Source organism: Shimia sp. SK013 (assembly GCF_001292625.1).
Taxonomy (GTDB): domain Bacteria; phylum Pseudomonadota; class Alphaproteobacteria; order Rhodobacterales; family Rhodobacteraceae; genus Shimia.
The window spans coordinates 286,002-343,672 of record NZ_LAJH01000021.1 but is presented as its reverse complement, the minus strand read 5'-3'; the positions used below and the strand labels follow the sequence as shown (position 1 = coordinate 343,672).

48 protein-coding genes, 1 tRNA gene and 2 pseudogenes (2 of these 51 cut by a window edge) are annotated in these 57,671 nt (G+C 58.4%); 18 read left to right on the top strand and 33 right to left on the bottom strand.

The window, feature by feature from the left end; all coding sequences use genetic code 11:
* Window positions 1-179 carry the 5' portion of an IlvD/Edd family dehydratase gene (locus tag SHIM_RS17495; RefSeq protein WP_054003942.1) on the bottom strand. The gene continues 1,618 nt to the left of window position 1, outside the view, so only the first 179 of its 1,797 coding nucleotides appear in the window; the start codon lies at window positions 177-179; the stop codon falls past the left edge of the window.
* A gap of 189 nt (window positions 180-368) precedes the next feature.
* Between SHIM_RS17495 and SHIM_RS17490 the strand changes: the two genes are divergently transcribed.
* A complete protein-coding gene (locus SHIM_RS17490) occupies window positions 369-1,247 on the top strand; it encodes an NAD(P)-dependent oxidoreductase (protein WP_054003941.1) in 879 nt (292 codons plus the stop codon).
* Entirely contained in the window at window positions 1,244-2,209 is a 966-nt protein-coding gene (gene denD, locus SHIM_RS17485; RefSeq protein ID WP_054003940.1) for a D-erythronate dehydrogenase, read from the top strand. Before SHIM_RS17490 ends, denD begins: the two co-directional genes overlap by 4 nt.
* Here denD and SHIM_RS17480 read toward each other — a convergent pair.
* Window positions 2,179-2,874 (bottom strand): GntR family transcriptional regulator, encoded by a 696-nt coding sequence (locus tag SHIM_RS17480; protein ID WP_082358448.1) that lies wholly within the window; start codon window positions 2,872-2,874, stop codon window positions 2,179-2,181. The two genes, denD and SHIM_RS17480, sit on opposite strands and share 31 nt — an antisense overlap.
* 183 nt (window positions 2,875-3,057) lie before the next feature.
* Between SHIM_RS17480 and SHIM_RS17475 the strand changes: the two genes are divergently transcribed.
* From SHIM_RS17475 to SHIM_RS17445, 8 genes and pseudogenes are all read left to right on the top strand, one after another.
* Window positions 3,058-4,074, top strand: a complete 1,017-nt coding sequence (locus tag SHIM_RS17475; RefSeq protein WP_054003939.1) for a TRAP transporter substrate-binding protein — start codon at window positions 3,058-3,060, stop codon at window positions 4,072-4,074.
* 85 nt (window positions 4,075-4,159) lie between these two features.
* Entirely contained in the window at window positions 4,160-5,326 is a 1,167-nt protein-coding gene (locus SHIM_RS17470) for a mandelate racemase/muconate lactonizing enzyme family protein (protein WP_054003938.1), read from the top strand.
* A gap of 15 nt (window positions 5,327-5,341) precedes the next feature.
* Entirely contained in the window at window positions 5,342-6,214 is an 873-nt protein-coding gene (locus tag SHIM_RS17465) for a TRAP transporter small permease subunit (RefSeq protein ID WP_241488916.1), read from the top strand.
* Window positions 6,214-7,842 carry a TRAP transporter large permease gene (locus SHIM_RS17460; RefSeq protein ID WP_054003937.1) on the top strand — a complete coding sequence of 543 codons (1,629 nt, stop codon included), beginning with the start codon at window positions 6,214-6,216 and terminating at the stop codon, window positions 7,840-7,842. Before SHIM_RS17465 ends, SHIM_RS17460 begins: the two co-directional genes overlap by 1 nt.
* 12 nt (window positions 7,843-7,854) lie before the next feature.
* Window positions 7,855-9,357: a UxaA family hydrolase gene (locus SHIM_RS17455; protein WP_054003936.1), complete on the top strand. Its 1,503-nt coding sequence runs from the start codon at window positions 7,855-7,857 to the stop codon at window positions 9,355-9,357.
* A 62-nt stretch (window positions 9,358-9,419) separates the two neighbouring features.
* Window positions 9,420-9,911 (top strand): annotated as a pseudogene (locus SHIM_RS20685) (NAD(P)-dependent oxidoreductase); the annotation flags it as partial.
* Window positions 9,885-10,319 (top strand): NAD-binding protein, encoded by a 435-nt coding sequence (locus tag SHIM_RS20680; RefSeq protein ID WP_342585521.1) that lies wholly within the window; start codon window positions 9,885-9,887, stop codon window positions 10,317-10,319. The pseudogene SHIM_RS20685 and the gene SHIM_RS20680, both read left to right, overlap by 27 nt.
* The gene (locus SHIM_RS17445; RefSeq protein ID WP_054003934.1) at window positions 10,312-11,220 is read left to right on the top strand and encodes a DMT family transporter; all 909 of its coding nucleotides are present in this window, start codon (window positions 10,312-10,314) and stop codon (window positions 11,218-11,220) included. The genes SHIM_RS20680 and SHIM_RS17445 overlap by 8 nt, the downstream gene beginning before the upstream one ends.
* Before the next feature lie 37 nt (window positions 11,221-11,257).
* Here SHIM_RS17445 and SHIM_RS17440 read toward each other — a convergent pair whose 3' ends face one another.
* The 11 genes from SHIM_RS17440 to SHIM_RS17385 form a co-directional block, all read right to left on the bottom strand.
* Window positions 11,258-12,145 carry an FAD:protein FMN transferase gene (locus SHIM_RS17440; RefSeq protein ID WP_054003933.1) on the bottom strand — a complete coding sequence of 296 codons (888 nt, stop codon included), beginning with the start codon at window positions 12,143-12,145 and terminating at the stop codon, window positions 11,258-11,260.
* Window positions 12,146-12,367: 222 nt separating this feature from the next.
* Window positions 12,368-13,297, bottom strand: a complete 930-nt coding sequence (locus tag SHIM_RS17430; protein WP_054003931.1) for a hypothetical protein — start codon at window positions 13,295-13,297, stop codon at window positions 12,368-12,370.
* Window positions 13,298-13,352: 55 nt separating this feature from the next.
* On the bottom strand, window positions 13,353-14,360 hold the full coding sequence (locus tag SHIM_RS17425) for a glycosyltransferase (protein WP_054003930.1): 1,008 nt from the start codon (window positions 14,358-14,360) through the stop codon (window positions 13,353-13,355).
* 2 nt (window positions 14,361-14,362) lie between these two features.
* Entirely contained in the window at window positions 14,363-15,457 is a 1,095-nt protein-coding gene (locus tag SHIM_RS17420; protein WP_054003929.1) for a hypothetical protein, read from the bottom strand.
* A complete protein-coding gene (locus SHIM_RS17415; protein WP_054003928.1) occupies window positions 15,454-16,266 on the bottom strand; it encodes a hypothetical protein in 813 nt (270 codons plus the stop codon). Before SHIM_RS17415 ends, SHIM_RS17420 begins: the two co-directional genes overlap by 4 nt.
* Window positions 16,267-16,278: 12 nt before the next feature.
* Window positions 16,279-17,043: a hypothetical protein gene (locus SHIM_RS17410; RefSeq protein ID WP_054003927.1), complete on the bottom strand. Its 765-nt coding sequence runs from the start codon at window positions 17,041-17,043 to the stop codon at window positions 16,279-16,281.
* A 17-nt stretch (window positions 17,044-17,060) separates the two neighbouring features.
* The gene (locus SHIM_RS17405) at window positions 17,061-17,837 is read right to left on the bottom strand and encodes a sulfotransferase (protein WP_054003926.1); all 777 of its coding nucleotides are present in this window, start codon (window positions 17,835-17,837) and stop codon (window positions 17,061-17,063) included.
* The gene (locus SHIM_RS17400; protein WP_054003925.1) at window positions 17,834-18,826 is read right to left on the bottom strand and encodes a GHMP family kinase ATP-binding protein; all 993 of its coding nucleotides are present in this window, start codon (window positions 18,824-18,826) and stop codon (window positions 17,834-17,836) included. The genes SHIM_RS17405 and SHIM_RS17400 overlap by 4 nt, the downstream gene beginning before the upstream one ends.
* The gene (locus SHIM_RS17395) at window positions 18,826-20,160 is read right to left on the bottom strand and encodes an HAD-IIIA family hydrolase (protein WP_054003924.1); all 1,335 of its coding nucleotides are present in this window, start codon (window positions 20,158-20,160) and stop codon (window positions 18,826-18,828) included. Before SHIM_RS17395 ends, SHIM_RS17400 begins: the two co-directional genes overlap by 1 nt.
* Before the next feature lie 24 nt (window positions 20,161-20,184).
* Complete coding sequence (locus SHIM_RS17390; RefSeq protein WP_054003923.1) at window positions 20,185-20,802, bottom strand: D-sedoheptulose-7-phosphate isomerase; 618 nt, start codon at window positions 20,800-20,802, stop codon at window positions 20,185-20,187.
* A gap of 324 nt (window positions 20,803-21,126) precedes the next feature.
* Window positions 21,127-22,167: an AbrB family transcriptional regulator gene (locus tag SHIM_RS17385; protein WP_054003922.1), complete on the bottom strand. Its 1,041-nt coding sequence runs from the start codon at window positions 22,165-22,167 to the stop codon at window positions 21,127-21,129.
* 34 nt (window positions 22,168-22,201) lie between these two features.
* Between SHIM_RS17385 and SHIM_RS17380 the strand changes: the two genes are divergently transcribed.
* Window positions 22,202-22,639 carry a GntR family transcriptional regulator gene (locus tag SHIM_RS17380; RefSeq protein WP_241488915.1) on the top strand — a complete coding sequence of 146 codons (438 nt, stop codon included), beginning with the start codon at window positions 22,202-22,204 and terminating at the stop codon, window positions 22,637-22,639.
* A 132-nt stretch (window positions 22,640-22,771) separates the two neighbouring features.
* Here the strand turns inward: SHIM_RS17380 and SHIM_RS17375 are convergent.
* The 9 genes from SHIM_RS17375 to SHIM_RS17335 all read right to left on the bottom strand — a co-directional run bounded on the left by SHIM_RS17375 (window position 22,772) and on the right by SHIM_RS17335 (window position 34,943).
* Window positions 22,772-22,848, bottom strand: a tRNA-Arg gene (locus SHIM_RS17375).
* Between the two features lie 87 nt (window positions 22,849-22,935).
* On the bottom strand, window positions 22,936-23,418 hold the full coding sequence (locus SHIM_RS17370) for an RNA pyrophosphohydrolase (protein ID WP_054003920.1): 483 nt from the start codon (window positions 23,416-23,418) through the stop codon (window positions 22,936-22,938).
* A gap of 766 nt (window positions 23,419-24,184) precedes the next feature.
* The gene (locus SHIM_RS17365; protein WP_054003919.1) at window positions 24,185-25,519 is read right to left on the bottom strand and encodes a S41 family peptidase; all 1,335 of its coding nucleotides are present in this window, start codon (window positions 25,517-25,519) and stop codon (window positions 24,185-24,187) included.
* 3 nt (window positions 25,520-25,522) lie between these two features.
* The gene (locus tag SHIM_RS17360; RefSeq protein WP_193749952.1) at window positions 25,523-26,671 is read right to left on the bottom strand and encodes a murein hydrolase activator EnvC family protein; all 1,149 of its coding nucleotides are present in this window, start codon (window positions 26,669-26,671) and stop codon (window positions 25,523-25,525) included.
* The gene (gene gpmI / locus SHIM_RS17355) at window positions 26,668-28,188 is read right to left on the bottom strand and encodes a 2,3-bisphosphoglycerate-independent phosphoglycerate mutase (protein WP_054003918.1); all 1,521 of its coding nucleotides are present in this window, start codon (window positions 28,186-28,188) and stop codon (window positions 26,668-26,670) included. The genes SHIM_RS17360 and gpmI overlap by 4 nt, the downstream gene beginning before the upstream one ends.
* A gap of 86 nt (window positions 28,189-28,274) precedes the next feature.
* Complete coding sequence (locus SHIM_RS17350) at window positions 28,275-30,317, bottom strand: hypothetical protein (RefSeq protein ID WP_054003917.1); 2,043 nt, start codon at window positions 30,315-30,317, stop codon at window positions 28,275-28,277.
* Window positions 30,314-33,070, bottom strand: coding sequence for a DUF4159 domain-containing protein (locus tag SHIM_RS17345; RefSeq protein ID WP_054003916.1), 2,757 nt, complete (start codon window positions 33,068-33,070; stop codon window positions 30,314-30,316). The genes SHIM_RS17350 and SHIM_RS17345 overlap by 4 nt, the downstream gene beginning before the upstream one ends.
* Window positions 33,067-33,939, bottom strand: coding sequence for a DUF58 domain-containing protein (locus SHIM_RS17340; RefSeq protein ID WP_054003915.1), 873 nt, complete (start codon window positions 33,937-33,939; stop codon window positions 33,067-33,069). The genes SHIM_RS17345 and SHIM_RS17340 overlap by 4 nt, the downstream gene beginning before the upstream one ends.
* Window positions 33,936-34,943 (bottom strand): AAA family ATPase, encoded by a 1,008-nt coding sequence (locus tag SHIM_RS17335; protein WP_054003914.1) that lies wholly within the window; start codon window positions 34,941-34,943, stop codon window positions 33,936-33,938. The genes SHIM_RS17340 and SHIM_RS17335 overlap by 4 nt, the downstream gene beginning before the upstream one ends.
* A 68-nt stretch (window positions 34,944-35,011) precedes the next feature.
* On the opposite strand from SHIM_RS17335, the gene SHIM_RS17330 reads away from it, so the two are divergent.
* Window positions 35,012-35,596 carry a DUF1285 domain-containing protein gene (locus tag SHIM_RS17330; protein WP_082358458.1) on the top strand — a complete coding sequence of 195 codons (585 nt, stop codon included), beginning with the start codon at window positions 35,012-35,014 and terminating at the stop codon, window positions 35,594-35,596.
* On the opposite strand, the gene SHIM_RS17325 is transcribed toward SHIM_RS17330, so the two are convergent.
* Window positions 35,593-36,120 carry a hypothetical protein gene (locus SHIM_RS17325; protein ID WP_054003913.1) on the bottom strand — a complete coding sequence of 176 codons (528 nt, stop codon included), beginning with the start codon at window positions 36,118-36,120 and terminating at the stop codon, window positions 35,593-35,595. The genes SHIM_RS17330 and SHIM_RS17325 overlap by 4 nt on opposite strands.
* Before the next feature lie 185 nt (window positions 36,121-36,305).
* Here SHIM_RS17325 and SHIM_RS17320 point away from each other — a divergent pair, with 185 nt between their 5' ends.
* Window positions 36,306-37,073, top strand: coding sequence for a hydroxypyruvate isomerase family protein (locus tag SHIM_RS17320; RefSeq protein ID WP_054003912.1), 768 nt, complete (start codon window positions 36,306-36,308; stop codon window positions 37,071-37,073).
* Between the two features lie 4 nt (window positions 37,074-37,077).
* Here SHIM_RS17320 and polA read toward each other — a convergent pair whose 3' ends face one another.
* A complete protein-coding gene (gene polA / locus SHIM_RS17315; RefSeq protein ID WP_054003989.1) occupies window positions 37,078-39,873 on the bottom strand; it encodes a DNA polymerase I in 2,796 nt (931 codons plus the stop codon).
* Between the two features lie 285 nt (window positions 39,874-40,158).
* Here polA and SHIM_RS17310 point away from each other — a divergent pair, with 285 nt between their 5' ends.
* Both SHIM_RS17310 and SHIM_RS17305 read left to right on the top strand, forming a co-directional pair.
* Window positions 40,159-41,214 carry a saccharopine dehydrogenase gene (locus tag SHIM_RS17310; protein WP_054003911.1) on the top strand — a complete coding sequence of 352 codons (1,056 nt, stop codon included), beginning with the start codon at window positions 40,159-40,161 and terminating at the stop codon, window positions 41,212-41,214.
* A gap of 13 nt (window positions 41,215-41,227) precedes the next feature.
* Window positions 41,228-42,370, top strand: coding sequence for a saccharopine dehydrogenase family protein (locus tag SHIM_RS17305; protein ID WP_054003910.1), 1,143 nt, complete (start codon window positions 41,228-41,230; stop codon window positions 42,368-42,370).
* Between the two features lie 56 nt (window positions 42,371-42,426).
* Here SHIM_RS17305 and SHIM_RS17300 read toward each other — a convergent pair whose 3' ends face one another.
* Complete coding sequence (locus SHIM_RS17300) at window positions 42,427-43,020, bottom strand: NAD(P)H-dependent oxidoreductase (protein ID WP_054003909.1); 594 nt, start codon at window positions 43,018-43,020, stop codon at window positions 42,427-42,429.
* Window positions 43,021-43,124: 104 nt separating this feature from the next.
* Between SHIM_RS17300 and SHIM_RS17295 the strand changes: the two genes are divergently transcribed.
* Window positions 43,125-43,703 carry a TetR/AcrR family transcriptional regulator gene (locus tag SHIM_RS17295; RefSeq protein ID WP_054003988.1) on the top strand — a complete coding sequence of 193 codons (579 nt, stop codon included), beginning with the start codon at window positions 43,125-43,127 and terminating at the stop codon, window positions 43,701-43,703.
* Here the strand turns inward: SHIM_RS17295 and SHIM_RS17290 are convergent.
* The 6 genes and pseudogenes from SHIM_RS17290 to mutL form a co-directional block, all read right to left on the bottom strand.
* Window positions 43,700-44,746, bottom strand: coding sequence for a Hint domain-containing protein (locus tag SHIM_RS17290; RefSeq protein WP_054003908.1), 1,047 nt, complete (start codon window positions 44,744-44,746; stop codon window positions 43,700-43,702). The two genes, SHIM_RS17295 and SHIM_RS17290, sit on opposite strands and share 4 nt — an antisense overlap.
* Before the next feature lie 298 nt (window positions 44,747-45,044).
* Window positions 45,045-45,371 (bottom strand): DUF3775 domain-containing protein, encoded by a 327-nt coding sequence (locus SHIM_RS17285; protein WP_054003907.1) that lies wholly within the window; start codon window positions 45,369-45,371, stop codon window positions 45,045-45,047.
* 116 nt (window positions 45,372-45,487) lie between these two features.
* Window positions 45,488-45,898 (bottom strand): annotated as a pseudogene (locus SHIM_RS17280) (hypothetical protein); the annotation flags it as partial.
* 18 nt (window positions 45,899-45,916) lie between these two features.
* A complete protein-coding gene (locus SHIM_RS17275) occupies window positions 45,917-46,585 on the bottom strand; it encodes a class I SAM-dependent methyltransferase (protein WP_152926586.1) in 669 nt (222 codons plus the stop codon).
* A gap of 54 nt (window positions 46,586-46,639) precedes the next feature.
* Window positions 46,640-47,794 carry a DNA recombination protein RmuC gene (locus SHIM_RS17270; protein WP_054003904.1) on the bottom strand — a complete coding sequence of 385 codons (1,155 nt, stop codon included), beginning with the start codon at window positions 47,792-47,794 and terminating at the stop codon, window positions 46,640-46,642.
* A 63-nt stretch (window positions 47,795-47,857) separates the two neighbouring features.
* Entirely contained in the window at window positions 47,858-49,747 is a 1,890-nt protein-coding gene (gene mutL, locus SHIM_RS17265; protein ID WP_054003903.1) for a DNA mismatch repair endonuclease MutL, read from the bottom strand.
* A 151-nt stretch (window positions 49,748-49,898) separates the two neighbouring features.
* Between mutL and SHIM_RS17260 the strand changes: the two genes are divergently transcribed.
* Window positions 49,899-51,251 carry an aminotransferase class III-fold pyridoxal phosphate-dependent enzyme gene (locus SHIM_RS17260; protein WP_054003902.1) on the top strand — a complete coding sequence of 451 codons (1,353 nt, stop codon included), beginning with the start codon at window positions 49,899-49,901 and terminating at the stop codon, window positions 51,249-51,251.
* A 45-nt stretch (window positions 51,252-51,296) separates the two neighbouring features.
* On the opposite strand, the gene SHIM_RS17255 is transcribed toward SHIM_RS17260, so the two are convergent.
* On the bottom strand, window positions 51,297-54,875 hold the full coding sequence (locus SHIM_RS17255; RefSeq protein WP_054003901.1) for a hydantoinase B/oxoprolinase family protein: 3,579 nt from the start codon (window positions 54,873-54,875) through the stop codon (window positions 51,297-51,299).
* A 285-nt stretch (window positions 54,876-55,160) separates the two neighbouring features.
* Between SHIM_RS17255 and SHIM_RS17250 the strand changes: the two genes are divergently transcribed.
* On the top strand, window positions 55,161-56,903 hold the full coding sequence (locus tag SHIM_RS17250) for a SulP family inorganic anion transporter (protein WP_054003900.1): 1,743 nt from the start codon (window positions 55,161-55,163) through the stop codon (window positions 56,901-56,903).
* Between the two features lie 5 nt (window positions 56,904-56,908).
* On the opposite strand, the gene SHIM_RS17245 is transcribed toward SHIM_RS17250, so the two are convergent.
* Window positions 56,909-57,671 carry the 3' portion of a metal ABC transporter permease gene (locus tag SHIM_RS17245; RefSeq protein ID WP_054003899.1) on the bottom strand. 164 nt of this gene lie beyond the right edge of the window, so 763 of the gene's 927 nt are visible here — the last part of the coding sequence; the start codon falls outside the window, past its right edge — the gene reads right to left on this strand; the stop codon is at window positions 56,909-56,911.

The following is a 57,671-nucleotide window of genomic DNA, read 5'->3' as shown; positions in this document are numbered from 1 at the left end:
CAAGGGCTTAAGTCGCTGCCGGTCTGGGCGATCCCGATGATCGGCTTGCCACCTTGCAGCTCTTCTCGGGTCAGGCCGTAATTCAGATAACGCTCCAGATAAAGCGCTGTCATTTCCTGATCTTCAGGGTCGTTGAACCATTTGCGCGAACGCAGTTGATCTTTGGTGATTTTAGCCATGAGGTCCTCCCTGACCCGTCGGTATCATGTCGGTATTGCGGCGGCATCGCGACGGTGCGATTTTGGTCACTGCCCCACAAAGTTTAAGCGCTAACATTGGCGCTTAAATCGCCTAGAAATCTTGCGACAGTCAAGCGCATGCTGTCAGTATTGGCAACAGAGCCGATTTTTGGCGGGAGGAAAATTGCAATGTCACAGCCCAAAACAGCCTTGCTAGGTGTGGGTCTTATGGGCCGTCCTATGGCGCTCAATCTGGCGCGGGGCGGCGTGCCGCTTACGGTCTGGAACCGCAGTGCCGACAAATGCGCCGGATTGCACAACCAGGGCATTACAATCGCAAATTCGGCCATCGAGGCCGTCGCAGACGCCGAGGTGGTGATCAGTATGGTCGCGGATGGCGCCATCACGCGAACCTTGGTCAATGACTGCCTTCCTGCGCTCCGGACCACGGCAGTTTGGGTCGATATGTCGAGCACAAAGCCCGCGGATGCCCGTGCGGTGGCAGAGATCCTGGCCGCGCATAACGTCGCCTTTGTCGATGCGCCGGTATCAGGCGGCACCAAAGGCGCAGAACAGGCGACACTTGCGATCATGGCTGGCGGATCGCCGGAGACAGTTGCCCAAATCGAACCGGTGCTGCGTTTGATGGGCCGGCCGGTGCGGGTCGGCCCTGTTGGAGCCGGACAGCTCGCCAAGTTGGCAAATCAGGCCATCGTTGCCGCCACCATCGGCGCGGTTGCCGAAGCAATGTTGCTGCTTGAGGAAGGCGGGGCTGATCCCGCGGCTGTGCGCGATGCGCTCAAGGGCGGATTTGCCGACAGCACGATCTTGCAACAGCACGGTGCGCGCATGACAAACCGCGATTTTGATCCAGGCGGGTTGTCGCGGTTGCAGGTGAAAGACCTCAATAACGCGCTGGAAGAAGCGGCGTCGGTATCGCTGCATCTGCCGATGACGGAACAGGTGCGCGCGCGCTTTCAACGCTATGTCGAAGACCTTGATGGCGCCGAGCGTGACCATTCGGGCCTCTATGAAGAACTGCGTGATCTGAACGGGATGGGCTCATGACCAATATTCTAATCTTTGGCGGCGCCGGCATGGTTGGGCGCAAATTGATTGCAAAGTTGCGCGACGCGCCATTTGCAGCGAACCAGACCATCACCGTTTGCGATATCGTCACGCCAGCCAACCCCTCGGCGGGCGTGACGTATGTTGAGGCGACGCTGACCGACACTGCCGCGCTGCGCGGACTGATCGCCCAAAAACCGGACGTGATCTTTCACCTTGCCTCAATCGTGTCTGGCGAAGCCGAGTCCAATTTTGACAAAGGCTATGCGCAAAACATGGCGCCCGTTTGGGAAATGCTGGAAGCGATCCGCGCCTTGAATGCGTTGGATGGGTATTGCCCCCGCTTGGTCTTTACCTCGTCGATTGCGGTGTTTGGCGGGCCGTTCCCTGAAAAGATTGACGATGAATTTCTGTGTGCACCACAGACCAGTTACGGCGCGCAAAAGTTGATTTGCGAGACTCTGATCTCCGATTTCAGCCGCAAAGGTTTTGTCGACGGGATCTCGATTAGACTGCCGACAATCTGTGTGCGACCCGGCGCTGCAAACCTTGCAGCCTCCAGCTTTTTCTCAGGCATCATCCGCGAGCCGTTGAATGGTGAGCGTGCGGTGCTGCCTGTGTCGACCGCCGTGCGCCACTGGCACGCATCGCCCCGCTCTGCGGCTGGGTTTCTGAGCCACGCTGCAACTCTGGACAGCGGGTTGCTGGCAGGACGGCGTGCGCTGAACATGCCGGGGCTAAGCGCCACCGTAGAGGAACAAATCGAAGCGTTGCGCTGCGTGGCCGGACAATCCGCAGTCGATCTGATAGACGCCAAGCCGGACGCGGAGATTGCTGCAATCGTGGCGGGGTGGCCGCGTGATTTTGCCCCCGACCGGGCCACCGAACTGGGGTTTGAGGCCGAGAGCACTTTTGACGAGATTGTCGCGGTTTATCTGGAAGAGGATTTCGCGCCCGGCTGACGGCGGGCACCCTGGCTGACGATCAAAGGCGCAGCTTCGGCGTCCACAAGGCTGCGCGACAAGTGCGTGGTGAGGCGCATGCAAACCAATTCTTCGTCGCGCGCGAGGGCCGCGTCGATGATGTCCTGATGCTGGTCGATGTTTTCCGGCACAAACCGGAACATGCGGTCATTGGTGATCAGCTGTTGGCGAAACTGCTGATAGACCATTTCATGCATCGTCATCAGCAGCGTAGAGCCGCACGCTTCGAGCAATGTCTTGTGAAATTCAAGCTCTGCCTGCGTCCATAAGATCAGGGTATCGCGATCTGTGGTGTCAACTTTGACCCGCGATTCGATGTGGCGCAGCTTGTGATGGGCTGCGGTCAGACGCGCCTCCCACCCCAGATCGCCAAAGCGAATCGACAAACAAACGCCTTCGCATTCCAGCAGTATGCGCATCTGTGTCAGCTCTTGCTGCAGTTTCAGAGAGCTGCCCGGTAGGCGAAAGCCACGCTGTTCCTGAAAATCGACCAGTCCAACGGTGGACAGGCGAAACAGCGTTTCGCGCATTGCGCTGGCGGAACATCCGAACTCAACCCCAAGGTCAGTGGCCTTAAGTCGTTGTTCCGGTTTGAAATGTCCATTCACCAGCCGGTCGCGCATCGTATCGTAAATACTCATCATCGTCTGCCGCCCATCGTATGGTCACACCAAATTTATTTCGAGAGTCGAATAAAATCTCGAAATTTTCGAAATTTCAACTATTTTGTTGCCACATTACCGAACGGCACCTAGTTTGGTCATACCAAATCCATCAACGGCAAACCGTTGGGACTCGACACGACAGATCTAGGGAGGAAAAGATCTATGAAGGCCAATAAACTGTTAGCGGTAGCAACCGCGCTGACGGTCGGTGCGTCCGCGCTGTCTGCTCAGACCACAACTTTGCGTATTCAAACACACTTCTCGCCGGAAACCCTGTCGGGCCAGCTGGCTGAGAAATACGTCAACGACGTCATGGAAATGTCCGGCGGCGACATCGCGATCGAGATGTTTTATTCATCCTCGGTTGTGAAATCGGCTGAGACCTTTGACGCGGCCGCAACCGGTATTCTGGATTGCGACATGACTGGCGGTGCGTATCAGACCGGCAAAAACCCTGCGTTCCAGTTCGCTGGCGACCTGATGGGCGGCTATTCCAACCCTTACCAGCAGATGGCTTGGCTGTTGCATGGTGGCGGTCGTGATGCGGTGAACGACCTGTACAACGGTCACAACATGGAATTTGTCGGCTGGTGGATCCCGGGTCCTGAATCGCTGGCGTCCACACGCCCAATCCGCGGCGTTGAAGATTTCAAAGATTGGAAGTTCCGCTCGCCCCCCGGCATGGCGACACTGGTGTTCAAAAACCTTGGCGCCTCGCCCATCGTGATGGATTTCAACGAGATCTTTACCGCGCTGGAAACCGGCATCATTGACGGCGCAGATGCGGCCAACCTGACCAACAACATCGGTCTGGGTCTGTATGACATCGCCGAGCACACCAACTATCCGGGCTTCCACTCGATGCCAGCTGACCACCTCGCGTGCCGCAAGGATGTGTGGGACGCAATGCCAGCATCGCACAAAAAGATCATGGAAGTGGCGATGGACAGCCTCGCGCTGCACAATGCCACGATCAACGAGGTCAAAAACGCCCAAAACGCAAAAATGCTGCGTGACAAAGGTGTCAACCTTTACGAATGGTCCCCCGAAGAGCTGGGCAAATTCCGCGACGCTGTGAAATCCGGCTGGGAAGAGTTTGCAACCACACCAGAAGCCAAAGCTCTGCTGGCAAGCCACGTAGAGTTCCTGGTCGGCATGGGTGCGATGTCTGCGGACTGATCGCGCTGCCTCCCTGTTGTCGGCCGCATCCCCTCGCGGCCGACAGCACTCAGCAGGCTTCCTGCGGAAATGCACTGATATTCCCATGAAAATTACAAAAATCACCAGCCACGTCCTGCAATATGACATGCCGGAAGTGCTCGGATATTCGCAGCAATACTACGACAAACGCTCCGCGCATCTGGTCGAAGTCACCACCGATGAGGGCGTGACGGGTTGGGGCGAATGCTTTGGTCCGGGCAATGTGGCGCTGGCCAACAAGGCGATTGTCGAAACCGTCATTCAGCCGATGGTGCTTGGAATGAACCCGCTGGATCGCGATGTGATCTGGCACAAAGTTTACAATCTGCTGCGCGATCACGGCCAAAAAGGTATGCCGATGCAGTCGTTGTCCGGCGTCGACATCGCGCTGTGGGACATCGCGGGCAAAATCGCAAACCTGCCGATTTCGCAGATGATCGGCGGACGTCACCGCGAAGATGTGCCAGTCTACGGATACGGCATGATGTTGCGGCCTGAGAGCTTCGAAAGCCTGCGGGCAAGATTTATCGACGAGGCCGCCGCGATCCGCGATGCCGGCTTTGTTGCGACCAAGATGAAAGTCGGGCTTGGGCCCAGAAAAGACATCGCGCTGGCGGCAGCTGTGCGCGAGGGCGTTGGCCAGACGTTCAAATTCATGGTCGACGCCAACCATTGTTACACCACAAGCGACGCGCTTTATGTGGGCCGTGGACTAGAAGAGTTGGACGCCTATTGGTTTGAAGAGCCCATCGCGCCCGAAGATCTGGATGGCTACCGCGAATTGCGCGCGCAGCTCAAGGTCAACATTTCCGGCGGTGAGGCGGAGTTCAACCGCTGGGGCTGGCGCAGCCTTTTGGAGGCGCGCGCGCTCGATATAGCCCAGCCCGAGGTCTGCGCCCTCGGCGGGATCAGCGAATACTTGCGGGTGCTGGCGCTGTGTCACGCGCACTTCACACCGGTGATCAACCACGTCTGGGGCAGCGCCATAGCGGTGGCGACTAACTTGCAATTGCTGGCCGCAATGCCGCCGTTACCGGGAGGATTGCACCCTTGGGAGCCAATGCTGGAATTTGACACCACAGACAACAAATTCCGTGACAACCTGTTGCAAGAGCCGCTCAATATTCAGGCGCAGGTCAAAAACAACAACGGTCGGGTCAAAATCCCGACGGGCGCAGGGATCGGTGTCACACCGGACCGAGCGTTCATAGAACACCATAAGGTGGCATAGCGCGGGGAGGGCGTCGTGACCGACACAACAGAGAGATCACCGATCATATCTACGGGGGCGTTGATTGAATGGCTTGTGCCATTTGCGTTCCTTGTTTGTGCGGGTTGGGCGGTGTGGCACACACCGGCCTATATCCTGAGCTTTATTCCACCCGCGAGCGACAGCCTCGTGGAGCAGATGAGCCAGCTGCATTATCGCAAAGACGTCACACCGGATATGCCCGGCTTGTTTGGCGGGTATGCCGACATTCTGGACTGGCTGGCGCTGATCTTGCTGCCAATCATCTTTGTCATTGGCACGCGCACCATACGTGTCGCGCCCATGGAGTTTCAGAACTGGCGCCCGATTGACCGCACTGCATTGTTTGTCGGACGCATCACGATGATCCTGATCATCTCAATGACGCTGGTGATGCTGTATGAAGTATTTCTGCGCTACGCCATTGAGGCGCCCACGTTGTGGGCCAACGAGCTGACGCTGTGGTTCGCAGGATACGTGTTCCTGTTCTCTGGCCTTTATGCGATGCAGCAACGCTGTCACATCCGCATTTTTCTGCTCTATGACGTTGTGCCCCGTTGGCTACAGCGGTGTTTTGACGTGACAGGTGCCGCGTTGATTGTGGTCTTTGCGGGCTTTCTGATCTTTGGCAGCTACAAGCAGGTCTTCATCACCAAATTCTACAAATGGGAGATGTTCGGCACAGCCTTTGATCCCCCCATTCCGGCAACCGTGCAGCCGATGATTTTGATCATTGTGGCGCTGATCGCGACGCAGGCGGTGATCAACGTGATCTCGGACTGGAATTTGGAACCCGAGGTGCACACCGCCGCGGACGACATTGACCAGGAAGAGCTGGAAATACTCAAGAAAAGCGTTGGATCAGACTGATGGATATTGGCACAATTTCACTTGTTCTGGTCTTTGGCCTGATCATCCTTTTGGCCATTGGCATGCCGCTAGGCTTTGCCTCTGCTGTGCTGGCACTTGTTGTGCTGGTGATGAAATTTGAACCCACGCTTTTGTTGCAGCCGTGGACCTTTGGCGAGGGCATGTTGACCAGCCGACCGGGCACCGGTGCGCTATATATTCTAACGCAGAAGATATTCGATCTTTTGACGGAATACGTGCTGATATCTGTACCGCTGTTTATCTTTATGGCGGCCTTGTTGGAACGCTCCGGCATCGCCAAACAGATGTACACCTCACTTGATTTCTGGCTCAGCCGCGTGCGCGGCGGTGTTGCTATTGTGACCTCGCTGATGGCGGTGATCATGGCGGCCATGTCGGGGATCATTGGTGGTGAGGTGGTTTTGCTCGGCCTGATCGCCCTGCCCCAGATGTTGCGGCTTGGCTATAACCAAAACCTCGCGATTGGCACAATCTGTGCGTCGGGTTCACTCGGCACAATGATCCCGCCGTCAATTGTTCTGATCATCTATGGTCTGATCACGGAAACCTCGATCAAGGCGCTGTTCACCGGTGCCTTTGTGCCGGGGTTCATGCTGGCGAGCTTTATCATTCTTTATATCGTGGTCCGCACACAGCTGCGCCCGCAAGATGCCCCTTTGCCAGACCCACAACCGGGCGACCCGACAGGCATTCAGAAACTCGGCATGTTTGGCGCGTTTCTGTGCGTAATGGGCATGGGTTTTGGCTCGCTCCTGTTTCTCCGGGCGCTTTACTTCACCTTGACTGGCATCAACGCAGATCCTGATCTTGTTGCCGATCCGATCACACTCGGCATGGCGTATCACTTGAGGCCATTGACGATTTTTGTGATCGGCGCTGCGGTTATGGCGTTCTTTATCTTTGGCCGCGAACGCACCAAAGCCGGCTGGGAACACGGCAAAGGCCTTGTCCCGCCATTCACCGTGATCGGCGTTGTGCTTGGCTCGATCTATGGCGGCATCACCGGCATCACCGAAGCCGCAGGCATGGGCGCATTGGCCGTGTTCATCATCGCAGTGGCGCGCGGCGAAGCGTCGGTGGCGCTGATCTGGGACAGCCTGATGCGCACGTTGCGCTCAACCGGCACGATCATATGGGTCACGGTTGGTGCGGCGGCACTGGCGGGGGCGTATACGCTTGCGGGTGGGCCGAACTATATCGCCAACCTGATTGTGGGCAGCGAGATGCCGACGATGCTGGTCCTGCTGACGATGATGGTGATCCTGCTGTTTATGGGCGCGTTTATGGATTGGGTGGGCATTGTGTTGCTGATCATTCCGGTCTTCCTGCCGATTGTGAAACGACTGCCGATTGAGGAAATCGGGTTTATCGGCCAGCTGGCACCGCATCATGTGTCGATCTGGTTCGGGGTTCTCTTCTGTATGAACATGCAAGTCAGCTTCCTGTCGCCCCCCTTTGGACCGGCGGCTTTCTATCTGAAATCCGTGGCGCCGGCGCATATCTCTTTGACCGATATTTTCAAAGGCTTCCTGCCGTTCATCGGAATTCAGATGATGGCCTTGGCAGTGCTGTTGATCTGGCCCAATATCGTCACTGTCTTGCTCTGAGAAAGGTCCGACATGTCGCTTGTGAAATTCGCTGACAGCGATACCGTCGCCGTCGCCACCACCCGTCTGGAAGTCGGCGCGGTGGTGGGTGGCGTGAAGGTCTCTGCGGCGATCCCGCGCGGGCACAAGGTCTGCGTGGTAGCCACAGCCAATGGCGCGGCGGTGCGCAAATACGGCCAAACGATCGGTTACGCGACCGAGGCGATTGCGGTGGGCGCGCATGTTCACACCGACAACGTGGCCTTTCGTGGGGTTGCGGGCGACTATCGCTTTTCGACCAATCTGCACCCGCCAGCGCCGGCATCGCACATCGACAGCTTTATGGGCTATCGCCGCGAAAATGGTAGCGTAGGAACGCGCAACTACATCGCGGTCGTGACCTCGGTGAACTGTTCCGCCACGGCCGCGCGGATGATCGCGGCGGCGTTTGGTCCAGAGGAGATGGCGGCCTATCCCAACGTGGACGGCGTCGTGGCCTATGTGCATGGCACAGGGTGCGGCATGGCCGACTCTGGCGACGGATTTGAAGCCCTTCAACGCGTGATGTGGGGCTATGCGCGCCACCCCAATCATGGCGGTGTGCTGATGGTGGGGTTGGGCTGTGAGATGAACCAGATTGACTGGTTGTTGGAGGCTTACGGGCTGAAACACGGCCCGCTGTTTCAGACGATGAACATCCAAAACGTGGCTGGGCTGCGCAAAACGGTGGAGGCTGGCATTTCCAAGGTGCGCGCAATGTTGCCGCTGGCCAATGAGGCGCGACGCGAACCTTGTCCGGCCTCGGAGTTGAAAGTGGCGCTGCAATGTGGCGGCTCGGACGCATGGTCGGGCATCACGGCGAACCCTGCCTTGGGGCACGCCAGTGATTTGCTTGTGGCACAAGGCGGCACCACGGTCTTGGCGGAAACGCCGGAGGTTTATGGCGCCGAGCATTTGCTGACTGAGCGGGCGAAAGACCAGGCCACAGGAGAAAAGCTGATCGGCCTTATCCATTGGTGGGAGGACTACACCGAGAGAAATCGCGGCTCGATCAACAACAACCCATCCCCGGGCAACAAGGCGGGCGGGCTGACGACCATTCTGGAGAAATCTTTGGGCGCTGTGGCCAAAGCGGGCACCTCGCCGCTCAATGGTGTGCTGAAATATGCCGAACCCATCCGCGAGGCAGGGCTGATGTTTATGGACAGCCCCGGCTATGATCCCGCCTCTGTCACTGGGCAGATCGCCAGCGGGTGCAATATCGTTTGCTTCACCACCGGTCGCGGGTCAGCCTTTGGCTCAAAACCCGCTCCGACGATCAAGATCGCCACAAACAGCGAGCTCGCCAGCAAGATGTCCGAAGACATGGACGTGGACGCAGGCTCGATCCTGACAGGCGACGCCAGTTTGACGGACAAAGGACGTGAGATTTACGAGATGATCCTCGCCGTGGCCAGCGGCGAGCAAAGCAAATCCGAGGCGCAGGGGCTAGGCGATTATGAATTCGTCCCCTGGCAAATCGGCGCGGTGATGTAAGCCGCAATAGACACCCTCATTCAGGTCGCGGCACATAGCCCTGACCGCACCAAAAGAAAAGGAACCGAGACATGAGCAAACCCAACATCGGATATATCGGCATTGGCCTAATGGGCAGCGCGATGGTGAAACGCCTGCTGAACACGGGCTACAACGTCACCGTGACCGCGAACCGGTCGCGCCCGCTGGTGGACGAGGTTGTCGCCGCAGGTGCAACCGAGGTCTCCAACGCCCGCGAAGTGGCCGAAGCCAGCGACATCGTCATGCTGTGCGTCGCCACCAGCGCACAGGTCGAAAGCCTGATGCGCGGGCCGGATGGCATTCTGGCGGGCCTGAAACAGGGCAGCACGGTTATCGACTTTGGCACCTCCCTGCCTGCGTCCACCCAAGCGCTTGGCGCGGAAACTGCCGCCGCTGGCAGCGCCTATCTGGACGCGCCGCTGGGACGTACACCACAACAGGCCATTGACGGGCTGCTCAACATCATGGGCGCGGGCGACAAGGCCGCCTTTGACAAGGTCAAACCAGTGCTCGACGATCTGGGAGAGAACGTTTTCCACCTTGGGCCACTTGGCGCGGGCCATGCCACCAAGCTGATCAACAACTTCTTTGCGCAATGCATGGTCAACGGCCTGACCGAAGGCTTTGCGATGGCCGATAAAATGGGCATCGAACGCCAAGACCTTTATAATGTGGTGTCCTCTGGCCCCCTACATTCGATGATGATGGATTTCATCGCCGGCTATGCGCTTGAGGGCGATGCCTCCAAGATGCAGTTCTCGATCAAGAACGCCACCAAAGACGTGGGCTATTATGTGCAGATGACCAAAGATGCAGGCCTTGAGACGCTGATGGGCGGCAACACGTTGGATGCGCTGCAAGGCGCGGTGGATGCGGGTATGGGTGAGAAACTTGTGCCCGAAGTGCTGGAGCATTACGTCGCGCAATTCAAAGATGGCTGACGCCCCACAGGGTATAGGTGGTCAAAAAGTAGCCACCTATGCGGTGGGCCTGATGCTTGCGGCCAATGCCTTGTTTACCCTGACGGACACCTCGACAAAATGGCTGCTGGCTGCGGGCTTTGGTGCGCTGCAATTGGCATTCATGCGCTATGCGGTGCAATGCGCGATCACCTGCGCAACCGTGGCGCGTGGCGAGCGGTCGGCATTGCGTCTGCCGCGCCGGATCTGGGGTGTGTTGGTCCTGCGGGCTTTGATCCTTGTCGGGGCAACAATGGTCAATTTCTTCGCGCTGCGTTTCCTGTCGCTGACCGTGACCTCGGCGATCATGTTTTCAGCCCCGATATTTGTGTGCCTACTGTCTGGCCCCTTGCTGGGCGAACATATCGGCGCGCGGCAATGGGGCTTTGTCGGCATCGGTTTTGCAGGCGTGCTGGTGGTGATCCGCCCGTTTGATGCGCAGATGGAGTGGGCGGCGGCGATGATGCTGATCCCCGCCCTGGGATTGGCGGTCTATTCGATCCTGACGCGCAAGCTAGCCGCCGATGTGCCGCCCGCCATCATGCAATTGGCACTGGGACTTGTTGGGACAGTCTGCCTTGCGCCGCTCGCGATGTCGGTCTGGACCACGCCGGATACGCCACGCGAATGGCTTTTGATGGGCGCCATTGGCACCTTTGCTTGGGCAGGGCACGAAATGCTGATCCGGGCGCACAAATTGGCTGAGGCGCACTTCTTGATGCCATTTTCCTATAGCTATCTCATCTATATGGCGATCATGAGCGCGGTTGTATTTGGCGACGCACCCGATTTGCCAACCGCAATGGGCGCGGGCCTGATCACGTTGTCGGGCATCTTGATCTGGCACCATCGACGCCAGTTAGAACGCCGCGCAATCCACTAACAGACATCGGGTCTTTTCGCGCGTGGCATTCAGGGCGTCAGACGGCCGAGATAACCTCTGCGCCTGCGAACTGTGCAACCATTTTTTCAGTATCAGCTGACGTCAAAAGACATGCCGCTGTCGACAGGCCATCCGCCAATGCGGCCGAAGGTGCAGCGATACTGACCAATGCCCGCGTCGGGGCGCCGCCGTGCGGCTGCAAAATATGGGACACGCCATCCGGCAAGCGAAATCCATCGGGGGCTGATGTCGCCAATGCGCGGTCTGTGAGCGTCAGTTTGCGCACCAGGCCACCGTCCGGAGTGATCACACCGACACGCCATGGTTCGCCAGTTTCACGCACACCTAGCGCCGCGATTTCCCCCATATCGATCAACACGTTGTTCAACCCGCGCGCGGACAAAAGCGCCGCGATGCGATCGGTAATCGCGCCTTGAGCAATGCCATTGAGCGTCAACGCCATTCCGGGCCGCGCAAACGTCACGGCTTGGGTGTCAAAGCTGACATCTGACCAGCGCACCATTGCCCGCGCCTTGATCACGTCACTGCCTGTGGCATGGGCATTCCAAAGCGCTTGCACCGTTGGATCAAACGCCCCACCGCTGGCGCGGTGCAGTTGATCCACTTGACCAAGGACCTCCAACAATTCCGGCGCAGGTACCGCAAGCGTGCCCTCACGATTGAACCGCGTCAGGTCGCTGTCTCGATACAGCGAGAAAATATTCTCAAGCCGATCCAGCTCCGCTTTGACCTCCGCAAAAATCCCTTCCGCCTCGGCCTGTGGAAGACCGGAGATTTTGAGGATGGACTGCGCGCCCAGCGCCACCCCGCGCCATTCCGCCGGGGCCGCGTTGGCGGGGCCAATGCCGCTCGCCGCAGCACAGGCAGAGATCGCGAGGAAACGACGGCGATTCAAATGGCTCATGTTGGGGTCTCCAAAAGTGCATCAAGATCAACGGCGCAAAATGCCGCCCGGTCAGTCTGTGGTCGCCTTCCGCAGTTTCACGAAAGCCGCGCCAAAAGTACAATATCCTGCGAGGTCTTGCCACCCGCATCCGCCCCAAGACGCGCGCGTGCCCACAGACCCAAACGCTTTTGCCGAGGCTTGCCCAACGCCTTTCCAAGTCTGGCGCGGTTCGGCGGCTTATTAAAGCTTGAACTGCGTGGAGAACTCGGGACCGGTCAAGCGATCCCAATCCGCATCCCATTGATCTTCCAGACGCGGAGGCACACCAAACGGTTGCTCGTCGGCCTGCACCCCGATCTTGCGCGTGCGCAGCATCGCGTCTTCTATGTTGCTCATCAACGCGTCATGAAAACTGCCCTGAGCTTGAAGACCCATTTCAGAAAGGCTGACCTCCAGGCGGCGGTTCAGCCGGCGTTTGAGTTCAATAGATTGCGGACCGAGCGATTTGTTAAGCGCGTCTTCCGGTTTCTTTAGTTGGGCTAGGTCCAGGCCCATAGCGTGAAAAAGCTGGCTGTGTGAGCTGTTGTCGCCTTTTGAATTATACTCAACTGCCTTGACGCTTTCAGCACCGAAGACGTCCATGAATTTCGACAAAACATAAGAGTAAGACATAAACGGCTGCGCGCTTTGGCCGACGGCATACGCTTTGAAGGGTTTGGAAAAGTAGCTGGCCCGAACCCGATTGGAGTAGTCGCTGCGCAGATAAGACCCGTGCGGGCGGAAACAGATCAGGATGGTTATGTGCTCAAAGTGCTTCCTAAGTTGGGCCTCAAACCCTTCGATCTTGCCAAAGTCGGCTTTGGCAAGCGTCTCTTCCGACATGATGAACCGATCAAATTCCGGCGCGTCAGCCACAACGCCAGTCAGCCAATTTTCCAAATGCGTTTCGGGGTCACAGCCTTCGGGCAGCTTGATCAGGTTTTGCACATTGGCGGTCAGAGAAAGTTGCACACCCGCTTGCAGGTGGCGGTGTCGAAACCCTACTGTGGGCGGCACACAATAGCCGCTTTGCGCAAGCTCCTCGCGGTTTAAATCAAGGATGCTTTGAAAGCTGGTGGTGCCTGTTCGCGGATACCCGCAATGCAAGAAAAGATGTCGCTTAGATGCCATGTCGGGGCCACTCTAGTGCAAAAATTGAGATCAACCAGACCCTTATCCGACGACATCACGCATATTCAAGGGCCATTCCGCTATCGACGTACCGTGCCTTAAGGCTTTCAGCGAAGCGGGCGCATTCCGTTTCCAGCCCCAACCCTGAGGCCTTGGAGTGGGCCTTTTTGCGCATCTCAAAAGCCGCGCCGGTCCAATTCTCGATCGCCCACTCGATTTGCTCCTGATACGCGGCAATGTCGCCCCACGGAACCAACGCGCAGTTTTCTGAAAAATCACAGTAGAAGCGGTTGCCGAAAGCGTCCGGCGTGATCACCAGTTGACCCGCGGCCATTGCTTCCAGACCGGGCAGATACAAACCTTCTTCCGGCAACGGAGTCCCCAAAAACAAACTCGATTTCTTATAGTTGTTTTGCAGTTTGTTCCAGCTGATGCCAGTCGAAGACACCCGAACCTTCTTTACCCGCGGATCCTGGTTGAAGGGACGAACAATTTCGCGCCCCAAGTCGCCCTTAAACGTGTTGAAATTGATCATGATCGGGTCGTCTTGTCGCGGCGCGCAATTGAACGCCTCAAAATCGAACCCGTGTGGGATCAACTCCATGTCATTAGGGTGATCGACAAACGGCGCAACGGAATTAACCACTTCCTGAGTGATGCAAATCCGGTGCAACGGTTTTGGCAACAGCCGGTAGGAATAGCCATTGTCAAACGCGGTGTTGGACAGGCGCACGTTCTGCAACAAATGGATATACGGCATGTTGCGGCACCCGGCTGCGGCATACAGCGTGCTCAGACGCTCGTGGCTCGACGGGAGTGTGAAAAACAGAACGTCGGTGTCTTTGGGGTCCAGCGTCGCACTGTCACATATCCGGATATTGCTGCCATATTTTTGGAAATAAGGCTTTTTAAACAGCGCACTGGACAGGTTTTCAAAGTACAGGTCGTTGCAGCAAAACACAACTTCCAGATCTTGGCGCGCAGCGTGCACAGCATAATCCAGCACTTTGGCGACACCTCCCACGGGTCTGTCCGTGGGCACAAAAAATACCATTCTCATCATTACTACAGGCCTCCAAATACGGTTGGGTTCTCAAGAAGTTCGCGATTCCAAATTTCTGCACGTTTTAAATCAGGGGCAAATGTACCCTTTAGTGCACAGTCAATAAAGGCTTCCAGCTTTGCCGTGTCTGGCGCGTCCTGTGACGTGGCTCCTGGATACCCATTCCAAAACGCATCAAGTCCGGTGCCAGCGTTGCCAAATATCGCCGCGCCGCTGCCCACCGCCTGTATCAGGCGGGTCGATGTCGAATTGACTCTTTCACCATTTACGATTGACCAATCCATGACTCCGGCGCAGCGCTGCAAAAGGGAGACATGCGCAGGATAAGAAAGCGACTTGATCCGGCGCACGTTGGGCATCTGAATCAGTTGCGAAATCGCCAGGCTTTCCGGATCTTCATGGTGTTTTAGCGGTGACATCAAGACAGCTTTGACATCGCTTTTGGTTGCCATGAGCTCGGCCATAGCGTCCAGAAACGGCGTGTTCTGTGTCCATTTCTGCGCGCTGGAGAAAAACAGGATATGATCACGCTTTGGCGGCTCGGGGCTGTCAGAATGCGGTATCAGCGGGCAGAAGGGATTTGTCACAACCTCTTTTTGGCCCGCCAGATCGTCTTCGAACAATAGACGGTTTTTCTCACCGTTTACCAAAACCCTGTCGGCAAAAGTCAAAAATGTCTGGTGGCGACGCTTGGCGGTCGCGATCTGGGTGGCGTCGGCCTTACCGCTGCGCAGCTCAAGCTCTTTCGGGGCAAGAATGTCATAAACAACGCTGTGGCGTTTGATTGCCGGGGACAACATGCCGGCCATTTCAGGCTGCGAGAATACAAAAACCGAAGGTGGCTGCCGGTTGAGGAAATCCTTTACCCGAACGTCGTCAATCACCAGAAAGTCACGGTGCGCCGTCAGGTTGCTCGTGACTTGTGGGCCACGACACAAAAGATCGTAGCGCGACCGCAGCATAAGATACTGAACCTGATCAAAATGAGGCCGCGCCTGAAAGGCAAGTTGCTCTGCGCGCAAACCCGGAGCGCGCACCACATTTGACACCAGCGCCGGAAACATATTGCAAACGATAAAGCATTTCATAACGGTCATCCAAGCTCATAGGTCAGCCCGGCCAGAACAGACTGATCCGGCAGGGTGCCAATGGCATTCACATTCAAAAGGTTCACAGGCCGACGGGCCGCCAAGGCCACCCGACGATGGATTAGTTCCATCGACATGTCGCCGTTCACGATGGCAGGGCACACCAAAAGTGTGGCTTGTGGATTGGCGCTTAGCGACGCCTCGATCTCTTCGGGCGCGGCAATCAAGGCATCCGGCGGCATCTTCTCGGCGCCGGAAACCACAACATCGGTCACATCAAAACAGCAATCGATCAGACACTGTGCGTTCTCACCACTCGCCACCACCGGCGAAAACGGAAAGGTGTTGGCAGCGCGCATTTTGATCGCAAATTTCACCAGTGTCGGTTTGGAAATCTTGTCAAACCCCGACGGTGCAGGAAGCGATCCCCACGGTTTGTTTTCGAGGGAATGGAACAACCCGGGGTCAAGCGTTAGCCCACCCCCAAAAAATTCGATCCATGGGGCGCGATAGAAATGCGTGTCTACGTCACCCAAACAGACAATCCGGTCCCACGGCGTCAGGCACAATCGGCCGTCCTGAATGTGCATAATCAAGTGTGTCAGATCGATCCCTGATGTCAGCACAAAAACCGTCGGCAGCTGGTTGATCGTCAGAAAATCACGATCCGACAAACCACGAAGCCCAGCCACAACCAAACGGGTCGCAAACCGCAATGCCTTTTGGAAAGAGGCAGGTTCGTGCCAATCAACCGGCCTGACGTCAGGCTGGAACAACTTGCTTACAACTGCATCTGAACCAATGAACACACAAGACATGGGGCGCTCCGACTAGTTTCGGTTCTTGCGGGCCACGGCACGCGCTATCGACTTTGCCGATGTTAACTTCTTGCTCGTCCAACTTTTCGAGAGCCGGCCTTCAAACAGGCGTGCGAACACGTCCTCATCATCGACTTTCTCGTCAAACATCTTGATCTTGAGCATCTCAAGAACGTCATCAAATTTCATGTTCTGGAAAAACTTGTTTGACAGATGCGGCTGCAGCCTGTCCTCAAACAACGTGTCAAAGACGTCCTGATCCGACACACCATCGTCAAACATCTTGATCTTGATCGCTTCGATAAGCTCATCAAGATCGCTTGCTCCGAGGTGTATTCCCGCCAAGCCTTTTTGGCTCGACTCATCAAACAGCTGATTGAAGATCGCCTTATCTTCGACGTTATTTTCAAACGCCTTAGCCTTGAGCGCTTCGATCAATTTATCAAGTTGGGCACCGCTAAGAAGCTGTTTTGACAGGTGCTTCTGAAGGCGATCCTCAAACAAAATGCCGTACACCGTTTGATCCGTAATCTTCTCTTTGAACATCTTGATCTTGAGACCTTCGATCAAATCAGCCAACGGAAAATCAAAGGACTTTACGTCGCGCTTGACCGTCTTTGTCCCTTCCTTGAACTGCAGCTTGACCGGCAACTTGCCTGCAAGGGCAATCGCCTGAAGGCGGCTTACCGGATCCACAGCTGGAAACACCGGCAAAGTGACCACTTCTGATAGGACCGTTTTGCCCGGCTTTGGATCGGCGTCATCGGGTTTCGTCATCACGGCACCTTTGTCGGTTATTGCAGCGAAATGTGGGTGTCCAGACGGGCCCACAGTTTATCGGCGGTTTCTTTTACGGCCGGATCAAGCGGCAGATCGTCAATTTCCTTGCCCTGAAAGACCTCGGATCTAAACGTCTTGCTGAGCGGAATTGGGTCCAGATCCACCCCAAACGCGTCGTTCATTTCCGCAATGATCGAGATTTCCTTGGGCATTTTGTCAATCCGCACAACCATTCTGTCGGCGTCGCGGGTTTCCAGAAAAGCCAAAAGGTTGGCCATGTAGACACACCAATTGGCGCAGACTCCGTTATAATCCAGCGGATACTGGGCAACACTTTGATCAAGCCCCAGTTGTTGGCGGGAATAGATATCCAGCACATGCCGTCGCACGACGGAATCCACGCAAGTGGTATAGTGGCGCAGACACACAAGGTACTTCGGGTCCGGCAGCAGCGAATGCCAGAAATCCAACAGGATACAGGTACGGGGGTCTTTAAAGCCCCACAGTTCGTGCTGCGCGTTGCGGCGCGACACCAGTTCCATCGCAGCTTGCCGTATCTCGGGGCGGATCACCGGCGCCAAATCATGGGACATGTCCCATCGCGCAAGGTTTGTGCTCAGAATGGCCTCGTTAACTTGGAAAAAATCCTTGTCCTCAAAGTGGCCAAACGGGTTGGAAGGCTTGGCGCCCAGCAACGTGTCACCAAGGAACAGGCCCGCGGCCTGACAGTTCTGAGACAGAGCCGAGGTGCCGCTGCGGTGATACCCCAAGATGACTATTTGTGAGCTCATGCTACGTCCAAAGCGTCCTGATCGTTATAGATCACCGTTGTGCCGGCCATATCCATTTTTACTGTATCGACTTTTTCACCGGCCAGAGCTTCACGCACCGCATCACGGTTACCCGGCGCGTGTAGCAAAAGGAAGCCGGCGCCGCCAGCCCCCAGCAGTTTCCCGCCGCGCGCGCCAGCCGCCAAAGCGCGGTCATAAAGCGCATCAATCTCGGCGTTGGACACGTGCGGAGACAAGCGTTTTTTGCGCTCCCAACCATCGCGCAGGTATTCGCCCAGAACATCAGGATCGGTTGCAATAACCTTGGTCAGATCACGCGCCTGCTGCGCCATTTCCTGCAGGTTCGCATTCAGCTGTTCAGAGCTTGTGACATGTTTTTGCTGCTCGGTGAGCATTTTGGAGGCAGACCGGCTGCCGCCACAATAAACCATCAACAGGCTGTCCTGCACCCGCGATCCGGCTTTGTCATCCAACAATACGGGCGATGCCGTGACCTTGCCATCGGTTGCAAATTCAATCTTTTTCAGACCCGGAAGCGCGCAACCATATTGGTCCTGTTTGCCAATGGGTTCGCCCAAACGATTGATTTCCACGTCGCAGGCCGCTTCGGCAATGTCGAGTTGCGAGCGGGTGCGACCGGTGTAAGCGTCACACAACCGCAGCAAGCCACAGGTGAACGCAGACGACGAGGCCAAGCCGGTGCCAGACGGAATATCGGCGGCGCTGGCGAAATCCACACCGTTGATATCGTACATGCCAAACACCTCGCGGATGATCGGGTGCTGGATCTCGTCGATGGATTTCACGGTCTCGGTGCGGGAGTATTTGATGTCGGACTGACGGTCGTGAAAGCCCTTGTGCAAGGACAGATAGGAGTATTTCTGGAAGGCCATCGACAAGACACATCCACCGTATTTCTCAAAGAAATATGGAAGGTCGGTCCCACCGCCGACAAAGCTGATCCGAAATGGCGTGCGTACGACAATCATTAACCCATGTCCTCTTTAATCCACTCCCACGCCGCAGCGAGGTCAATTGCCACATGCTTGGCAGGATGAGCAACGCGCGCATCCTTTGGTAAGTCCTTCTCTCCATTGCGGTGCACCAGAACAGGTATTGCACCCGCTGCCTCGGCGGCCACAAGGTCACTCAGGCGATCACCGACCATATACGACCGCGAAAGATCAATATTGTAGCGCTGCGCCGCATTTATCAGCATCCCAGGCGCGGGCTTGCGACATGTGCAGACCCGCTTAAGCGCGGCCACTTCTCCGTCAAATCCGGTCTCTGGATGGTGTGGGCAAAACAGCAAGTCATCCAAAAATGCATGATCCTCGACCAATTGGCGATCCATCTCCGCGTGTACGGCGTCGAGGTCTTCAAACCCAAAGAACCCTTTGGCCAGATCCGGCTGGTTGGTGATCCCGATCGTCAAAAAAGGTGATTGGTTGATGCTGGCAATCGTGCTTCCGACCGCAGGCAGTACCTGCAAATCATCCGGCTTGTGAACACCGTTGATTTCACGGTTGATGACACCGTCACGATCCAAAAAGACCGCCCGTTGCGGATTGCGCATGGACCGCGCCGCCACGCTGCCGCTAAGGATGTGGCGCTGTGCTTTTTGAAGGCGCGCAGGCGTGCCAATGTCCTTCATGTATTCCGCTGACCGGTAAGCATAAAGTTCGTAGCCATCCTCGACAGCCTTTGGAAACACGTCCCGCCCCCAGTCAAACAGCTCTTCGCCTTCGGGGATGGCCTCAAAAATTTCCGGCTTTAGGTAATACAGCCCGGCATTGACCAGATTGCGGGTGCGCAGGTCTTCGGCATGCGGCTTGTTAAGGAAGGCCGCGATGCGCGGGCTGTCAGGATCGGTCACCACCAAATCACTGTCGTGGGGATGATCGTTAGGATGCACAACCAGCGTGCCATGACCGCCATTTTCGCGCGCCTGGTCGACAAACCGCGCAATATCCACATCGCAGACCACATCGCCGTAAAGCAGCACAAATTCATTGCCCAACATCGGAAGCGCAGCACGGGTGGCTCGCGCTGTGCCCAACGGCTCTGCTTCGACGCTATAGCTGATCTGCACGCCCCACTCGGACCCATCGCCAAAATGGGCCTCAATGACGTTGCTTTGATATCCGGTCAGGAAAACAAGATTGGTGAACCCCTGTTCGCGCAATTGAACAACGTGGTGTTCAAGCAACGGCGTGCCAAGCACTTCGACCATTGGCTTTGGAATTCCTTCCAGACCAAGGCGCGTGCCTTTACCGCCGAGCAATAGCGCTACGGCGATAGGGTGTTTCTCAGTTGTGTGCATTGACCGTGGCCCCCAAGCCCCGATTTAGTCCCGCCCGTCCCGAGCGTTGGAAATTTGTTGTACCATCACGTGCAGTAGCGCTGAATGCGCATCTTCGACAACGCCATAGTTATCAAAGGGCACATGCAGTGAAATGTCACTGTCGGTATTAAGGCCACCGCCACTGAACCCGGACAGGCCAATCGTGGTCGCACCAATATCCTTGGCGGCCCTTATCGCTTGCACGATGTTTTGCGAGGTCCCCGAGGACGACACCGCCAGCAAAACATCCTGTGGCTTCATGCGGGCTTTCACTTGAAAGGCAAACACGCCCTCAAAGCCAAAATCGTTTGCCACGGCGGTGTAAAGCGCGACGTTTTCCGTCATCGAAACAGTCAGAACCGTTGGGTGGTCTTCGTGGTATGTGCCTTTGACAAAGTCGCACACCAAGTGATCACAGATAGCGGCAGACCCGCCGTTGCCAGCCAGATACAAAGTGCCGCCATTCTCGGCGCACGTCTGGATCGCCGCGATCGCCGACGCAAGCGCGTCACCGTCCACTGCGCGCAATCCGTTGCTCAGGGATTCGGCATAGTCCTTTAGATAATCTTGTGGGGAGGAGCCGCCAAAAACGATATTACGAAAACGGGGGTCAATCGACATTTCAGTCACCTAAACATCTGGTACAGAAGCTCACTTGAGCGAACTCATAACCAATCAAAAATAAAAATCAAAACCATACTCAGGCGACACCTTAGCAGAAACCTCCAAGCTTTGCATGCAGTTACGAAAACTAAAAAATTGGCTTTCTGTTCCGAACGGAGGCTTTGCCGCGAGAGGCAAAAACGCACATTAAACAACGGTTCGAGAGGGGCTCGCGGGCGTTTTTGAGGCTGAATTTCCGTCGCATTTTGCCGGTAAAACATGCTGGCATCCACCTCTGCGACAACACGCCGCACACCTATCCCAAAAGCGCGGAAAACCGGATCAACCGTCAGGCGGCTTTTTGCCCAGCAACCGCGCCACTATCGGCGCCCCCAAAATGACCACCACAATGCGCGTCAAATGGTGCGCTATGACAAATCCTAAATCCGCTCCGACAATAATCGACAAGATCGTCATCTCGGCTTGCCCGCCAGGGGCAAATGCCAGAAACGCCTCCATCGGCGGGGCCAATCCCAACAGCGTCACGGCCTCAGCAAACCCTGCAGCCAAAGCGGCCAGCACCACCATGAACGCCAGCCCCGCCGCAACGATCTGGCGCAATTCACGCAGCGTGACCCCGACATAATGCACGCCAATCCCGATCCCGATGAAAAACTGCGCCGTTAGGATCGCTTCTGCAGGCGGGCGCGAATGCAACAAACCTGCCATCGTCAGCGCTGCAGACACAATCATTGGCCCCAGAATGGACGCGCCGAAAAGCCCGATTTTCTCGCCACCCTTCCAGCCCACCAAAGCCGCGACAACCATCAGACCCATTTCGCCCAACGGTATCTCTGATGCAGGCTGGCCAATCGGATTACTCAGACTTGCGCCGTAAAACCCCGTCAGAATCGCCGGCGCCAGTGTTACGATCACCAGAACGCGGGTTGCATGTATCAATGACAAGACCCGCGCGCTGCCACCGGCCTCTTGTCCGAACAAAATCATGTCCTGCAACCCGCCTGGCATCGCTGCGTAATACGATGTCACAGGGTCGAATTTTCCAACACGCCGGAAAAACGGCACTCCGATTGCAGCAATCAACACCACATAAACCGGAATCAACGCAAGCGAGCCTGCCATCTGCGGCAACGTCGCCACCACTTCCGGAGTCAACGATGTGCCGACGGCAACGCCAAGGATTGTGCGTGCCGCGACAGACACCTGCCCAAACCCCGATAGATTGTGACCCGACAACGCCAGCAAAAGGCAGGCACTCATCGGCCCGAACAGAAACGGCAGCGGCAGTCCAAGTACCCAAAAAAGGCCAGCGCCCATGGCCCCGGCGGTAAACGTTTTGGATCTCAAGAATGTGTTGGTCATGGCAAACGACTCATTTTCGCGCGGCCTGACGTCATTGCATCCTCTTGTATACGTTAGGATACAAAGAAGCAATGCGGCCCGAGACATGCAAGATGACACGCCCCCGACCGACGGCCTGCACGGAACCGCCGCTTACGCCGCGGTTCTGTCCGAGATCCGCGACGGCGTGCTGTCCCCTGGGGATCGCCTTCGGGAAACCGAACCCGCCGCCCGTCTTGGCATCAGCCGCACCCCCGTGCGCGAAGCTATCCGGCAACTGAAGGCCGACGGTCTCGTCACCCATGTGCAGCGCCAAGGCGCAAGCGTGCGCCGGCTCAGCTATGCCGAAGTGATGGAACTCTACGAGATGCGCGCAGTGCTCGAAGGCTCGGCACCTAGAGGCGCGCCGCCCAGACCGTTCCCATTTCCCCCGATCAATCAAAATCGCCCCTACGAGCCTTCGCAAGTATTCGCGAAAGCCCACAATCGTTGAGGTTGCTCGCACCTGAGCAAGTTACTGAAAATTATTAATTAAATCAGACTGTCGCAGGAAAAACCCCTAATTTTTCTCACACTATTGGTTGCTTTTGCGCAAACTTCTGGTTGTTTTGGCAATAGGTGTTTTTGGCGACCCCGGCAGGATTCGAACCTGCAACCTGCCCCTTAGGAGGGGGCTGCTCTATCCAGTTGAGCCACGGGGCCGTTGCGCTAGGTTCTACCTTCACTGAGGCGTCTTGTCATGGACCTTTTCTGTGCCCGACAAGTCTAAGACACAGGCGCCGTGTCGCGTTACAAAAGGTTTGAGAACTTTGCCAAAACTTGCTCATAAACCGCGCGTTTGAACGGTACGATATTGGCAACGAGGTCCCCTACGGCCAGCCACCGCCATTCTGAGAATTCGGGGTGTTGAACCGCGATGTTCACCTGTTCATCACTGCCATGAAACCGCATCAGGAACCACTTTTGCTCCTGACCGCGATAGCGCCCTTTCCAGATTCGTGGCACGATGTCATGCGGCAAATCGTAGGCGACCCAACCCGCGCTTTCGGCCTCGACCGTTACCAGATCCGGCGACACGCCGGTCTCTTCTTCCAGTTCGCGCAGCGCGGCGTCACGAGGGGTTTCGCCCTTGTCGATGCCACCTTGGGGCATCTGCCAAGCAGCCACTTCGCTGTCCAACCGTTGCCCGACAAACACGTGGCCATCTGCGTTCACAAGCATGACGCCGACGTTGCGGCGGTACGGCAGCTTGGCAATGTCTTCGGGCGTCATGACAGATCTCCTTGTGGCATACCCGTGTCCTAGCCAATCAAGGGGCTGGACGCAATTGACCGCATTGGATTTGTGGGGCCATGCCAAGCCGCCGATTGTACATTTACGTCGCTCCAGTGCATCGCTACACCCGATTCATGCGTTCACGGTCAGGGCCAGTCAGACTCCTGGGCACAACTGTGCCGAATTCCGAGCTTTGCCCAAAGCCGGGATGGTCCAGCGACACGAGAACCCGCCGCGCAGCATTGAAGCGAGGTGGCCAGTGGATAGCGGCCCTGATAGCGGTCAGAAAAATGGACTGGTACTAAACTGTGCACTGCCTTTATCCAACGATCAAACGCGCCTGACTCAGCCGTTTCTCTGGCGGTTACCGCCAACTCACGAATATCGAATCCATAGCTGGCGATAGTCTGGCCATGGCTTCCGGAAAATTCCACCTTAGGCTGAATTCAGGCAAATACGGGCTTTCATTCCGGAACTCCCAAACACACGGCTCTGGGCCGTTCGCTACGCCGCGGAGCCAATGAGTTGGATGGCGGCGATGCGCAGCTGTCTGTCACTCGGAAAATTTCTCCGTGAGACACAAACCCGAGGTGGCAATCTCTCCACTTCTGCTAAATGTGCACCCCACGAACGGATATGGGGCTCTGCCCCTGCGCCAGCAAGCAGGCGCCACCCCGAGGTATTTTGGGAACAAAAAGCCCAGCAGGCCAATATAGAAAGGGCGCCCGAAAAGGACGCCCTTTTGGCTGGGTTTGGCTTGGGGTTACTCTTTTGAACCCAATGCCGACAGACCTTTGAGGATATCCAGTGCATACGCCAACTGGTAATCCTCTTCCCGCAGTTTCGCGGCGTCTTCGGCTTTGGCGCGGTCTTCTTCGATCTGGCGCACCTCGTCGTCGGTCAGGCTGTCGTTGTTCAAGCTGCCGCGCAGGTCCGCTTCGCCATTAAAGCGGCGGCTGGTTTCTTCTTCCTCCTCGGAGGCGGCCTTGCGGCGCGGCTGTTCTACGACGATGTCCGGGCTCACGCCCAGCGCCTGAATAGAACGGCCCGACGGCGTGTAATACCGCGCTGTGGTCAGACGCATCGCGCCTTCGCCCCGCAACGGCATCACAGTTTGAACAGACCCTTTGCCAAAGCTCTTGGTGCCCACAACGATCGCGCGGCGGTGATCCTGTAGCGCACCGGCAACAATTTCGGAGGCTGAGGCCGACCCGCCATTGATCAGAACAACAATCGGTTTGCCCGCCGCCAGATCGCCCGGTTCGGCGTTGTAACGCTCGCCATCCTGCGGATTGCGGCCACGGGTCGACACGATCTCACCTTTTTCAAGGAAGCTGTCGGACACTTTGATCGCTTGGGTCAGCAAACCACCCGGGTTGTTGCGCAGATCCAGAACGATGCCGTTCACATTGTCCATGCCGCCCAGTTCTTCGACTTGTTTGGCAAAACCGGTCTCAAGGTTTGGCGTGGTCTGGTCGTTGAATGTGGTGACCCGCAGAACCACGCTGTCGCCGACAGTGCGGGTGCGCACAGCGGTCAGTTTGATGGTGTCACGCACGATGGTCACGTCAAACGGTTCGGTTTCGCCTTCACGCACCACAGTGATCACAATTTCGCTGCCAACAGGGCCGCGCATCATTTCTACCGCCTGATCGAGGTTCAGACCCAGAACGCTTTCGCCATCCACATGGGTGATGAAATCGCCCGCTTCGATGCCTGCGGCATCCGCAGGGGTGTCATCAATCGGGGAGACAACTTTGACAAAGCCCTCTTCTTGGGTGACCTCAATGCCAAGCCCGCCAAATTCTCCGCGCGTCTGGACGCGCATATCTTCGGCATCATCAGGCGACAAATAAGAACTGTGCGGGTCAAGCGACGTCAACATGCCGTTGATGGCTGCTTCGATCAGATCACCTTCGTCGACGTCTTCGACATATTGCACGCGAATGCGTTCAAAAATATCGCCGAACAGATCCAACTGTTGATACACGTTGGCTTTACGATCATTTTCTTGCGCCAGCAGGGGGCCTGCCACCTGTGTCGTGACCAGCAGACCGGCAACAATGCCACCCGCGGCCGCAGCGACAAACTTCTTCATGTGCTATCCATCCTTATTGGTTTTGAACCACGTTTCCGGGTCCACGGGCGATTTGCCCTCTCTTACCTCTATATAGAGCGTTTCTGTGCGGTCCTGACCAGTGCCTTCACTCGACTGTGACAGGATGGCACCCACTTCTGGATCATTTCCGCCCATCAAACCGACCGGAGTGCCCTCTGGCACCACTTCTCCGACCCGGCCATAGACCTGCGCCAGCCCTGAAAAGACAAAAAGGAAGCCCGGCTGCGGCTCCAGAATCATCACGTTTCCATAATCCAACAGCGGACCACGATATCGGATCGTCGCCGCCGCCGGCGCCGTCACCAGCGCGTTGGGCCGCGTCGCCAGCACCAATCCCGGGCGTTTGATGCCGGCGGCATCTGCCTCTCCGGCGCGGCGCAGCACGCGTGCCTCAACCGGCAGCGCCAGAGCACCTTTGCGCCCCGTGATGTCCGGCAGGTCAATTTCGGCCATGCCTTCGACCTGCAAATCTACCAAGGCGCTGGCGAAGCCTTCCAGTGTTTCGGTCGACGCAATCAACAACGCGGTTTGCACCGGATTTTCGGTAAACCGCAGTGGCAGGTCCGTGCGATCTGCCATGGCTTTGGACAATTCCTGACGTGCCGCTTGTGCGCCGGCCAACCCACCCTGAAGCGTTTCCGCCGCGCCTTCTTGCAAGCTGCGCAGAATGGTCACTTCTTCGAGATCGCGCCGCACCGCCGCCGCTCTGGTTTCAAGCGCCGGGGTTACGTCGGCCAAAATCATGCCCGCGCGGGCCGTGCCCACCGGCCCATCAGGATGCAACAACATCACCGGCGACGTGCCCTGCCCCATGGTCTGCAATACACCCAATAGACGGGCGATATCGACCTCTTGTGCCTTCAACTGTTTGCTGAGCTGCGCCTCGCGGATGGCGGCCCGTCGCAGCCCTGCACGCAGCGCAGTCAATCCGGCTTCATAAGCGTGGACCACCGTGGTCAGCGACGTCACGCGGTCCCGACTGCCTTTGGCTTTGGACAACGCCACCGATGCCGCTTCCAATTGTTCTGCTGCCAAACGTGCCGAACCGGCCGGATCGGTCTCGGTCCGACCCGGAGCGGCCGCAAGCACGGTCAAAACCGCCAGCGTAAGCAAAAGCGCAGGGCATCTCATCGTGTGATCAGGCTCTCTCCGGTCATTTCCTCGGGCAACTCCAGCCCCATCAATTCCAACAACGTCGGCGCAAGATCGGCCAGACGCCCTTCGCGCAACGACGCGCCCTCAGGTCCATTCACCAAAACCACCGGCACAGGGTTTAACGTATGTGCTGTGTGTGGCCCACCTGTGACGGGATCCACCATGGTTTCACAATTGCCATGATCCGCAGTCACGATCATCGCGCCACCCGCCACCTCAAGCGCCGCGCGCACCTTGCCAAGACCTTCGTCCACTGCGGCACAGGCCGCCATCGCGGCCTCAAGGCTGCCGGTGTGCCCCACCATATCGGGATTGGCGTAGTTGGTGACAATCAGCTCATAGCCATGCGCGATCGCCGCCACAAATTGCTCTGTGACTTCGGCACAAGACATCTCGGGCTGCAAATCATACGTCGCCACTTTGGGCGATTTCGGCATAAAACGATCTTCGCCCTGCAATGGCGTTTCTTCGCCCCCGTTCAGGAAAAACGTCACATGCGGGTATTTCTCGGTTTCCGCCAATCGGAACTGGGTTTTGCCAGCTTTGGCGACCCACTCACCCAGCGTGTTGGCGATTTCCTGTTTCGGATAGACCGTGGTCATATTACCGTTGTGCGCCTCGGAATAGTTCACCATGCCCAACACCGCCGCCCACTGTGGACGCCCTGAAACGTCAAAGGCGTCAAAGTCCGGCTGGGCCAGCGCCGCCAGAATTTCACGCGCCCGATCCGCGCGGAAGTTCAGGCAGAAAAACCCGTCGCCATCTTTGGCCCCGGCATAGTCGCCAATCACCGTGGCCGGAATGAACTCGTCGCTTTGACCCTGCGCATAGGCGGCGTCAACAGCCTCCTTGGCGCTGGTTGCCACCAGCCCTTTGGCGCCAACCCAGGCATCAAACGCCGTGCTGACACGCTCCCAACGATTGTCGCGATCCATTGCGAAATACCGCCCAGTGACGGTTGCAACCGTGGCTCCGTCAGGCAGCGCGGCCATCAAGGTCTCGACAAAGCCCAGCGCCGAACTTGGCGCCACATCGCGCCCGTCGGTGATCGCGTGCAGCGCAACGGGTACACCAGCGTCCGTCACAGCTTTGATGGCTGCCAGAACATGGCTCAGATGGCCGTGCACGCCGCCGTCCGAAATCACGCCCATCAAATGCGCAGTGCCGCCGGTGTCTTTCAATGTCGCAATGAAATCCTGCAATGCGGCGTTGTCGAAAAACGATCCATCCTCGATCGCCAGATCAATCTGACCCAAGTCCATCGCCACCACGCGGCCTGCGCCGATATTGGTGTGGCCCACCTCGGAATTGCCCATTTGCCCGCTTGGCAGACCCACGTCCGGCCCATGCGTGATCAACGTCGCATTCGGACAGTCCGCCATCATCGCGTCAAAGTTTGGTGTGGCGGCCAGAAACGGCGCATTGGCAGCGGTGTCGTCAGAGACACCCCACCCGTCCAGAATGCACAAAACAACGGGTTTGGGCGATGTCATAGGGGGCTCCGATTACTGCTTTGCGACGTTCTACCGCGTGCATGCCGCAGGGGGAACTGGTTTTTGGATCAAAGCCGACACGCAGCTTACCGCCGTCCTTCCCGTAGCCAGCCGGCCACAATGAACAACGACGCCAACAACAGCACTGCCCAAGCAGGCAACAAAGGCGTGCGCGCCACATCCAAGGTCTCAAACGCGCCGCGTGGCGTGATCCCGATCCATCCGCGCCCCATCGCTGGTCGTCCAGCCCGCACATCGCGCACCGCAGGCACGCCATCCACCAAAGCCCAATCGCCGCCGTTGGTGGCCTCCATCATGGGCGCCAGCATGGCCGCGCTGGACAGCGTTTCTTCAAACTCACGCGGCGCGGCGGGCCCAAGCCCGATCACAGAGCTCTCATCGCCGTTCACAAGTCGATAAAGCCCGATGTCGGCGCCGTCATAAACCGCCTCAAAACGCCCCGGTGTTGTCTCCTCCAGCGGCAGCGACACGATCTCACCCGCAGGCGTGGTGATCTGCACATCCCCCACGTCCTCTTGCAAAGACCGTCGCACAATCCGCATCCGCTGTCCGGTGGCCTCAGCCCACAGCGCCTCTTCCTCCAGCTCCGGCTCACCCATCATCCAATGCGCCAGCCGCCGCAACATCTCAAGCTGCGGCCCGCCACCATCATAGCCCCGCGCCCACAGCCAGGCGTGATCAGACGCCAACAGCGCCACGCGTCCTTCCCCAACACGATTGAGCATCAACAGCGGGCTGTCCTCCGCTCCGGTCATCAAAACATCGCCCGCTTCCGGCGCCACTTCGACCTGTCGCAACCACGCCCCCCAATTGCCCGCATTCGGCAGGCCCGCAGTCACCGGATGCCGTTCGCCGACGTCAGAAACTGTCGGTACAAACCGCTGATCCATCACCCGCGCGGTCGGGCTTCCCGGCAACACCTGCGACAGAGGGGAGCGATAGATACTGTCGGCACTGGCATAATCCGGCCCAGCGGCCACCAAGACGGCCCCGCCCTTGCGCACATAATCCGCCACGTTTTCCAGATAGAGCGACGGCAAAATACCGCGCCGTTGATAGCGGTCAAAAATGATCAGATCGAAATCATCGATCTTCTCCATAAACAATTCGCGCGTCGGAAAGGCGATCAACGACAACTCTGCCACCGGCACGCCGTCCTGCTTTTCCGGCGGGCGCAAAATGGTGAAATGCACCAGATCAACCGAGGCGTCCGATTTCAGAAGATTGCGCCACGTCCGCGCGCCTTGGTGTGGCTCACCCGACACCAGCAGCACCCGCAACCTGTCGCGCACGCCGTTAATCTGCACCAGCGCCGCGTTGTTGCGATCCGTCAGCTCGCCTTCTTCAAACGGCACCGAAAACTGGATCACGTTGCGCCCACCGTGTGGCAAGGTTACCGGCAGCTCAATATCGCGCCCCAAAGGCACCATGAATTCCTGCGGCGCTTCGCCGTCAATCGAGATGTAAAGCGGCGCGCGGGCCACGCCGGTTGGCGCCGCGCCGCTGTCTTCAACCCGCAAAGTCAACGTCACAGGCTCGCCCAGAATGGCAAAGGCAGGCGCGTTTTTGACGCTCAACCGCCGGTCCCAATCGCTGTCCCGTCCTGTGTGCAGCAAATGAAACGGCGCAGGCAGGTCTGGCGCCAGATCCATGTCATGCACCACGCCATCGCTCAGTGCGACCACGCCTGCAACGCGGCCCCGAGGTTCCTGTGCAAGGGCTTCGTTCAGCGCCGCCATCATCTCGGTTCCGGCGTCATTCAGGCCATCGCCCACATCCACGCGCCGCACTTCGGTGTTGTTGCGCGCTCCCAACCGCGCGGCCATCGCGGTGGCCGCCGCTTCGGTCCGCTCAGTCCGATCATCCAGCCTCTGACTGGCGCTTTGGTCCACCAACATCAGGACAATATCACTCAGCGGCGCGCGATTTTCGGTTTGCAACAAAGGCCCCGCCAAAGCCGCCAAAATCACCAGCCCCGCCAAGGCGCGAAACGCCCAGCCCGTCAAACCGCGCCACAGCGCAATCGACACCGCGATCCCGCTCAAGGCCGCCAATGCGACCAACAACCAGAGCGGCACAATCGGATCAAACAACAGGTTTCCGGTCATTGGCCCAACCGATCCAGCAACGCAGGCACATGCACCTGATCGCTTTTGTAATTGCCCGTCAGCACGTGCATCACAAGGTTCACACCAAACCGGTAGGCCAGCTCGCGTTGCCGCTCTCCGGCGCGGCCTCGCCCAATCGGATATACTGTGTTGCCGCGCGCATCCCGCGCCCAAGCCGCCGCCCAGTCGTTGCCGCCAATCACCACCGGCGTCACGCCATCGTTAAGGTTGCGAAACGGCATACCTTCGATCAGCACCGCATCCGGCGGCGCGGCCTCAACCCAGACCTCATCGCTCCCGTATCGACCCGGAAAATCCTGCAACAGGTAAAACGTACGCGTCAGAACGTGGTCTGACGGCAACGGATCGAGTGGCGGAATATCCAACCCCGTCGCAAGGCTTTGCAGCTTGCGCCCGTTCGGACTGCTGGCACCGAACCCTGCAACATCACCATCGCGCGTATCAAACAAGATCATCCCGCCCGAGCGCAAATATTCGTTCAACTTGGCATAGGCCTCGCGGCTTGGCGTGGGTTGATCCGGCGTAATAGGCCAGTAAAGAAAGGGATAGAACGCCAGCTCATCGCGTTCCAGATCCACCGACGCTGGCGGCCCGGGCTCCACCGATGTGCGGAAGTTGAGCACATTGCCCAACCCGCGCATTCCAGCAAAGGCCACGTCATCCACCTGTTTGTCGCCGGTCACAATGTGGGCCAGCGTGACCTCTTGTGCGTGGTCCACCAAGACATCCGCCGATTGCGCCAACGCGTCGGAACCGCCGCTGACAGCAATCATCGTCGCGACAGCAACCGATGCGACCCGCGCACCCCAAAGTCGGCCAGACACGGCCAATGACGCCAACACATCCACCGCTAAAAGGATCAGAGCCGCCGCCAAAAAGTACCCGGACAAATCGGTTGTCACCGCGCCGCGCAGCCCCTCAACCGGCACATCCGCAGGCCAACGCACCGGCGCCAACGTATCCTCGTCGCGCACAACATTCAGCGCCATCAACCGATCTCCGTCACGATACAAACCGGGGCGCAACTCCGCGCTCAGCGGCTGTTCCAGCATCGCTTCACCCGCCACACCCGGCAAGGTCTGGCCATCCTCCAGCCGTCCAAATCCATCCAGCACTTTCACCGGTTGCCAAGTTGTGCCCGCCAAACGCTCTTCTGCATCCGCGCTTGTGGCGCTCAACACCGCCAACCGGTCCAGCATTTGCACAAACAGCCCGGACAACGGCAGCCCCGACCACTGGGCATTGGCAGTGACATGCACCAGAACCACTTGTCCCTGACCCACAGCTTTGCGCGTCACCAGTGGCGTGCCATCGCTTAGCGCGGCGATCACCCGATCCGCCAAGGTTGGATCCGGCTGTGCCATGACCTGCGCCGTGACTGTGACTTCATCCGGCACGGAAAGTCCGTAAAACGGGCTGTCCACATCAAACGGCGCCAGCGACTTGGGTTCCCCCCAACTCATCGCGCCGCCAATGCTGCGCCCACCCGCGCGCAACCGCACCGGCATCAACGGGTCTTCCTCGGACCGGCTGACCTCGCTCGCCGCCAGTTTTGGTCCGGCAAACCGCAACAGCAAACCGCCCTGATCCAGCCAGTCCAGCATCGCCGCTGTCTCGCCCTCAGACAAAACCGCCACATCCGCCAGCACGACCACATCGGGATTGGCCGGCAGAATATCCGTCAACGCGCCTTCCAACACATCGGCCGTCGGCTCCAAAGCCTGCCGTAGATAATGCAGCGGCGACAAAAGCTGCAGACCTTCGCGATCCTCACGCCCTGCAATCAAAGCCACCTCGCGGCGGCGCAGGCTGTCGTCACTCAAACTCACCGCGCCGGCCGAACGCAGCCCCGCAATCTCAAACCGTGTCACCCGTGCCCGCAGTTCACTTGGCAGCGACAGCGCGACCTCGGCCTCCGCATCTCCTGCCTCAAACGTTAAAGGCAACGCCGCCAACACCCGCTCGGTGCCCGCCGGATCAAGCCCAATGGCCTGCACAGTGATCTCGCGTTGCAACGCCGCCTGCGTGCGCTTGGCGGTCAGGATGACTTTGCCATCCTCATATCGTGGCGGTGCCAGCGCCAAAGCCCCACGCCCGGTCTGCACCACACGCACATCGCCACGCGCCTGCAAGGCCTCCAAGACGTCGTCGCGTCCTTCGCGATCCAATCCATCGGACAGCCAAATGGTGTCAAACGCCTGATCGCCAAGCGAGTCTGCAAATCCTGTGTGGGTCTCCACATCTGCCGCCCAAGGCGCTGGCAGAACGCCCGCCATGCGCGCCTTCCAAACGTCGGCTTGCGCAAACCGCAATTCCTCCGGCGCGCTCAACCGCTGCAAAGCCACCACGCGTCCGTCGCGCGCCGCTTCATCCAGCAACGCGTCCACCATCGCGCGCCGCGCATCCCAATCGCTTGCCGAAGCCCAGCTGCCATCCATCAGGACCAACAACGGCCCGCGCCCCTCTTCGCGATCCTGCGGGTTTAGCAAGGGGCCAGCCAATCCGATGATCACAGCCGCCAGCGCCAACATGCGCAGCACCAACAGCCACCACGGCGTGCGATCCGTCACGGTGTCGTCGTCGCTCAGCCCCAATAACAGCACAACGCCAGGAAACCGGCGCTTCACCGGCGCAGGCGGAATGGCCCGCAAAATCAGCCACAGGATCGGCAAAACCACCAATGCCGCCAACAAAATCGGCGTTGTGAACCCTATGGCGAGACCAAACATCATCCACGGTTCTCCAACGCCCGATGCAACCACAACAACGCCGCCTGCGCACTGTCACCGGTGTGATGCGTGCCATATTGCCAACCCGTCACCCGACACAGATGGCGCAAAGCCTCCCGCCGCTCCGCCAACCGGTCAATATAACGCTGCCGCAAATCGTCAGCCTTCTTGGTTTCATGGGCCAACGTGCCACCCATGCTTTCAAATATGGCCCGCCCCCGATACGGGAAATCTTCCTCAGCCGGATCAAGCACCTGATAACAAACGCCGCGCACCCCGCGATCCGCAGCCTTGGTCAGCGCTTCGGAAAACGCGTCAAAGTCGCCCATGAAATCGGACACAAACAACGCCCGCGCGTGGGGCAACATGGCCTTGGTTTCCGGCGTGCCGTAATCGCCGTCCTCATCACGCATAAACATCTCAGTCAGGCGCAGAATCTGCCCCTCACCACGTCGTGGCGGCAAAAGTGTGCCCGTCAGGCCAACCCGTTCGCCGCTGCGGATCAGCAAAATCGCCACCGCCAGCGCCAGAACACGCGCGCGGTCTCGTTTGGTGACACCATCTTTGACGCTGGCAAACCGCATCGAGGGTGCCGCATCCACCCAAAGCATCACCGACTGCGCCACTTGCCATTCGCGTTGGCGCACAAATTGCGCGTCCGATTTGGCTGACCGCCGCCAGTCAATCATTCGCAAACTGTCGCCGGGTTGCACGGGTCGGTATTGCCAGAAATCGTCGCCCAGCCCCGACCGCCGTCGCCCGTGCTCGCCCAACAAAACCGTGCCGGCCAAATGCTCCGCCTGCGCCAACAGGGGCGGCAGGCGTGCTGCCTCCGCCTCAGCTTTGCTGCGCAGATGGGCGTTTTGGCTCACGCGGCAGCTCCTACGCTGTCAAACCGACGCACTGTTTCTTCGATCAAACCGGCCAACGACTCGCCGCGCGCCCGCGCCGCAAACGTCAGCGCCATCCGGTGGCTCAGCACCGGACCCGCCATGTCGACAACGTCCTGTGCATTGGGTGCCAAACGTCCATGCAACAAGGCTTGCGCCCGCACGGTCATCATCAAGGCCTGCGCCGCACGCGGCCCTGGCCCCCAGCTCACATGATCGCGCACCGCTTCGCTGGCGCTCGGATCATCGGGTCGGCAGGCCCGCACCAGATCAAGGATCAATTCCATCACACTCTCGCCCACCGGCATCCGGCGCAGCAATGTCTGCGCCGCGATCAATTCCTCGCCAGTGAACACCTGATGCGCCTCGTCTTCCTGCACACCCGTGGTTGCCAAAAGAATGTCGCGCTCGGTGTCGCGGTCAGGATACGGCACGTCGATCTGCACCAGAAACCGGTCCAACTGCGCCTCAGGCAGCGGATAGGTGCCTTCCTGCTCAATCGGGTTCTGCGTCGCAAGCACATGAAATGGCGCATCCAGCGGTCGATCTTCGCCGGCCACGGTCACCTGCTTCTCCTGCATCGCCTGCAAAAGCGCGGATTGTGTGCGCGGGCTGGCGCGGTTGATCTCATCCGCCATCAAGAGTTGGCAAAAAATCGGCCCCGGGACGAATCGAAATTCGCGCGTGCCGCCTTTGCCTTTCTCCAAAACCTCGGAACCAAGAATATCGGCGGGCATCAGGTCCGGCGTGAATTGTACGCGGTTGCCGTTCAAGCCCATAACGGTGGACAACGTGTCCACCAAAAGCGTCTTGCCAAGCCCCGGAAGACCAATAAGCAAAGCGTGTCCGCCGCACAAAAGGGACGACAGCGTCAAGTCGACAACCCTCTCCTGCCCGACAAATCGCCGTGTAATCGCCGCCTTGGCGGCCGCCAGTTTTTCACCCAGCGCTTCGATTTCCACGACCAGATCGGCGTCTTCACTCATGACATTTCTCCTGACAGGTCTATATGCTTACAGTGACCTTAGCCCGCGCAGATGAAATGGCAAAAACAATGAGCGCACAATTTCCCGTGAAACCCTCGGTAAATGATCTTGCCGCCACCGCAACCGCGGCGGTGAAACAGCGTGGCCCGGCGCCGGTGCACCTGTGGAACCCACCGTTTTGCGGCAATATCGACATGCGAATTGCCCGCGACGGCACCTGGTTTCACGAAGGCGGCCCGATCAGCCGCCCCGCCATGGTCAAACTCTTCAGCTCGATTTTGCGCAAGGACGGCGACGCCTATTTTTTGGTCACGCCCGTCGAGAAAGTTGGCATCATCGTCGAAGATGCCCCCTTTGTGGCGCAGGATTTCACTGTCGCGGGCAGTGGCGCAGACCAAACCCTGACCTTTGAAACCCACATTGGTGAAACCGCCACTGCAGGGCCGGACAATCCGATCCGCGTGGGCATCAACGGCGAAGACCCCGCGCCTTATGTCACGATCCGCGCCAATCTTGAGGCCAAGATTGATCGCAAAACTTTTTATCGAATGGTTGAGCTTGGCGAAGAACAGCTCATAGACGGCACAGACTGGTTCGGCGTGCGCTCAGGCGGCGTCTTCTTCCCGATGATCCCGGCTTCAGACCTCGCTTAATCGTCTGCAACCAGCCGTAAGTAATTCTCATCGGTAAAGCGCAGCGCAGCGCCATCGCTCAGGTCAAACAGCGAGCGATCCACCTTGGTCAATGCGCCAAGATAGACGTGAATGCCACAACATGGCTCCTGACTGGCGCAGCCTACGGCGTGAATGGCGCTTGGCCCAATCTGGAAAACATCGCCTGCGCCCAGCCTGACTTCGCTGCTTTTCTGCAAACCGCCGCCTGTGCCACGTTCATAAAAATCGTTGCGCTCCGCGCCGCGATACACCGCAATCGTCGCGAGCATCTTGTGATCATGCGGCGGCACCGTCTTGCCCGGTTGAAACCGGCAATGCCAGATCGACACGGTCTCGTCCTCAAACAGGATCACGTCATCCTCTTCATACGTCGGAAGGGCGTCGCCAAACGCCACAGGATCCGCCACGGCCTCCTCCAGAAGCGCCTTGATATCCGCCCGCGCTGTCTCGGATTTCGCCACCCCTCGCAACCGCGCCACCAATTCGTTCACCCTGTCCGTCATTGCCGCTCTCCTGTCCTCACCCCTATCCAAAATCTTGCAGCCTTTTGCATCTCCCACAAGAGCGGCCGCATTTCCCGCAGCTCAGGTGTGGAATTAACAAATTTTCACAATAACTGAATGCAAGCGCACTCGACCTTTGACAGGTCGGATTTTCCCGAGCTATGAAATACTTAGGAGATTAACAAGTGCCCAATTTTGCCGCCAATCTGACGCTCCTTTTTAAAGAGCTGCCGGAGTTAGACCGTTTTGACGCCGCCAGGGCCGCCGGATTTGGCGCCGTGGAGGTGCTCTTTCCCTACGACTTGCCCGCCCCGCATGTTCAGTCCGCTCTGTCGCGCAATGCATTGTCGCTCGAATTGATCAACTGCCCACCGCCCAACTACACCGGTGGCCCACGCGGCTTTGCCGCCGTACCCGAATGCCAAGATCGGTTCCGGCACGATTTCAAACGCGCGCTGCGCTACGCAGAAACGCTCGGAGCCCGGCTTTTACACATCATGGCAGGCCCGGCCACCGGTCCGGAAGCGCGCCGCACATTCGTTGAAAACCTGCTCTGGGCCAGCGATGTTGCTCAAAAACAGAAACTGACCATTGAGCCGATCAACGACGTCGACATGCCGGGGTATTTCCTCAACGATTTTGACCTCGCGGCCGACATCCTAGACGAAGTCGCCGCCCCCAACCTCGCCCTGCAATTCGACACCTATCACGCATACAAAATCCACGGTGATGTGGCCGCGTGCTGGGCCAAACACGGCCACCGCGTTGGACACATCCAAATCGGCGGCATCCCGGACCGCCACGAACCCGCTGGTGGCCCGTTCGATTTTCCGGCGTTCTTCAAGATGCTGGACGACACCGGCTACGACGGTGCCGTCAGCGCAGAGTATGTCCCCTCAGGTCGCACAACCGAAAGCGGCCTCGGATGGTTGACCCTACGCTCGGTAACCTAGGCGCTTAATGCGCCTCGGCCCAATTCGCACCCTGTCCCGCATCCACAATCAACGGCACGTCCAGCTTTACGGCCGGCTCGGCTGCGCCCTGCATTATGTCGCGCGCCACAGCGATGGTCTCATCAACCGCGGCATCCTCAACCTCAAAGATCAATTCATCATGCACCTGTAGCAGCATCTTGGCCGGCAGGTCCTTGATCGCATCAGGCATCCGCACCATCGCGCGGCGGATGATATCGGCCGCCGTGCCTTGGATCGGCGCGTTGATCGCCGCTCGATACGCAAAACTCGCACGCGGCCCCTTGGCGTTGATCTCCGGCGTGTGGATTTTGCGACCAAACAGCGTCTGCACATAGCCGTGCTCTTTGGCAAAGGCCTTGGTGTCGTCCATATAGGTCCGAATGCCGGGGAAGCGCTCAAAATAGCGGTTGATGAAATCTTGCGCGTCTCCGCGCGGAATGCGCAAATTGCGCGCCAGTCCAAAGCCTGAAATGCCGTAAATCACTCCAAAGTTGATCGCCTTCGCGCGGCTTCGCACGTCGCTGGTCATCTCATCCATCGGCACGCCAAACACCTCGGATGCGGTCATGGCGTGGATATCCTGTCCCTCACGGAACGCCGCCTTCAAGGCATCAATTTCCGCGACATGCGCCAAAATTCGCAACTCAACCTGTGAATAGTCAAGCGAGATCAGCGTCTTGCCCTCATCCGCCACAAAGGCCTCGCGAATGCGCCGACCCTCTTCAGAGCGCACGGGAATGTTTTGCAAGTTCGGATCAGCCGAGGCCAAACGCCCCGTGTTTGCGCCAGTCTGCACATACGACGTATGCACACGACCCGTGTCCGCGTTGATATGGGTCTGCAACGCGTCAGTATAGGTCGACTTGAGCTTGCTCAGCTGTCGCCAATCCAGCACCAGCCCGGGCAAGCTGTGTTCGGTCGCCAGATCCTCAAGTACATCAACCCCCGTGGCGTAGGCCCCGGTTTTGCCTTTCTTGCCGCCCGGCAACGCCATCTCGTCAAACAGGATCTCGCCAAGCTGTTTTGGACTGCCAACGTTGAACGACCGTCCGGCGGCCTCGTGAATCTCCGCTTCCAATCCGGCCATCTTCTGCGCAAACGCGTTGGACATCCGGCTCAGCGTATCACGGTCCACCTTGATGCCATGCCGCTCCATCTGCGCCAATACCGGCACCAAAGGCCGTTCCAGCGTTTCATAGACCGTTGTCACCTGTTTTTGGTGCAGCTTTGGCCTGAACATCTTCCACAAACGCAATGTGACATCCGCATCTTCGGCGGCATATTTCACGGCATCTTCGATTGGCACCTTGTCAAACGTGATCGCACTTTTGCCCGTACCCAAAAGCGTTTTGATCGAGATCGGCTGATGTCCAAGATAACGCTCCGAGAGCGCGTCCATCCCGTGATTGTGCTCACCGGCGTGCAGCGCATAACTCAGCAACATCGTGTCATCCACCGGCGCGACGGCGATGTTATAGTTGGCAAACACCTTGCAGTCATATTTCGCGTTCTGGAAAATCTTCAGAACGGACGCATCCTCAAGCATCGGCTGCAAAGCATCCAGTACCTCTTGCAAAGGCATCTGCCCCGCCTGCAACTCATCCCCTCCAAACAGATCGTCGCTGGCACCTTTTTTGTGGCCCACAGGGATGTAGCACGCCTCGCCCGGCTCCACCGACAAACAAATCCCCGCCAGCTCCGCCACCATCTCGTTCAGCGAATTGGTTTCCGTGTCCACCGCCACATAGCCGCGCTTCATGATCTGCGCGATCCAGCGGTCCAACGCCGCGCGGTCCTGCACCCATTCGTATTTTGCAGCATCAATCGGCACGGATTCTTCTTGTGCAACCACAGATGCTTGCGCCACAGGCTCTGCGATCACTGGCGCGTCAACGCCCAACTTGTCAGCAGCCCGTTTGGCCAAGGTGCGGAATTCCATCTCGGCCAGGAATCCCAACAACGTGTCGGCATCGGCGTCTTGCACCTCAAGATCATCGATTGTGAAATCCAGCTGCATGCCCTCATCCAGCTGCACCAGCTTTTTGGACAATTCGATCTGCGCGCGATTGTCGATCAGCGACTGTCGCCGCTTGGGTTGCTTGATCTCTTCGGCGCGGTCCAGAAGGCTTTCCAGATCGCCGTATTCGTTGATCAACAAAGCGGCGGTCTTGATCCCGATGCCCGGCGCGCCAGGTACGTTGTCGACACTGTCACCCGCAAGCGCTTGCACATCGACAACCCGTTCCGGTCCGACGCCAAATTTCTCATGCACCCCGTCGCGGTCGATACGCTTGTTCTTCATCGCATCCAGCATCTCGACACCGCCGCCAACAAGCTGCATCAGGTCTTTGTCGGAACTGATGATCGTGCAGCGCCCACCGGCCTCACGCGCCTGAACGGCAAGCGTGGCGATGATGTCATCCGCTTCAAAGCCTTCAACCTCTTTGCAGGCAATGTTGAAGGCGCGGGTCGCATCCCGCGTCAACGGGAATTGCGGCACCAGATCCTCCGGCGCGGGTGGACGGTTGGCTTTGTACAGATCATACATCTCGTTGCGAAACGACTTGCCGGAATAGTCAAAGATCACCGCCACATGCGTCGGCGCATCAGGGCCGGCATTGTCTTCGACATAGCGCTGCAACATATTGCAAAACCCTGCGACCGCACCGATGGGCAAACCATCGGATTTGCGCGTCAAAGGCGGCAACGCGTGATACGCCCGAAAGATAAAGGCCGATCCGTCGATCAGATGCAGGTGACATCCTTTACCAAAACTCATGGCGCGCTCCTGTTTTGTTCTGCTTTGCCCTGTTGTGCCACGCCCCCAACCGTGCCGCCACCCGGAAATTGCGGGAAAGGGGCGCCGCCCCTTCGCCACAGCAAGCTGCGGCTACCCCGAGGTATTTGAGGAACAAAAAAGCAAAGGCGGCTCACAGGCTCAGCGCAGCTGAGCCATGCCCAACCGGAGGAGCCTTGTCACAGACAAGTCGACGACGGGCGGGAGACCCTTGCCAAGCATGGGCGGGGCTGATCTATGACTCTGCGAAAATCGAGAGGACTGAGGATGACACATCTTTGGGTGCGTGCCGAGCAGCGGCCAAATGAGGAACGGGTGGGGCTCACCCCCGAAGGCGCCAAGGCGCTTGTAGAAAAAGGCATCCGCGTAACCGTTGAGCAAAGCTCCGTACGTGCGATCGGGCTTGAAGGCTACATCGAAGCAGGCTGCGAAATCGCGGCCGAAAACAGCTGGCCGGACGCGTCGCGCGATGCCATCATATTCGGTCTCAAAGAGCTTCCCGAAGACGGCACCCCCTTGCCGCATCGACACATCATGTTTGGCCACGCCTTCAAGGGTCAGCACTCCGGCGTCGCACTTCTGAAACGCTTTAAGGCGGGCGGCGGTACCCTCTATGATCTTGAATACCTCGTAAACGAAACCGGTCGCCGTGTTGCGGCCTTTGGCTATTGGGCCGGCTATGCCGGCGCGGCCGTCACGCTCAAAAGCTGGGCCGCCCAGCAGCGCAGCGAGATCTGCGGACCTGTGGGTGTGTATGCTGGCAAAGACGCCTTGTTGTCGGACCTGAATGCTGAACTTGATGCGCTGGCAACCAACCGACCCACTGCCATTGTGATCGGCGCAATGGGCCGCGTCGGCACCGGCGCTGCGGACCTGCTAGAGGCGATGGGCTGCAGCGTGACCAAATGGGATATGGCGGAAACAGCAACTGGCGGTCCTTTCCCGCAAATCCTCGCTCATGATCTGTTTCTGAACTGCATCTTCGCGCGCCCCGGCACACCTGTGTTCGTGCCCAAAGCCGCACTCGCGGCGGACCGCGCGCTCACCGCGATTGGCGATGTGGCATGCGATCCCGACAGCGACTACAACCCGGTGCCGGTCTATGACCGCGCCACAACTTGGGACGCGCCTGCTTTGCGCGTCGCGGACTCACCCGTGCTAGACGTCATGGCCATCGACAATCTGCCGTCTATGCTGCCGGTGGAGAGCTCCGAGGATTACGCCGCGCAGCTGCTCGAAACACTTCTGACACTTGATGATCTGTCGGGCGGCGTCTGGACGCGCGCCGAGGCGGATTTCATAACCCATTCCAAAGACCTCTGAGGGGAGAAAAAACATGACCATTCATTGGTGTGGCACCGGCCTGTCGGCCATTCCCGGCCTGCGTCGCCTGCTTGAACAAGGCCGCTCTGTCACTGTCTGGAACCGGACAATCGAGAAAGCCCAAGAGGCCGTCGGCGATCTGGCCTCCGACATTCGCGCCTTTGACATCGACGCCCTGGGCGCGGTGCTTGAGGCCGACGACGTTGTTGTGTCGATGCTGCCAGGTGACTGGCACGTGCCGCTGGCCGAACTTTGCATCACTAAGGGCGCAAACTTTGTCAGCTCGTCCTACATCGCGCCGGAAATGAAGGCGCTGGATGCCAAAGCCAAGGTAGCCGGTGTCGCCTGCGTCAACGAAGTGGGCCTTGATCCCGGCATCGACCACCTGATGGCCCACGCATTGATCGCCGACTATCGCGCCTCCGATGCCTACGCTGGCGACAACACCCTGAGCTTCAAAAGTTATTGCGGCGGCGTGCCCAAAGTGGCCAACCCGTTCCGCTACAAATTCAGCTGGTCGCCTCTGGGTGTGCTCAAGGCCTTGCGCTCGCCGTCCCGCTCGATCCGCGACGGCAAACCGTTGGATGTGAACCGCCCGTGGGGCGCAATCTCCAGCTATCAGGCGCCGCTTGATACGCCGGAAACCTTCGAGGTTTACCCAAACCGCGACAGCATTCCCTTCATGGAAGACTACAAGTTCGACCCAGACTGGACCGTGAAGGAGTTTGTGCGCGGCACGTTGCGTTTGAACGGCTGGACCGAAGCCTGGGGCGACGTATTTCGCGAAATCGAAACCCTGACCGGCCCCGAAGGCGACGCGCGCCTGAAGGAGATGTCGGACCAGTTCTGGACCGAGAATTCTTACGACGAAGGCGAGCCAGACCGCGTGATCCTTTGCGTTGGGCTGAAGGCCGAAAAAGACGGCACCGAAGTCTATCACAAGACCTACGCAATGGACGCATGGGGCGACGAGCGCGGTACCGCGATGGCGCGACTGGTGTCCATTCCTGTGTCGCTGGCAATTGAATCGGTTCTGGACGGCAAAATTGCCCCCGGCGTTCATGCGGCCCCGTCGGAGCCTGCGTTGTTCAATGACTGGCTGGACCACATCGCCACCTTGGCGCAGCATATGCAGATCGTCGATCACACCGCCTGATCACATTCAACGAGAAGGGGCCTGATGCACACGCGTCAGGCCCCTTTCTTTTGCGCTCAGGATGCCTGAGCACCGGCCTTTGCCGCCTGCTTGATCCAGCGATCAACCTGCCCCGCTTTGGGATGGCTGGCGCCGTTGAACTGCGTGACTTTCACCGGCTTGATCCCGACAAACTCCAGAATTTGCTGCCGGATCTGCACAATCATTGCGTTGCGGTAAAACAGCCGGAAAAACCACCCCGGTGTGTCTGACAACAACAGAACCCGCCCTGTGCGTCCCGTCAAAAGCGGCGCAGGCAAGCCCAGCTTTGTTGTGTTGCGCGTGTCAAACGTGCGTCCAGGCAGCAAGGCCCGATCAAACAGACCTTTTAGTTTTGCTGGCAAGCCGCCCCACCACATCGGCGTAGCAACAACCACATGCTCGGACCACTCAATATCAGCCAGCACCGCCTCAAGATCCGGCTCCAAGGGTTTCTGGTTCACATAGCCGCCAAAGCCATAGTCCGGATCAAACTCCAGATCATGCAGGTTCACAACGCGCACATCATGCCCTGATTTGCGCGCCGCATCCGCATAACTTTGCGCCACGCTGCCCGTCAGACTTTCCGCTGCCGGATGCCCGTTCAATACAAAAATACGTTTCCCAGTCATTGCGATTCCCTTCTAAAGTGACCACGGTCAATTTAAATGCACAAAAAAATGACCGCGGTCAATATCTAATTTGACCGCGGTCATAAATCATGCCAAAACAGGCCATGGCCCGCGCAATTCAACAACGCACCTTAAAAACCCGCGCCAAGCTTTTGGACGCGGCCAACGCCGTTATCACCGAGAACGGTTACGAGGCCCTGCGCGTCGAAGAGGTCGTGCTGCGCGCCGGTGTCGCCAAAGGCACTTTCTTTGCCCATTTCAAAGACAAAGACGCGCTGATGGATCAACTGATCGGCGCGGAGATCGACCGGCACCTCGATATGATCGAGGCGCAAGGCGTGCCCGAAACCATCGACGGGATGGCCGCCGCCCTTATGCCTCTGGTCAAATTCATGAGCTGCGAGCGCTACGTGTTTGATGTGATCTTGCGCCACTCCGGCGCCGCCGCCAATGCCGGGATTGGCCCCATCGCCACGACCTTCGGACGTCAGGCCGAGGTCACGGCGACTTGGCTTGCCGACATGCCATTTCGCAGGGATATCTCTCCAGACCTGCAGGCCGAGGGCGTGCAAGCCTTTGTTGTTCAAGCGATTTCATTGGTGTTCTGCGCGTTGCACAATTCTGTCGACCCACAGGAACGCCTCGCGATCTACCTGCGGGCCTGGCTGACACCCAACGCTTAGGCGGCCTGTGCCACGAGTTCGCGAAACACCGGCTCTCCCGTAACCATTCTGGCCCAAATACGGGCTTCATGTGCCTTCAAGTCCGGCAATGCCGTTCCCTGAAATTGGGCCAACAGGTCGGGACGCTCCGACATCAACTGAGACACTTGCGCACGCGCGTGCGGCGCCATTGTCTGCATCGCTTGCGTGCCCAAGAAAAGGCTCTCTGCTTCGGCCCCATTGGCAATCAGAATCTCGTGTCCGTCCAACAGCAAATGCACGTAAGTCACGCCATGCCGCCAGGACAGATCAGGCAAGCCCGGCGCGGGCGTGATATGTCCGGCATGGGCAAAAGCTTCGGATGTGCCGGACATCATTTCCACCTGCCAGCCGCGCAGCACAATGCGATGCTGTTGCGACACCCAAAGGTCACGATGCGGGAGCCCCCTGCCGAGGCTCTGTGCCTCGATACACACGGGGCGCAACGCAGGTTTTCGGACCAAATCACCAAAGCTGAACCGGCTGTGCACCGCCATCAAAATCCGTTTGCTGCGCCCATCCGCCAGCATCACGCGATCGCCTGCTTGCAACATCTCGATCGGTTTGGCACCAAACGGCGTGTCAATCAAAGTGCCCGCGACAAAACACACCGGCAGGTCATCGGGGTGCCGATCCACGTCGTTGAGTTTGAATTTCTTGTGGCCAAACTCGTTCATGTCGTCTTCGCTGGCATCTGCGTCCGGCAAGAACATAAAACGGGTTTCATCGCCGGGTTCGGGATAATCCAGAATGGTGATCATAGCCACTTCTGCGTCGTCAAACTCATCCGGCACGTTGCTCCCGTCGTCCAACTCTGCGGTCATCTCAAAGACAAATTCGTATTCGACGCCATCGATCACAACTTTGGTGTTGGGATCTGGTTCGCCACCATTGCCCTCAAGCACGAGATTTCCATCAGGCCCGTCTTTGACAAAGGTGATTTCGACCGCGTCCTCGTCGGTGAGATCCACATTTTTGTCCTGTCCGTTTTTCTGATCTTCTCGCGCCCAGAAACTGATCGACATACCTCTGCCCCTTTTAAATAACCCCACAACCACGAAGCCATGCACGCGAACACGCCCGTGCCGGCCCGCACGAAATCGCGTGCAAGAGCCCTGCGGGAAACGCATGCGTTCCGCAAAAAGGGTGTCGATTGTGCAAAGACCCGTACCGGCGGGTTCCGTTTCCTATCGGTCCACAGGTGGGTGCAAAAGAGGCCCACGAAAAGGTTCGCAGGCCGCCTTGGCATAAATTAACTAAAGGTTGACGTGTTCGCCAAAACCGCGCCGCAAACAGCGGGGCGCGGAGCCGAAAAATCGGCCGTTAACCGCGCCGCACGAGGTCGTCTTCCGCATCGCTCAGCGACATGCCAAGCTCTTCCATTCCGCTTTCCAGATGGTCGCTCAGGTGCGGCGATCCCAAAAGATAGTCGGCGGTGGGGACGGTGTTTTCTGTCTTGGCCGTGCGGATCGCCTCGCCAAGCTCTTCTGCGGCAAAGGCTTCTCGGCCAACCCACATCACGGCCACAAGGCTGGCCTGCTCATCTTCGTTGAGTCGTTCGATAAAGGCTCTCAGTTCGCCTTCTGCCCTATTCAATTCACGGGACATCAGCACGACCTGCGCCACTTGCCATGGGGATATTTCTAGCATGGTGCGTCTCCGTTCTGGTCGCTCATAGTGTGTTGCACCAGCATCGACCCGTCTTTGATGTGGCGCAAATGGTTTTTTGGATCAATTGGCGAGAACCGGCCTGCGCCACGCAACCCTCACCCCTCCGGCTTGGTCAACGGCACCACTTTTTCGCGCTCGTCCGGCGCCAGTTCCTCGAAATCGAAACTGTCCAAACGCCGCGCCCGACGGCCTGCTTTGTCCGCACTGATCCTGATCTCAGAGACATCCTTGGCCGCCTGCGTGAATTGCCGATCCAGATTTTCCACCCGCGTCCCATGCCGGTCCACATCTTTGTGCAACAGCCCCAATTCTTTGCGAATGGCCCCCGCCTCGTTCAACTCCCCCTGCGGGCTCGCGTTGCGCAGCATCTCGTAGGCTTCCAGCGGGAATATACTTTCGATTACAATCGGTTCTGGCGGGTTAGGCCGATGGATTAGGCAATCGTCCTGCTTGCCGTTCAACAACGTATGCTGCAGCATATAGAAGTCAGCAGGCAGCGCCCTGGACCTGTGGTGCGGCCGGCCTCATCTGCGGGTCAGGACCGCCATGGTTTGGGTAGGGTGTCCAAAACTGTCGTCAAGCGCACAGTCAAAGCCACAGTGGCCGGCCACCGCGGCCATCATGTCAAAGGTATAGTGAAACGGATCCTGCGCTGGATGGGTTTCAAACTTGCGATCCCATTTGTCTCTCGGAGAAGGCCTGGCCCACGTGACTGTGTCCGGAACCAGAAAAAAAGTGGTGAAGTAAAGCCCGCCCTGCGCCAGCACCGAAGCAAGATTGGACAGGCAGACACCAATTGAATTCAAGGACAGGTGGCTGAAAAGGGAATTGGAAAAGGCCATGTCCACTGACCCGTCGATCGAGGAAAAATCAAAACAATCGGACACAACGAAACTGGTGTTTCTCAGATCCACGCCCTCTTCCCGAAGCTTGCTCAAGCCAAGGTCGATGGTGTCCTGATTGATGTCCATGCCAAAATAGTGCCCTGCGCGCAGATAAGGAATAAGGACGCTGCCCAGCCGCAGCGGGCCACACCCGATGTCCAGAAAGCGATGGTGTGCCTGTAGGCCCTGCGCATGAACAAACCGTTCCTGCATTTGCTGATGCGACAGCCAAAACCGTTGCGATTTATAGTCGTCCTTGCGCAGCTTCCCTTCCAGAAACACCTTCGTTCTGTAATGATTGTCTTCCACAATGAAACTCCTCAACAATAATGGACGGCGGGTACTCCGTGATCCCCCTAACCCTCACACCTCCGGCTTGGTCAACGGCACCACTTTTTCGCTCTCGTCCGGCGCCAGTTCCTCGAAATCGAAACTGTCCAAACGCCGCGCTCGACGGCCTGCTTTGTCCGCACTGATCTTGATCTCAGAGACATCCTTGGCCGCCTGCGTGAAATGCCGATCCAGATTTTCCACCCGCGTCCCAAGGCGGTCTACATCCTTGTGCAACAGCCCCAATTCTTTGCGAATGGCCCCCGCCTGTTCCCGCATACGCGCGTCTTTCAAAATGGCGCGCATCGTGTGCAGCGTCGCCATGCAAGTGGTCGGCGACACGATCCAGACCCGCGCCTCAAACCCCTCGCGCACCAACTCCGGGAAATTGGCGTGCAATTCGGCATAAACCGCCTCAGACGGCAAAAACATCAGCGCGCCATCGGCAGTTTCTCCATCGAGAATGTATTTCTCCGAGATATCCTTGATGTGTTTCTTCACCGACGTGCGCAGCATCCGCGCCGCGGCATCCAACTCACCCTGCGTGCTGGCATTGCGCAGCATCTCATAAGCCTCAAGCGGAAATTTGCTGTCGATCACAATTGGCCCCGGCGGGTTCGGCAGGTGGATCAGACAATCCGCGCGCTTACTATTCGATAGCGTATGTTGCAGCTTATAACTGTCAGACGGCAGCGCCTTTGTGACAATATCGTTCAGCTGAATTTCCCCAAACGCGCCTCGGGTTTGCTTGTTGGAAAGAATATCCTGCAGGCTCAGTACATCGCCCGAAAGCCGCGTGATATTCTCCTGCGCCTTGTCGATGGTCTTGAGCCTCTCCTGCAATTCCCCCAACGAATGCGCCGTGCGCCGCGCGGAACCTTGCAGGTTCTCCGTCATCTGCAAATTGACCTGCGACAGACGCTTTTCCATGTGCTGCAACAACTGCGCTTGCGCCGCGGCCTGACTTTCAACCACCTGATTGAGCCCACCAGCCAACTGCTGCTGCCCGTCCCCCAACGACTGGACCCGCTGCCCCAGCGACCCCATCTGATGTGCCAAGGGTTCCGCCATGCGCGCAGATTTCCCCGCCGCACGGATCGCCATTATTAGGAGAACAACCAGCAAGACCGCAATGGCCAAACCAGCGGTCTCTGCAATGCTCAGGGTATAGGTGCCAATAGTGATCATGCTCGCCCGTTCATTCTTATTTTCTCAGACCAAAAGCCGGACCTCGCCCGACCCGTCGATGTTTCACGTCCGCCCAAACAACCGCTCAATATCGCTCAGCTTGAGTTCAACGTAGGTCGGCCGCCCGTGGTTGCACTGCCCGGAATGCGGCGTCGCTTCCATCTCGCGCAGCAAGGCGTTCATTTCTTCGGCCCGCATCCGCCGCCCCGACCGGATCGACCCATGACAAGCCACGCGGCTCAGGATCGCTTCAAGCTTGGCCTGCACCAACATACTCTCGCCCTGATCGTCCAGCTCATCAAGGATATCGAGCACCATCGCCCGCGCGTTGACCTCTCCGAGCAACGCAGGCGTTTCGCGCACGGCAACTGCGCTGCCCCCAAAGGCTTCCAGCGTCAGACCCAATTGGCTCAACGGCTCCGCCACCGCCAGAATGCGCGCGCAATCCCCTTCGGACAGATCAATAATCTCAGGGATCAACAACGCCTGCGCCGCAACGCCGTTTTCTGCCATCTGATGTTTCAACTTTTCGTACACAAGCCGCTCATGTGCCGCGTGCTGATCGACAATCACCATACCTGTCTCGGTCTGCGCGACGATGTAATTCTCATGCACTTGCGCCCGCGCCGCGCCCAATGGCAAAGCCTCGACCTCAGGCTGCGACGCCTCCGCAATCGGTTCCACACGCGCAGAATAGGCTTCGGTCAAATCCGAAAACCCCGGCTCAAAAGCAGCAATCGGCGCCTGCGCCTGATATGCTGCCGTGCGTGCCCCCATCGACGGGCGGTCCATCTGATACACCCGCGCCGCGCCCTGTGGCACTTGCGGTACAGACCCCAAAGCGCCCATCTGCTCAGGTCGAAACGCGCCCAATGTTGCCCCGGCCACGGTTGTTGACGCCCGATGCCCTGCCTCTGCCAATGCGTGACGTAAACTGGACACGATCAGGCCGCGCGCCATACCGGGATCGCGGAACCGCACCTCGGATTTCGCCGGATGTACGTTCACGTCTACCAGATGCGGATCGCAATCAATAAACAGCGCCGCCGCCGGATGACGGTCACGGCTCAGGTAATCAAAATAGGCCCCGCGCAGCGCCCCGACCAGCAACTTGTCTTTCACAGGACGCCCGTTCACGAACAGATACTGCGCCACCGACGAGCCCCGCGAATAGGTCGGCAAAGCCGCATACCCAATCAGCCGCAGCCCCTCGCGTTCTGCATCTATCCGCAGCGCGTTTTCGGCAAATTCCTTGCCGATGATCTTCGCCAATCGCCCGTGCAACGCATCAAACAAATCACCGGTCTCGGCCTCAGTGCGAAAGGTCACGCGCCCCTCGCCACCGCCTGTCACGTCGCGCAGCGTAAAGCCGATGAACGGCTCCGCCATCGCCAGACGTTTGACCACATCCGTGATCGCCTGTGTCTCCGCCCGATCCGTCCGCATAAATTTCAGCCGGGCGGGCGTGGCATAAAACAGATCCCGCAGCTCAACGATGGTGCCCCCTGACAGAGCCGCAGGTTTGACCGGCCCCATCACGCTGCCTTCCACCGAAATCCGCGCCGCCGGAGCGGACCCCACCCGCGATGTGATCATCAGCCGCCCAACTGCGCCCAGCGACGGTAAGGCTTCGCCGCGAAACCCAAACGTGTGGATGTCCAACAGATCGCTACCATCTATCTTGGATGTCGCATGACGCGACAACGCCAGCGGCAACTGCGCCTCAGAGATGCCACAGCCGTCATCGGTGATGCGAATAAGCGTTTTGCCCCCGTCGGCATAGGCGATCTCGATCCGAGTGCTGCCCGCATCAATGGCGTTTTCCACCAACTCTTTAACCGCCGAAGCGGGTCGTTCGACCACTTCACCCGCCGCAATCCGGTTGATTGCCGCATCATCCAGCTGACGGATGACAGGCAAATCCTGGCTTATGTTGGGGTTATCCACAGGCATAGGACCAAATCTAGCATGTTCCCGTTTGATTCTACCACCGCGTTTGCGATGATACCGCCGCTTTTGCTGGACAGCTCAAATCCCTTGCTGCAATATTTGATCAAATTTTTTGAACTGCCGGAATCACACCCGCAGCCAAGGGAGCTCCACCATGAAAGACGACAACTTCCTCAAGGAAAACAACGCCCGCCATCTTTGGCATCCGATGGGTGCCCCTGCGGACAGCCACGGCACGCCGCCCAAGATCATCAAAGGCGCGGAGGGTGTGAAAATCACCGACATCGACGGCCACTCTACGGTCGACGCCGTGGGCGGTCTTTGGTGCGTGAACCTTGGCTATTCCAACAACGTCGTGAAAGAAGCCATCGCCAAACAGCTTTACGACCTGCCCTACTACTCCGCCTTTGCGGGCACCTCCAACCCGCCGGCCATCGAAGCCTCATACGCCGTGCGCGAATTCTTTGACGCGGACGGCATGACACGGGTGTTCTTCACCTCCGGCGGCTCTGACTCGGTGGATACCGCGCTGCGCCTGTCCCGCCAATACCACCGTCTGCGCGGCGAACCGACCCGCACCAAATTCCTCAGCCTCAAGAAGGGCTACCACGGCACCCACTTTGGTGGCGCGTCAGTAAATGGCAACAACCGCTTCCGCATCAACTACGAACCGCTGCTGCCGGGCTGTTTCCATCTGCCCGCCCCTTACCCCTATCGCAACCCGTTCAACGAAGCCGATCCCGCACAGCTGGCGCAAAACATCGCCGCCGCGATGGAAGACGAGATCGCCTTTCAGGGCGCCAACACCATCGCTGCATTTATCATGGAACCCATTCAGGGCGCGGGCGGCGTGATCGTACCAGACGCCTCTTTCATGCGCCTGATGCGCGAAATCTGTGACCGCCACGGCATCCTGATGATTTCCGACGAAGTCATCACCGGCTTTGGCCGCACTGGCGACTGGTCCGGCGCGCGGCACTGGGGCGTTCAGCCCGACATGATGACCGTCGCCAAAGGCATCACCTCAGGCTACTTTCCTGTCGGTGCCTGCATGGTGGGTGACAAGGTCGCGGATGTTTTTGAGAACGACCAAACCGGCGAGGCGGGCATCTTCCACGGCTACACCTATTCGGCGCATCCCGTTGGGTCTGCCGCCGTTGTCGCCTGTCTGGCCGAGACCCAACGGCTGGACACCAAAGCCAACGCCGCCGCCCGTGGCACGCAACTATACGATGGCGTACGGAAGCTTGCCGAGAAACATGACATCATCGGCGACGTGCGCGGCGGCCATGGCCTGATGACCGGGATTGAACTGGTGTCAGACAAAGCGGCCAAGACACCAATGGACATGGCCACCATGAAGAAAGTGCACGAAGCCACTTATCAGGCCGGTGCCATGGTGCGTCTTGGCGCGCACAACGTTTTGATGTCTCCACCGCTGACCATTTCCGAAGCCGAGGTCAACACGATCCTGTCCGCTTTGGATGCTGGTTTTTCGGCGGCCTGACGCAAACAATCAGCGCCCGCCAAATTCGGGCGCTGATCCCCTTTTCTACGCTTTGCCACAGCCACCGCCGCCCGGCGTGCCCATGCCAAACACGGCACCCGCTGGCAGGTCGATCTCGTCAAACCCTTTCAGGTCGACGCGTGTTCCATCCGGCATCTCTGCCCAGTTCACGCCAACGGAACCAGGCGCCCCACCGTCAACGCCAAACGGCGGCACTTCGCGATGCGAGCACAGCGTCGTAACCGTCACCGGCGCGAGGAACCGCAGCTTGCGCATTGACCCGTTGCCCCCAGACCACTTGCCTGCGCCACCTGATCCAGCGCGCACGCCAAATTCCTCCAACCTTACCGGAAAGCGTTTTTCCAGAATTTCGGGATCGGTCGAGCGCGTATTCGTCATATGCGTCTGCACTGCATCACAGCCGTCAAACCCCGGCCCGGCGCCCGTACCACCTGCAATGGTTTCATAGTTCTGAAATGTCTCATTGCCCCAGATGAAGTTGTTCATCGTGGCTTGCGAACAGGCCATTACGCCCAGCGCGCCATACAATGCATTGCACGTCGCCTGACTGACCTCAGTATTCCCCGCAATCACCGCAGCCGGATACACCGGATTGAGCATCGACCCATCCGGCACCACAATCCGAAGCGGTTTCAGACAGCCCTCGTTAAGCGGAATTTCCGCGCCTACCATGGTGCGGAACACATACAAAACCACCGCGCGGCACACCGACATCGGCGCATTGTAATTGCCCGGGTGCTGCCCGCTTGTTCCGGTGAAATCAATCACCGCCTCGCGCGCGTCCCGATCTACCGAGACCTGCACCTCGATGCTGGCTCCATGGTCCATCGAGTAGCTGAACGATCCGTCTGTCAGCCGATCAATCACCCGCCGCACGCTTTCCTCGGCGTTGTCCTGCACGTGGCCCATATAGGCCTGCACCACGCCCAATCCATAGTGATCCACAACCTTCAGCAACTCCCGCCGGCCGGTCTCATTGGCCGCCACCTGCGCCTTAAGGTCCGCCATGTTCTGATCGGGATTGCGCGCCGGATACATGCCGGACGCCAGCACATCGCGTGCCACCTGATCCTGCAAATCCCCACCGCTCACCAACCGCACATTGTCGATCAACACGCCTTCGTGGTCGATATGCGTGCTGTCAGGCGGCCCCGACCCCGGCGTGCGTCCGCCAATGTCGGCATGGTGCCCGCGCGAGCCCAGCCAGAACACCACCTCGCCGCCATGAAACACCGGCGTCACCACGGTGACATCCGGCAAATGGGTGCCTCCGTTGTAGGGCGAGTTCAGCATGAAGGCATCGCCCTCGTGAATGTCGCCCGCATTCTCACGCATCACGGTGCGGATGCTTTCAGCCATACTGCCAAGGTGCACCGGCACATGCGGCGCGTTGGCCACCAGATCGCCTTCGGTATCAAAAATCGCACAGCTGAAATCCAGCCGTTCCTTGATGTTCACAGACCACGACGTGTTCGCCAGCGTCGCCCCCATCTGATCGGCGACGGACATAAACAAGTTGTTGAACACTTCCAACAACACGGGATCAACGGTCGTGCCCGCAGCCCGCTCCCGCGCCATGTCCTCAACACGCTCAAGGATCAGGTTGCCCATACCATCAAGCCGCGCTGCCCACCCTGGTTCCACCACATTGGTGCCGGTCTTTTCCGAAATCACCGCCGGTCCGGCAATCACCGCCGCAGCACTCAGCGTATCGCGGTCATAAAGCGGCACATCACGCCGCCCCTCACCAACATGCACTGCGATCTGCGCCTTTGGCGCGTCGCTTGTGCCAAGCGGCACCACGCCCGGCGCCTCACCGGTCTCGCCAATCGCCTCCGCACTCAGCATATCAAACAGCAGGCCCCGCTCGGGGCTGATAAAGCCGAACCGCTGCTTGTGAACCTCTTCAAACGCGGCCTGCATCTCGGCCACGGTGCCAAATGCGACCTCAAGCGGCTGATGGCTGCCGTCATAGCGCAAATGCGCCCGCGCCTCGATCGTCACCTCGGCCACGCCCTGGGCCACAACCTCGGCCCGCGCCTCTTGGGCGATTGCCGCCAGCGCCACTTCTGCTGCCGCAACGTCCGAAAGCGGCGCGTCCAACTGCACTTCGCACATCGCGCGGATCTCGGCCAGCCCCATGCCATAAGCTGACAAAACCCCGGCGTGCGGGTGAATGAACACTTTGGTCATGCCCAGCGCATCCGCCACCAAACAGGCGTGCTGCCCTCCAGCGCCGCCAAAACATTGCAACGCATAGCCCGTCACATCATGCCCGCGCTGGACAGAAATCTTCTTGATCGCGTTTGCCATGTTATCAACGGCAATCCGCAGGAACCCTTCGGCCATCTCCTCGGGGCTGCGCGCAGCTTCGCCGGTCTCGGTCGCCACCTGCGCCGCCATCTCTGCAAACTTGGTCCGCACCACATCCACGTCCAACGGCAAGTCGCCACCGCGCCCAAACACATGCGGGAAATGATCGGGATTCAACTTGCCCAACATCACATTGCAATCGGTGACCGTTAGCGGCCCGCCCCGTCGGTAACACGCCGGTCCGGGATCGGCCCCAGCGCTTTCCGGTCCAACCTGAAACCGCCCATCCCGGAACGTGCAGATCGAGCCGCCACCCGCCGCAACCGTGTGAATATCCATCATCGGCGCGCGCATCCGCACGCCCGCCACTTCGGTCTCAAAGCTGCGTTCATAATCGCCCGCATAATGGCTCACATCCGTCGATGTGCCGCCCATGTCAAAGCCGATCAGCCGGTCATATCCTGCCGCCTCGCCAGTCTTGACCATGCCGACAATGCCACCCGCAGGCCCCGACAGAATGGCATCACGCCCGTGAAACAGGCTGGCATCGGTCAGGCCGCCGTTGGACTGCATAAACAGCAACCGCTCACTTGCAGACCCCACGTCAATCGCACTGGCCACCTGATCCACATAGCGCCGCAAAATCGGGCTAAGATAGGCATCAACAACTGTGGTGTCGCCGCGGCCCACAAGTTTGGCAAGACGCGACACCTCGTGACTCACCGACACCTGTGAAAATCCGATCTCGCGTGCCATCTCGGCGGCGCGGTGTTCGTGCACAGGGTTCAAATAACCATGCAATCCGGCAATCGCGATCGCGCGAATTCCGTCGTCAAAAACCGCCTGCATTTGGTGATGCAACGCGTCCGCGTCCAGCGCATGGACAACGCCACCGTCAGCATCCAGACGTTCGTCCATCTCAATCACGGTTTCATACAACAAATCGGGCCGTTTGATCTCCAAATCGAACAAGCGTGGCCGTGTCTGGTACCCAATCAACAACAGGTCGCGAAATCCCTTGGTGATCACCAAGGCCACCCGCTCGCCCTTGCGCTCCAGCAAAGCATTGGTTGCCACCGTGGTGCCCATCTTCACCGCCCCGATGGAGCCTGCCGCAAATTCACCGGTCACACCCATCAACTCACGGATGCCTTGCACGGCGGCATCGCGATAGCGTTCCGGATTTTCCGACAACAGCTTGTGCGTGAGAACGTCACCCTCTGGCTTGCGCGCAACAATATCGGTGAAGGTGCCACCCCGGTCGATCCAGAATTCCCACGCGCCGCTCATCTCAGATCTCCCCATTTGGACACCACAGGTTTTGGCACCTTTGCGACGGATGTCAACGCAACGCAGCGCCCGCTGAGCTCACGCAGCCCAACGCGAAATCGGCACCTCCGCGATGCCGACGTAATACCGACGCGATGCAGATCCTGTTTTTGTCTGTTTTCAGCCCGTTAACCCATGATTCTTCAAATGCGCGTCACTTTCCTCGCAACTTACCTCATTCACACCCTTCATTTATTCCAAAAATTGAATATATAAACCCTCAACACGACTCACAGCCGAGGTCCCATGCCCCTTTCTGATAAGGTCACCCGCTATCTGCCCATACTCAGTTGGGCACGCCATTATGACCAAGCCACGTTTGGCGCTGACATGCTTGCGGCGGTGATCGTCACGATCATGCTGATCCCGCAATCGCTGGCTTATGCGCTGCTGGCTGGCCTGCCGCCAGAGGTTGGTCTCTATGCCTCAATCCTACCGCTGGTGGCCTATGCGATCTTTGGTACCTCCCGCGTTCTGGCGGTTGGTCCCGTAGCGGTGGTCTCACTGATGACGGCTGCGGCTATTGGAAATCTTGCCCTACAAGGCACGGCCGAATACCTGATCGCCGCGATCACATTGGCCTTTATGTCCGGCATTATGTTGACGCTCATGGGCTTGTTACGCCTTGGTTTCCTTGCCAATTTTCTGTCTCATCCTGTGATCGCCGGTTTCATCACCGCGTCCGGCATCCTGATCGCCTTCAGCCAGCTCAAGCATATTTTTGGCATCTCCGCGCACGGGCATTCTCTTCCGGAATTGCTGTCTTCCCTTTTGGCGCACATCGCCGAGACCAACGCCTACACGGTTGTCATCGGCGTCTTCGCGCTTGGCTTTCTGTTCTGGACCCGCAAAGGCCTCAAACCCCTCCTGCTGCGTGTTGGAACCCAGCCGCGTCTGGCTGATGTACTGACCAAAGCCGGCCCCGTCGCGGCCGTCGCAGCCACCACACTTGCGGTCTATCTCTTTGATCTCGGTGGCAAAGGCGTCTCAATCGTTGGCGAGGTGCCCACCGGCCTGCCACCGCTTTCGATGCCCAGTCTGTCGCCAGACCTCTGGTCCCAGCTTTTCTTGGCTGCGGTCCTGATCTCGATCATTGGCTTTGTCGAAAGCGTGTCCGTGGCGCAAACTCTGGCCGCCAAACGCCGCCAACGCATCGACCCGGATCAGGAACTGATCGGCCTCGGCACCTCCAATATTGCCTCAGCAATTTCAGGAGGTTACCCCGTCACCGGTGGCTTTGCCCGCTCGGTTGTAAACTTCGACGCCGGCGCACAGACCCCCGCCGCAGGCGCCTTTACCGCCATCGGCATTGCCGGTGCCGCGCTCTTCCTCACACCGCTCCTGTTCTTTCACCCCAAGGCCACACTCGCCGCCACGATCATCGTCGCCGTGCTCAGCCTCGTTGACCTCTCAATCCTGCGCACCGCATGGGGCTATTCCAAGGTCGACTTTGCCGCCGTCGCCACCACCATCGCCCTCACCTTGGGCTTGGGGGTCGAGGCTGGCGTCAGCGCGGGCGTGATCCTCTCCATCGCCCTGCATCTTTATAAAACATCCCGTCCGCACATCGCCGAAGTGGGCCTTGTTCCAAACACACAGCACTTCCGTAACATCCTACGCCATAGGGTAAAAACTGCGCCCCACCTTGTTACGCTGCGCATCGACGAAAGCCTCTATTTCGCCAACGCCCGTTTCTTGGAAGACCACGTTTATGACCGCGTTGTGTGTGACGATCCGATCTCGGATGTGGTTTTGATGTGCTCGGCGGTGAACGAAGTTGATCTGTCGGCACTGGAAAGCCTTGAGGCGATGCACGCGCGCCTTCTGGATATGGGCATCCGCTTGCATTTATCTGAGGTCAAGGGTCCGGTCATGGACCGCCTCAAACGCAGCCACTTCCTTGATCACCTCAGCGGGCAGGTCTTTCTGTCACAATACGACGCGTGGACCGCGCTGCACGCCACCAAACGAGGCCCCAAAGTGGCCTGAAACCCTTAGATTGCAGGCGCCCCAAGGCGCTTGCGGCACGGGCCAAACAGCGCCGCCAGACCGAGGATCACGCCCGACACCGTGGCGATCATACCCGCCGCACTTACCGCATTGTCAAAGCCGAACCACAGCGGCCCAAAGCCGGCAAATACATAACCCAAAACCGCTGACAAAACCGCAAACACGACGCTCCAACCGAGTTGGATGTTCAACCGATTGGTCATCAATCGCGCCGCAGCAGGCGGGCAAATGAACATGGCGATCACAATGATCGATCCCACCGCGTCAAAAGCCGCCACTGCGGCCACGGCGGCCACGATCACCAATGCAAGACCGACAGAGCCAGTTCGCAGGCCCAAAGTGCGTGCAAAGCCTTCGTCAAAAGTCGACAATACCAATGGCCGCCAAAAGACCCACAAGAAGGCGCACACACCAATCAAGGCCATCGAAACACGGAACAATTCCACCGGTAGCTCCGCCAGGGCGCTTGGATCTACAAGGCTCTGCCAACCGATGGCATCAAGCCAAATCAGGCTCTCCAGATTGCCATAAAGCGCGTGCTCCACGTCCAGATGCACGCCGGATGTGTCTGATTGTTCAAGCAAAAGCACACCAGCGGCAAACAACGTGGTGAATGTCAGTCCCATCGCAGCGCCCGGTTCAATGCCGCCCAACCGCCGGATCGCTTCGATCATCGCAACAGACAAAACCGCAGCTGCAGCCGCGCCCAAAAGCATCGGTGCCGCCGCCACAACACCGGTGACCAAA

Coding starts and splice junctions, on each gene's coding strand:
- SHIM_RS17335 (WP_054003914.1), bottom strand. CDS start 34,943: ATGAGTGAAGACGCCGATCTGGTCGTGGAAATCGAAGCGCTGGGTGAA.
- SHIM_RS17310 (WP_054003911.1), top strand. CDS start 40,159: ATGACACATCTTTGGGTGCGTGCCGAGCAGCGGCCAAATGAGGAACGG.
- SHIM_RS17325 (WP_054003913.1), bottom strand. CDS start 36,120: ATGACGGACAGGGTGAACGAATTGGTGGCGCGGTTGCGAGGGGTGGCG.
- SHIM_RS17455 (WP_054003936.1), top strand. CDS start 7,855: ATGTCGCTTGTGAAATTCGCTGACAGCGATACCGTCGCCGTCGCCACC.
- SHIM_RS17440 (WP_054003933.1), bottom strand. CDS start 12,145: ATGAGCCATTTGAATCGCCGTCGTTTCCTCGCGATCTCTGCCTGTGCT.
- SHIM_RS17305 (WP_054003910.1), top strand. CDS start 41,228: ATGACCATTCATTGGTGTGGCACCGGCCTGTCGGCCATTCCCGGCCTG.
- SHIM_RS17250 (WP_054003900.1), top strand. CDS start 55,161: ATGCCCCTTTCTGATAAGGTCACCCGCTATCTGCCCATACTCAGTTGG.
- SHIM_RS17475 (WP_054003939.1), top strand. CDS start 3,058: ATGAAGGCCAATAAACTGTTAGCGGTAGCAACCGCGCTGACGGTCGGT.
- SHIM_RS17390 (WP_054003923.1), bottom strand. CDS start 20,802: ATGTCGATTGACCCCCGTTTTCGTAATATCGTTTTTGGCGGCTCCTCC.
- SHIM_RS17330 (WP_082358458.1), top strand. CDS start 35,012: ATGAGCGCACAATTTCCCGTGAAACCCTCGGTAAATGATCTTGCCGCC.
- SHIM_RS17290 (WP_054003908.1), bottom strand. CDS start 44,746: ATGTCGATCAGTTTCTGGGCGCGAGAAGATCAGAAAAACGGACAGGAC.
- SHIM_RS17360 (WP_193749952.1), bottom strand. CDS start 26,671: ATGAGATGCCCTGCGCTTTTGCTTACGCTGGCGGTTTTGACCGTGCTT.
- SHIM_RS17425 (WP_054003930.1), bottom strand. CDS start 14,360: ATGATGAGAATGGTATTTTTTGTGCCCACGGACAGACCCGTGGGAGGT.
- SHIM_RS17370 (WP_054003920.1), bottom strand. CDS start 23,418: ATGACGCCCGAAGACATTGCCAAGCTGCCGTACCGCCGCAACGTCGGC.
- SHIM_RS17255 (WP_054003901.1), bottom strand. CDS start 54,875: ATGAGCGGCGCGTGGGAATTCTGGATCGACCGGGGTGGCACCTTCACC.
- SHIM_RS17480 (WP_082358448.1), bottom strand. CDS start 2,874: ATGATGAGTATTTACGATACGATGCGCGACCGGCTGGTGAATGGACAT.
- SHIM_RS17300 (WP_054003909.1), bottom strand. CDS start 43,020: ATGACTGGGAAACGTATTTTTGTATTGAACGGGCATCCGGCAGCGGAA.
- SHIM_RS17420 (WP_054003929.1), bottom strand. CDS start 15,457: ATGACCGTTATGAAATGCTTTATCGTTTGCAATATGTTTCCGGCGCTG.
- gpmI (WP_054003918.1), bottom strand. CDS start 28,188: ATGACATCGCCCAAACCCGTTGTTTTGTGCATTCTGGACGGGTGGGGT.
- SHIM_RS17285 (WP_054003907.1), bottom strand. CDS start 45,371: ATGCTAGAAATATCCCCATGGCAAGTGGCGCAGGTCGTGCTGATGTCC.
- SHIM_RS17345 (WP_054003916.1), bottom strand. CDS start 33,070: ATGATGTTTGGTCTCGCCATAGGGTTCACAACGCCGATTTTGTTGGCG.
- SHIM_RS17410 (WP_054003927.1), bottom strand. CDS start 17,043: ATGACGAAACCCGATGACGCCGATCCAAAGCCGGGCAAAACGGTCCTA.
- SHIM_RS17270 (WP_054003904.1), bottom strand. CDS start 47,794: ATGATCACTATTGGCACCTATACCCTGAGCATTGCAGAGACCGCTGGT.
- SHIM_RS17400 (WP_054003925.1), bottom strand. CDS start 18,826: ATGATTGTCGTACGCACGCCATTTCGGATCAGCTTTGTCGGCGGTGGG.
- SHIM_RS17415 (WP_054003928.1), bottom strand. CDS start 16,266: ATGTCTTGTGTGTTCATTGGTTCAGATGCAGTTGTAAGCAAGTTGTTC.
- mutL (WP_054003903.1), bottom strand. CDS start 49,747: ATGCCTGTGGATAACCCCAACATAAGCCAGGATTTGCCTGTCATCCGT.
- SHIM_RS17365 (WP_054003919.1), bottom strand. CDS start 25,519: ATGAAGAAGTTTGTCGCTGCGGCCGCGGGTGGCATTGTTGCCGGTCTG.
- SHIM_RS17445 (WP_054003934.1), top strand. CDS start 10,312: ATGGCTGACGCCCCACAGGGTATAGGTGGTCAAAAAGTAGCCACCTAT.
- SHIM_RS17460 (WP_054003937.1), top strand. CDS start 6,214: ATGGATATTGGCACAATTTCACTTGTTCTGGTCTTTGGCCTGATCATC.
- SHIM_RS17350 (WP_054003917.1), bottom strand. CDS start 30,317: ATGACCGGAAACCTGTTGTTTGATCCGATTGTGCCGCTCTGGTTGTTG.
- SHIM_RS17385 (WP_054003922.1), bottom strand. CDS start 22,167: ATGACCAACACATTCTTGAGATCCAAAACGTTTACCGCCGGGGCCATG.
- polA (WP_054003989.1), bottom strand. CDS start 39,873: ATGAGTTTTGGTAAAGGATGTCACCTGCATCTGATCGACGGATCGGCC.
- SHIM_RS17260 (WP_054003902.1), top strand. CDS start 49,899: ATGAAAGACGACAACTTCCTCAAGGAAAACAACGCCCGCCATCTTTGG.
- SHIM_RS17490 (WP_054003941.1), top strand. CDS start 369: ATGTCACAGCCCAAAACAGCCTTGCTAGGTGTGGGTCTTATGGGCCGT.
- SHIM_RS17470 (WP_054003938.1), top strand. CDS start 4,160: ATGAAAATTACAAAAATCACCAGCCACGTCCTGCAATATGACATGCCG.
- SHIM_RS17430 (WP_054003931.1), bottom strand. CDS start 13,297: ATGGCATCTAAGCGACATCTTTTCTTGCATTGCGGGTATCCGCGAACA.
- SHIM_RS17405 (WP_054003926.1), bottom strand. CDS start 17,837: ATGAGCTCACAAATAGTCATCTTGGGGTATCACCGCAGCGGCACCTCG.
- denD (WP_054003940.1), top strand. CDS start 1,244: ATGACCAATATTCTAATCTTTGGCGGCGCCGGCATGGTTGGGCGCAAA.
- SHIM_RS17295 (WP_054003988.1), top strand. CDS start 43,125: ATGGCCCGCGCAATTCAACAACGCACCTTAAAAACCCGCGCCAAGCTT.
- SHIM_RS17395 (WP_054003924.1), bottom strand. CDS start 20,160: ATGCACACAACTGAGAAACACCCTATCGCCGTAGCGCTATTGCTCGGC.